Genomic DNA, 57671 nt, shown 5'->3' with positions numbered 1-57671 from the left:
GTTGGTTTATAACCTCCCATCGGGATAAAGCTCATGCTTTCGGCACCTCCTGCAATAATGCAATCTGCCATTCCTGATTGTATTTTAGCCGTTGCCATTGCAATGGTTTCCAATCCAGAAGCACAATATCTATTTACTGTAACTCCCGGAACATCATCGACTTTCAATCCCATGAGAGAAATTAATCGTGCAACGTTCAAACCTTGTTCGGCTTCCGGCATTGCGTTTCCGACCATTACGTCGTCTATTCTTTTCTTGTCGAAATCAGGCAGTTCATTCATCATGTATTGAATGGTTTCTGCAGCCAATTCGTCCGGACGTTTGAATCTGAATAGTCCTTTTGGTGCCTTGCCTACCGCTGTTCGGTATGCCTTAACGATGTATGCTGTTTTATTCATTTTATTTGTGTTGTTTTAACAAATTTTACAAACAAGTCACTCCAATGGAGTTCCTTTTATGGTGATTATTTTCATATCATAAACAATTATTATTCTACAAACTAAATCATTATGCTAGAGTTTATTTTATTTCGCAATATTGCCCCGTAGGGGTAAACTGTCTATAGAAACGAATGTGGATTATGGGTTAAGCTCCGTAGGAGCGACCTGATAATAAATGATTCCATTTCAAACAATCTATTAATCTATTTAATCAATAAAATCAAACAAATATCTCTCTTCATATTCAATTTCGAATTTCTGCAAAAAATCTAAATACTCATCTTTAAATGTTCTCTGTTTATGATGTTCTTCTTGATTTAAATATATTTCACTACATTATCAATATGACTTCTAGAATAAGAAAAAGCGCCAAATCCTTCCTGCCAATTGAATTTGCTTTTGATCCACTTGCTGTCATTTATAAACTTTGATGAGCCTGCTTTTATATCTCTAACCAAATCTGAAATGCTACAATTTGGTTGCAATCCGATAAACAAATGAACGTGGTCCGGCATTGCGAAAATGGATAATAACTTTTGCCCTCTTTTTTTAACGATGCCCGTTATGAACTTATGCAATTCTTCTCGGTGACCTTTATCTATTAAATTCTGTCTTCCTTTTACTGTAAATACAATTTGTATGTAAATTTGGGAATAGGTGTTTGGCATATATTTTTATTTTTAATGTTCATATAATGTATGACGGGTCGCTCCTATGAAGCTATGAACAGGTCGCTCCTACGGAGCTTTTCTGATCTGATTATCTGTGCTATAAACAGGACACTCCTACGGAGTTTAGTTTCTCAAAGGTTTTCCTTTCGTCAACATAAACTGGATTCTCTCTAATGTTTTTCTTTCCGTACAAAGTGATAAGAAAGCCTCTCTTTCGATATCCAACAAATATTGCTCTGTTACCAAAGTTGCTTCTGATAAATCGCCTCCAGCCATAACATAGGCCAGTTTGTTGGCAATCTTTTTGTCGTGTTCGGAGATGTAGCTTCCGGCTTGCATTTGGTCGGTTCCAACTAGGAACATTCCTAAGGCTTGCTTTCCTAAAACTTTTACATCTTTTCTTCTTATAGGTTGGGTGTATCCCGCATCTGCTAGAATCAATGCTTGCTTTTTGGCTTCTGCAATCTGACGGTCTTTGTTGATGACTACGATGTCTTTTCCGTGTTGCAAGATGCCTAAATCGAAGGCTTCGTGAGCGGAAGTGGAAACCTTTGCCATGGCTACGGTTAGGAAATACTCTTGCAATACGTTTAATTCCACATCGTTCTTGCGGAACAAATCCGAAGCTCTCAAGGCCATTTCCTTAGAACCACCACCACCTGGGATGACTCCGACACCGAATTCTACCAAACCGATATAGGTTTCTGCAGCAGCGACAACTTTATCAGCGTGCATGCTCATTTCGCAACCACCACCCAAAGTCATACCGTGTGGAGCCACTACGACTGGGATTCCAGAGTAGCGAACGCGCATCATTGTGTCTTGGAAAAGCTTGATGGCCATATTCAATTCGTCGTATTCCTGTTCCACCGCCATCATGAATATCATTCCGATGTTTGCTCCAACAGAGAAATTCGCCGCTTGATTTCCAATCACCAAACCGGCATATTCTTTTTCAGCCAAGTCAATTGCCTTGTTGATTCCTTGTAAAACATCGCCACCAATCGTGTTCATTTTAGACTGGAATTCAAGGTTTAAGATGCCGTCACCTAAATCAGTGATTACGGAACCTGAATTGCTCCAAACCTTTTTGCTTTCTCTAATATTGTTTAATATGATGAACGAATCTTGACCTGGAACTTTTTTCTGTGTTTTTGAAGTGATGTCGTAATAATACGTTGCACCGTCTTTGATGGTGTAGAAGGATTTGTTTCCAGAAGCCAGCATTTCGGTTACCCACGCTGCAGGCTCTTGGTTTTCGGCTTTCATCAATTCGATACCTTTTTCAACACCGATGGCATCCCAGATTTCAAATGGTCCATTTTCCCAACCGAAGCCGGCCTTCATGGCGTCGTCAATCTTGTATAAATCTTCTGTGATTTCAGGAACCCTGTTGGCCACATAAGCGAACATGCCTGCAAAGTTCTTTCTGTAGAACTCTCCAGCCTTGTCGGTTCCTTTTACCAACACCTTGAAACGGTTAATCGGCTTGTCAATGGTCTTGGTCAATTCTAAAGTGGCAAAAGAAGCTTTTTTAGCGGCTCTATATTCTAAAGTATCTAAGTCTAACGACAAGATGTCTTTGTCTACTTTCTTGTAAAAGCCTTGTCCGGTTTTACTTCCGAGCCATTTGTTTTCCATCATCTTGCTGATGAAGTCGGGAAGCTTGAACAAGTCGTGTGATTCGTCGTTTGGAACGCCTTCGTACAAACCATTCGCAACGTGCACTAATGTATCCAATCCCACCACATCAACGGTTCTGAACGTAGCGGATTTTGGTCGGCCGATGACAGGACCAGTCAATTTATCTACTTCTTCGATGGTGAGTCCCATTTCCTTTACGAGGTGGAACATGCTCATGATGCCGTAAATACCGATACGGTTTCCGATAAACGCCGGAGTATCCTTTGCTACGACCGAAGTCTTGCCTAGGAACTTTTCTCCATATTCATTCAAGAAATCCAATACTTCCGTAGATGTTTTCGGACCCGGAATGATTTCGAATAACTTTAGATAACGTGCTGGGTTAAAGAAGTGTGTGCCACAGAAGTGCTTTTGGAAATCTTCACTACGGCCTTCGCTCATAAAGTGAATGGGGATACCAGAGGTGTTGGAGGTAATCAACGTTCCCGGTTTTCTGTATTTCTCAATCTGTTCGAAGACTTGCTTTTTGATATCAAGCCTTTCGATTACTACTTCGATAATCCAATCGACATCAGCAATTTTAGCCAAATCATCGGTAGTGTTACCTGTTGTGATTCTGCTGGCAAACTTTTGATGGTAAATAGGAGAGGGCTTCGATTTCAAGGCATTTGCCAAGTGGTCGTTCACCACTCTGTTTCTTACTACTTTACTTTCTAAAGTCAATCCTTTTTTCTGTTCGGCTTCGGTGAGTTCACGTGGCACGATATCGAGAAGCATTACTTCTACACCGATATTTGCAAAATGGCAGGCGATGCCCGATCCCATGATTCCCGAACCAATTACCGCAACTTTTTTAATCAGTCGTTTCATTATTTATTGTTTATTCGTTGTTTGTTTATCTGTTTATTCGAAAGGATTCTCCGATACTGATCTTTAGAACACTTTCTTTTCTGTAATGAGGCTGTTGATGGTTTCGGCGACTTCAATAAAGTGCTCCAACTTTTCATCTGAGATGTTCTGACGGACAATCTCGTTGAACTTCAATACTGTACTTTTAGACTGATCTCTCATTTCTTTTCCAAATTTGGTCAGGTAAATTAAAACACCTCTGCCATCATCTGGATTTTTTTTCCTTTTGATGAGTCCCTTTTCTTCCATCGACTTTAGCGTCCGTGTGAGGCTTGTTGCTTCCATTCCCATTTTCGGACCCAATGCTGTTGATGGTGTTCCTTTATCCTTATCAATGCTTAACAAGACAAAACCTGTTGCCATCGTACCGCCGTATTTTGAGGCCTCTTCATTGTACATCCTTGACACGGCTTGCCAAGTTGCCCTCAAGATATAATCTATTGTTTTGTCTTTCATGTTGCTGTAACTATTTCAAAGATAATAAAAAAATACTATGCACGCATAGTATAAAGAGTTTTTTTTGGAGCAATTGAAAACAAATTACTTGTTTCAAGTAAAAATACGGATTTCTTTTGTGACTAGCGCAATGATTTTATATGCCTTTTTCAATATGCTTGAACGGCTTTATAAGCACTTTAATAGGGCTTTGATACGGCTTTAATAGCACTTTGATACGGCTTTATAAGCACTTTGATAGGGTTAGACAACATTAAGAAGCATGTGGTGGTTTTAAGAATGAAGGTATTTGGAATTTGAGTGGAAAAGTTTGGGACAGACTTAAAACTTAAAAACCCATTCAACTTTCCGTCGAATGGGTTTTTATAATTTGATGTGGAAGAAAATTAGATTCTGAATCCTCCGGCTGCTTCAATTCTTTGTGCATTGATCCATTTTGAATCGTCTGAACAAAGGAAGGCTACTACGGTACCGATGTCGTCTGGTAAACCCACTCTTCCTAAAGCGGTTTGCGAAGATATCCCTTGGTTGTACTCGGCAATATCGCGAACAGCTCCTCCGCCAAAGTCGGTTTCGATGGCACCCGGTGCTACTGAGTTGACTCTTATCTTTCTGCTTCCCAATTCCAATGCCTGGTATCTTGACAAGGAATCTACCGCAGCCTTCATGGCGCCATACGCCGCATAGCCTTCAAAAGAAAAGCGTGCCAATCCAGATGATGTATTGACGATACTACTGCCGTCGTTTAATAAAGGTAGGAGTTTTTGTGTCAAGAAGAACGGTCCCTTGAAGTGGATGTTGGTCATTGCGTCCAAAATTTCCTCGGTAGTGTTTTCAATGGTTGCATTGATGCCGATTCCTGCGTTATTGACCAAAGCATCCAGTTTTGCCGAAGCAAACTGAGTGTCCAAAATATTTTTTACGTCCGCTGTAAAGGTGTCAAATCCTGCTGTTGAAGCAATGTCCAACGGCAAGGCGAATGCTTTTTGTCCGATGGTTTCGATTTCTTTTACTACTTCTTCTGCCGCTTCCTTTTTGGATTGATAGGTGATGATGACATCAAATCCTCTTCTTGCCAATTGCAGAGCCGAATCCTTTCCTAGTCCACGGCTTCCGCCTGTAACCAATACTATTTTATTTTGCTTATTTGCCATTTTTTTAATGTATTAAATTGATACGGCAAAGTTCAGGCAAAACTACATTATGCTATTTGCATAAATCAAATGATAATTTGTAAAAATCAAACAAGCTGTAATTCCCTGTATTGTTGGGGCGATAGCTGGCTGTGCTTTTTAAAGAAGTTGGAGAAGTGTGCCACCTCTTCAAACCCCAGCGTAAAGGCTATTTCCGAAATGTTCCATTGCGTTTGCGAAAGGAGCATTTTCGCTTCCTGATAGAGACGGCTTCCAATGATTTCGCCCGTGGTTTTTCCAGTCGTCTCCTTTAATACACGGTTCAAGTGATTTACATGAACTCCCAGTATACCAGCATAATCGGCAGGTGTTTTCAGCTTCAAAAGATGGCTCCTGTTTTCTATTGGGAACTGCCTTTCCAATAATTCGATAAACAGCGTTGTCGTTCTGGATGCGGCAGTCTTGTTGTTTTCTATGGGAAGTATCGGCTTTAGCTTCTGTCCCGAATGAATCAGTTCCATTACATAATGCCGCAACAGGTCGTATTTGTAGAGGTAGTCGGACTTTATTTCCTCGTGCATTTTCATAAATATAGCCTCGAACTGCTGAAACTGCTCGGTTGAAATCTGAAAGATAAAATCGCTTTGCGGACTGAATACCGGCAGGTTGTCGAGTTCCATTCCGATTTTGGCGGTTGGCAGGAAGTCTTTTGTAAACACACAAAAATGTCCCGATTGGTTCTCGCACTGGTTGGTATAATTGTAGGGTACTTTAGGCGAGGCAAACAGAATGGCACAATCTTCAATATGGATCACCTTGTCGGCATATTCCACACGGTTTTGTCCCTTTATCAAACTAATCTTGTAATAAGTACGCCTGTTGTACGGCATTTCGGGTTTGGACTTGCAGGCCCTGTATATTTCCGAAATATCAAAAACATTAAAATGACCAATGTCCTTGTTGATGTTTTCGGTAAGGAACAAATCGATGTCGGGACAGGTCTGTCCTAAAATCTCTTGGTAAAACTCTTTGATGGTGATGGAGCTCATGTTGCTTTCGTTGTAAAAATCAAAGGTAGGGATTTTTGGGATTTAAAGATTTAAAGATTGAAAAGATTGAAAAGATTGAAAAGATTTAAAGACTTAGAGTAGTATGGTCATGGTTTTTATAAAAATATCGTACTTTAGAATTTCAAAACCTCAAAGCAACCGTATGAAGCCCAATAACCGACCGAGTAGAAAGCATTTTGATAAAGACATGCCCGAATATTGCCAGCAAGACCCGACACTTCCGAGGGCCATTATCTGTGATTTGGACGGTACGCTAGCGTTGATGAACGGGCGGAATCCTTTTGACGCCAGTACGTGCGACCAAGACCTGATTAACGATCCGGTGGCCAATCTATTGAAGAATTATAAAAAGCTCGGCTATACCATCCTGTTGGTATCGGGTAGGGAAGACCGCTACAAGGAACCTACTCTGCGTTTCCTAACGACGCACGAAATTGTCTTTGATGCCCTGCTGATGCGTAAATCAAAGGACAACCGCAAGGATTCCATCATCAAGACCGAAATCTATAACGACCACATCAAGGGCAAGTATTTTATAGAATTTGTCTTGGACGACCGCAACCAAGTGGTGGATACTTGGCGGAAGGACTTAAAATTGCCTTGCTTCCAGGTGTATTATGGGGATTTTTGATTTGGTGTTCAGTTGTGGTTTTAGTAATCATTTCGGGTTGTTTATTTTTTCTTCCTTGAATTGCATTTTTATAATACTTTTGTCTTACAAATATACATCTCCCCGCATGAACCGAATTTTATTCTTGGCAGTTCTTCTTGTTTTTAGTTGTACCGCTCACAGCCAATGTTGGAAAGCACTGAGCAGTGGTGATAATCACACGGTTGCGATACATCAAAATGGTAAATTGTTTGGTTGGGGATCTAATTCACAAGGAACTGTTGGGGACGGTTCGATGATCAATAGAAGCGTTCCGGTTCAGATCAGTGCCGCTACCAATTGGGTATCCATTTCGGCAGGAAAAATGCACAGTCTTGCGCTAAAGGCCGATGGTACTATATGGGTCTGGGGATTTGACGTTTTTAATGCTTTGGGACACGGAAGCATTACACAATTAATCGCACCAACCCAGATCGGAACGGATACGGATTGGGTAGCTATTTCCGCAGGTGGTTCACTTTCTTATGCGATCAAATCAAACGGTACGCTTTGGGGCTGGGGAATCAATTTGAATGGGGAAGTAGGAGACGGTACTTTAACTATAAAATCGGCTCCGACTCAAATCGGAACTGATACCAACTGGAAAAGTATTGATGCAGGAAATGGATTTACGGCCGCCATCAAAACAAATGGTACGCTCTGGACCTGGGGAAGCTATAATAATCGAGGAGAGTTGGGTACAGGCAATTACAGCAGTCATTTTACGCCGCTTCAAGTAGGCACAGATACCAATTGGGCCGCTGTTTCTGCATCCTTTGATTTTGGCCTCGCTCTAAAAACAAATGGAACAATATGGGGATGGGGCGACAATAACTCAGGTCAGCTTGGATTAGGGGCAACACCCACCTTTTTATCACCCACTCAGATTGGCACAGACAACGATTGGAAGTTGGTAGAATCAGGGTCTTCAAAAAGTTTCTTTATCAAAAACAATGGCACTCTGTGGGCTACAGGAAGTGCGTTTTTAGGCAACGGAACCAATAACAGCAGTGATGTATTGCTTCAGGTTGGTACTGCAACAGATTGGGCTACTCTTTCTTCCCGATTGTTTCAAGCGATAGGAATGAAGACTGATGGAATGGGCTACGGATGGGGCTCTAATTATTTCGGACAGATAGGCAATGGGTATGAAAATACAGGCTTGTCCCCTGATCCGAATGATTATACCCAGCCAGTTCAAGTCAATTGCCCTTGTGTAGCCGTTACAACACCTACATTCAACCTGCCTCAAAAGATTTGCATGGGCGATGTTCCGCCCGTATTGCCTACGACTTCCTTAAATGGAATTCCAGGTGTGTGGAGCCCGAGTGTGTTCAATGGCAGTACCAGCCAGACCTATACTTTTACACCCGATAGAATTGCATTTCCTTGTGCATTGGTTGTCAGTTTCCCTATTGCAGTGGTTCCTGTTGAGGCTCCCGTATTTGGGACTTTTCCTTCCAGTATTTGTCAATTTTCGAATGTTCCGCTATTGCCCGCTTCTTCCAATAATACCGTTCCCATTACGGGTACTTGGAATCCGCCTGTTATAACTTCCGATGTTACAGGGCAGACGGTATATACCTTTATTCCCGATGCAGGGCAATGCATCACTGGAGCACCCTTTCAGTTTACTCTTGACGTGGAGCCGTCCCTTGTTTCCGATTTTGACCCTATCAATCCGATATGTGCGGGCGATACTGCGCCAATATTATCCAATACAGCTCCAAATGGCGTAGTAGGTACGTGGTTGCCCCCGATAGTAGACAATATGGCCAGTGGCGATTATGTTTTCACGCCAACCACCCCTTTGTGCTATGCCACACAAATACTGCATGTGGATGTTATTCCCCACCAGCAACCTAATTTCACGAACCTTTCGGTATGTTCAAACGACCGCTCTGACACACTGCCACTGGTATCGCCAAACGGCATCACGGGAACCTGGTCACCGTCGGTCATCAATTTCTTCAGCGCCGGAAACTACGTTTTTACTCCCGACAGTGGTCAGTGTGCCTCTAGCCAAACCATTTCAATTGCGGTCAATGAAACTGTCTTGACAGGCTTGGACTATAGCGTGTCAGATGCTTTTTCTGAAAACCAAACCATCACCATAATCGCTACTCCGGCTGGCAATTATTCTTATAAACTGGACTACGGACACTTCCAGTCGAGCCCTGTTTTCGAGAATGTACCGACAGGCCTGCATACGGTTGAAGTATTGGATATCGACGGATGCAATACTGTTTCAGTGCTTAAAAACCTACTCATTGTCAACTATCCAAAATATTTTACCCCAAATGGAGATACTTATAACGACTACTGGACCATCAACGGTTTGGACAACAACACTACCAGGGTCTTTATTTTTGACCGTTATGGAAAGCTACTGACGCAAATTGGCAATCTTCAAAGTGGGTGGGACGGTACCTGTAACGGACAATTGATGCCTTCAACCGATTATTGGTTTGTGGTGGAATATGTCGAAAATAATATATCGAAATCGTTCCGATCTCATTTTTCCCTTATCCGATAATGCTTCTTTTTTTGCTTTACAGCGTCTAAACATGGTCTGATTTCAACGGATGAAAATGGTCTGCTTTCTGTTATGAATTACTATTGTTTTAGGGTTCCTTTTAGGCTTTCAAAACAGCTTTTTTCCGTATCCAGTTCCATCATTATTCGACCCTTGTTCGAGGGAAGGTCCATTTTGCAAAAATGGGGTAGAAAATTGCAAAAAGTGGAGTCGAACGATCCTCGAACCATCTTCGAACAAAGTAGGTTGAAAAATACCTTCAAAAAAAGGGTAGGAAAGAGGTGAAATAAGTAGGCTTTTTGGCTTGTTTTTATACCCTTTCTTCGGGTGTTGTTCGGGTCTTCTTCGGAAGCGCTTCGCAAAACTACCCCTTTTACCGAACAACTACCGAAGAACACCCGAAGAAGACCCGAACAACATCCCTATAAATGGGTATTTTTTAGGATTTGATACTAATTTTGTTTTTGTGGTTGTTTTTTTGTTAAATTTGATACAATTATGGAAAATAAAATCTTAGAAAAATTAAAGGAAATAGAAAAGCAAAAAGGTGTTGAAATTCTTTTTGCTTGTGAGTCAGGAAGTCGTGCTTGGGGATTTGCATCTCCCGATAGTGACTATGACATTCGGTTTATCTACAAGCACGATTTGGATTATTATTTATCGCTATGGGACAAACCTGATGTGATTGAGTTTATGACCGAAGACGATTTGGATGGTTCGGGTTGGGATTTACGGAAAGCCGTAAAATTATTAGCAAAATCCAATGCACCTTTGCTGGAGTGGTTGCATTCGCCTGTGGTGTATTATCAGGATGATGCCTTTTTGAAGCAGATGCAATCGCTGGCTCAGGATTGCTTTTCGCTTATTGCGTGTTTGCACCATTATCTGGGAACGACCAAGAATTTTATGGACGTTTGTACAGCGGAAGAAGTGAAACTGAAAAGTTATTTCTACGCACTAAGAACGGCTTTGGCCGGAAAATGGATTATTGAACGGAATAGTTTTCCGCCTGTGGCTTTTGCTGAATTAGTACCGATTGCTCCATTGGCTGTACAAGAAAAAATATTGGAATTGCAAGCTATTAAAGCGAATCAAGATGAGAAATACTTGCATCCGAAGGAGGTAATGATTACGGAGTTTTTGATCGAAACGGTAAAGTTTAATGAGGAAAATGCTGTTGGGTTAAAAGGTGGGAAGAAGATGGCGGAGGAGTTGGATAGGGTTTTTATTAATTGGTTAAAGTAAAGGGAATATGAGTTTTAAATTGTTAGCGATTAGACCGCTGGAAAATTGTAATGAGAAGTTCCGCAAGAATCTAAAAGAAAATGAGATTTACCAATTTTATAATGATTATGAATTTGTAGATGGAAAAGGAGCTGGAATAACTGATAACGCGCCACAAATAGATGTAAAGTTAGTCAATGAAATTAATTACAGTATACCTGAAAACTTTTATGGAAAAAATATAAATATTTCTGCTATTGTTGGTAAAAATGGTTGTGGTAAAAGTGCTCTAATAGAATTACTTATAGCAACTATTGTCAAGGTTTCATTAATAATTGATGAAACATTTATAAACCCTCAAGAATTATACCATCAAAGAAATAAAGATTTTGATCATAAAAAATTTGAGAGAGATATTAGTAAATTTAAAAATAGCGTAGAAAGTGACTTAAACAATTTGAAAGTAGAAGTTTACTATCAACATTATTCTGAATATGGTGTTAAAAATAAATCTAATAAAATTGTTACATATAATGCAGGTCGAGGTGAAAAAATTAGATGCATTCAATTAGGAAACAATATCATAACAATTAAGGATCAAATAAATGGATCTGTCAAATATTTTTTATTGGACGATTTGGATAATGCTAATCCAGATAATTTTAAAGTATCACAGGAGTTATATTACTTTCTTGGAGATTTATTTTATTCAATGATAATAAATTACTCACATTACGGGTTTAACAGTAATGAAATCGGTGAGTGGGTCAAAGGAGTTTTTCACAAAAATGATGGTTATCAATTACCAGTTGTCATAAATCCATATCGAGATAGGGGAAATATCAATATCAACAGTGAAAAAAATCTTGCAAAATCAAGATTTCTAGTAAATATATTGCAAGAAAAAGAATTGCGAGTGATTCAAAAAAATAAACGAATCACACACCTAACAATTGAGTTGGATACTTCAAAATTTAAATGGCAAGCATCTGAAAAAAGTGATTTTAGAATAGCTAATACAGAAGAAGATAAGAAAATAATTTTGGAGATTATATGCAAAATTTTTCATATTGAAAAAGATTTATATCTAAATAAAAACAATCATTTTTTTAGTTATACAATTGATTATCTATTAATTAAATTATATAAGATAACAAATTATCCTATTTACCGAGATTATAAAAAATGTTTTGAAGAAACAACTATTGATATTGACGGGGAAATAATAAATCAATTTAAAATTCTACCTAATGAGCTTTTTAATAGGTATTTAGATTCTTTATTTACAAATTTTAGTCATGTAACAGATAAATTTAGGCAAGCCTTATTTTTCTTGCAGTATACTTATTTCGATTTATCTGATATAGAGGATAAAGCTCAGAAAAGAACTATAGATATTGATAAATTGCACAATTGGATTAATTCTTCATATAAGGATGGATTGAAAACTGCAATGGATAAATATAATGATGAGGACTCAGATCTTTTCAAGGAGAGTCTAATGCAACGATATAAAACTGGAAAGTTTGGTGTACAGGATTCCCTACCTTCATTTTTTAAAATAGAATATTATTTCGAAGACAAAATAAGCAGTAATAATTTTTCTAATTTTAGTTCCGGAGAAAAACAAAAACTTTTTAGTATTCATTCGGTTGTATATCATCTAAGAAATCTTATATCAATTAATAGTAATAATCCAGTTGGACTTAAAAATGAAATTCAGAAATTAATCACTTATAAAAATATAAATATAATTTTTGATGAAATAGAGTTATATGCACATCCAGATTTTCAGAGAAAATTTTTAAATGATCTATTAGAATCATTAAAACTTATAGTGACAAGGGATTGTTTTATCAATATAATTTTTATAACTCATTCACCATTTATATTATCTGATATTCCGAAACAGAACGTTTTATTTTTGGAAGTTGATGAGAATAATAAAGCTACAGCTAAAAATTTTGAAGAGATGAATACTTTTGGAGCAAATATACACGATTTATTAGCTGACAGTTTTTTTATTGGCGATGGTTTAATTGGCGAATTCGCAAAACATGAAATAACTCGATTAATAGATTGGTTAAACGATGAAAATAGAGATTCTTCAATGAGGAATTATTATGACAAGGTTATTGAATTAATTGATGAACCAATACTAAAGAGAAAATTAGCGGAAATGTATGATTCAATATTTAGGGAGGATTTAAGGGGAAAAATAAAGATGAAAGAGTTTGAAAAGTTAGCCAAGGAATTAAATTATATTGTTAAGCCTAAAAATGATTAAGTTAAAACCAACAGCAGAAGCTTTAGATTTCCACTATAAAGAAGTAAGTAGAGTGTTTAATAATGTAATCAAAAAAGGTGCGATTAAAAGAAATAATGTAGATGTAAATTTACCAAAGTGTTTTATAAGATTTTTAAGTACAAATTTTGATAGAATCATTTCTAGTAAACCACAGGATTTGATTGAAGTCCATAATGAATTTAAACTATTAGGGATAATAGACAGTGATATAAAAAATATAAAAAGTTTTTTTCTTGAAACTGGCTATAAAAATTTTGAGAACAAGAAATTTTTAAACTTGTTAAACATTGACACTTGTGTTTATTGTAATCGTAATTATACTTTAGAATTTGATTTATATACAGAGCATGCTAGAGCGGAATTAGATCATTGGTTTCCTAAAACTGATTTTCCAATCTTAGCTTTGTCATTTTACAATTTAATTCCAAGTTGCCACTCTTGTAATCATATCAAAAGTAACGCAAACGGATTTGATTGGTTAAGTGCCTTAAAAACATTATCACATCCTTACGACGATGACGATAGCGAGGGTTTTGCTTTTAGTTATTATTACGATAATTATAACTCAATGAAAGTAATTTTAAAAGTAAAAGAAGGAAGTACAAAGACAGAGGAAACGCTTAAATTTAATAAAATTGAAAAAATTTATATAGCTCATTCAGGTAGAGAATTAAGAGATTTGATGGATTTAAGATATAAATATTCAAAGAACTATATGGATATTTTACTTAATAAGACTTTTAAAAACTTGGCGATGTCTGAAGAGGAAATTTACAGAATGATTTTTGGAATTGAAATTGAGGAAGAGAATTATCATAAAAGACCTTTTAGTAAATTTAAACACGATATTATAAAAGAGCTTAAAAATTAAAATGACCATCCAAGACCTAAAGTCCCAAAACCTAATCCTCTTCGAAGTAATCTCCGGAAGCAAGTCTTTTGGCTTAAACACCCCAACATCGGACACGGATATCAAAGGCGTGTATTATCTGCCCAAAGAAAAGTTCTATGGGTTGGAGTATATTCCGCAGGTTGCCAATGCCACCAATGATGAGGTGTATTATGAGATAGGTCGTTTTGTAGAACTGCTTTTAAAAAACAATCCCAACATCTTGGAGCTATTGGCTACACCAGAAGACTGCATCTTGTACAAACATCCGTTGATGGAACAGTTGCAACTCAAGGATTTTCTGTCCAAGTTGTGCAAGGATTCGTTTGCGGGTTATGCCATCACACAGATTAAAAAGGCGAGGGGCTTGAAAAAGAAAATTGTCAACCCGATGGCTAAGGAAAAGAAAAGCCTGTTGGATTTCTGCTATGTCTTGCAAGGATATGATACAGTTGCGTTGTCTTTGTTTTTGGCAGAAAAGCAATGGAGTCAAGAACAATGTGGCTTGATCAATCTTCCCAACTCAAAAGGGATGTTTGCCTTGTTTTATGATGCTACAAGCCGTTTGGGATATAAAGGAATTATACAAAAGGAAAACTCCAATGAGGTTTCGCTATCTTCTATTCCGAAAGGAGAAAAACACATTGGTTATCTTTCGGTCAACCAAGACGGCTATTCTAAATATTGCAAGGAATACACCGAATATTGGGAGTGGATGGAGAAGCGAAACGAAGAACGCTACAACACCAACCAGCAACACGGCAAGAATTACGACAGCAAGAACATGATGCATACGATTCGGCTTTTGCAAACGGCTGAGCAGATTCTTTCTATGGGAACGCTAAACATTCGGGTTTCCAATAGGGAAGAACTGTTGGCCATAAAAGCGGGAGGAATGGAATATGATGCCTTGTTGGAAATAGCGGATGGACGGATTGCTTCTGTAGAAAAGCATTACATCACCTCAAGTTTACCGGAGCGTCCTGATGAGGAAAGTATCATCAAAAATTTGATATCCATCAGAGAACTATTATACCAATAACAAAAAAACACTACATTTGCCCACGAAATGAAAAACATATACCCACATACCAACGCGTCATTTAGACTAATCTGCGATCGCAAGGAGGCACAACTTCCTGGTGAACGTTATGGATGTGAAGGGTATTGTTTGGATTTTTAGGCAAATAGTGTAGCAATAAAATCAAAAATAATAAAGAAAAGCGTCCTGGTATCGGGGCGCTTTTTTTGTTTTAAGCGGTAGAAAGTCGTCAAATGAAAAATAATTTAAAAAAATAATTGTAAAAATGTTTAATGAGTAAACGAAATAGAACATTACAGCCTTGAAAAGTAATCTGATGAGAGACAGTCATTTGGTTCAAATACGCTTCTGCCCGAGTAGGTGGACAGGGATTTCTATGGATTTTAATCAAGCTTATTCAATTGGTAATCAGTAAATTAATTTTAAAAAAGATTTGGTGGTTTGGATTTTATGGGTTTATCTTTGCGGAGAATTTAGGAGAGAGGCAAGAGGCAAGAGGCAAGAAAAAAGAATAAAAAATAAAGATGAAGACAACAATAATAATAACATTATATAAAAATACTGGAGCTATGGCTTTGAATTTTAAATCACATAACCGCCAACTGTGCAACCCGAGTTTTGATTTTGGGTTTGGGGCGAAGCAGGTGCATCTATTTAGGCAGCTGGAATAGTTATAGGCTATCCAGAATGTTTAAAGCACCTTACGGGGTGCTTTTTTTGTGCCCAAAAAATACGACCATGTGGCGCAACTGGATAGCGCATCTGTTTACGGAGCAGGAGGTTAAGGGTTCGAATCCCTTCGCGGTCACCATGTTTTTTAGAAAGGAAACAGGACTCTGACGGAACTTATTTTTTCTGACTGTCTCTCAGCATCAGTAAGTTCTAAGGGGTTCAAAAATTGGAACAGTAGTGTATGTGGTGTGCACGTTAGTTTGAAACACTAGAGGTATTCGTTCGACTCGAATCTGTTCCGCAACAAATAAAGTTTAATTAAAAAAAGAGAAATCATGAGACAAGACATTTTAAAACGATTCTTGACGAACACGGATGAAACGGGACGATTTCTGATGAAGTCTAGGCTTACAGGAATTATCTATTTCGTAGAGCCTATTTACAACGGAAAAACACCCGAATGGGGCGATGTGGATCCGGTAACAAAAAAACTGACTGGAAATTACGGTTCGAAGCATACGGGAGCGGTTACCAAAAAGGAGTCGCTTATAACGGAAGAGAATGGCTTTGTAAACATTGGCTATTTTAAAGGAAGTCCGTTTGGCGCGATCGACATGAGAGACCGTGAACATCAGAAAAGAATGGGTTTATTGTAAATAAATACAACGATATCAAACAAGTCCAGTTGCGTGTTTCTGTATAGCACCATTGCAGGATGCATTGCCTAGCGGTATGCTGTTTTTCTGTGCAACTTGATTTGAAGGTTTGGGTGGTTACCAAAATACCATTCGCACTCTATGGGTCGTGGGTTCGAATCCCACTCCGCCCCGGCGGATAGTTCAGTTAGGTTAGAACAATAGATCATGCAGGTTCGACTCCTGTACCGATTTAGATCGGGTTGACATTGGCGTCAGTTTCTCAGACTTTTAATCTGAAAGCGAGAGTTGCATCACTCTTAAAAAAGATGCACCCAAAGAAAAGGAGCCTGTCTCAATCAGTAGTTTTTGATTGTATCAATTGAAAAGTACACTTCCTGCAGGACTTGAAAGCGCTGTAACGTGTTTTACGGTAGTGGTTCTTCTTTCCGGCTTGACGGTTGCGGTTCGTTTGAATTGCTTCTGAAGATAGTTGGCAACAAGATCCAATCGGGGAAAACACTGTCAATGCTTCCGTCTTAAAAGAAGGATGGGGAAGGTTCTTTTTCTTATTACTAACAAAATAAAAAATAGAAAAAATGATTAAAAAAGTACGCATCAATGCCTATCAAGTGGGTTTGGTATTTGAAAATAAAAAATTGGTAAACGTCTTGGAAGAAGGCAGTTTCTGGATTTTGGGCAACAAAGACGTTATGGTTTTTGAGCGAAAACAATCCTTTGTGGCACCAATTGAATTGAACATCATGTTGCAAAACGAGGCGTTGGCATCCTTGTTGGAAGTCGTAGAAGTGGCCGATAACGAAATCGCTTTGTACTTCGTAAACGGTATCTTTAAAGAAGTGTTGACTACTGGAAGATATGCGTTTTGGAAAGGCTATGCAAAGAACGAATTTGTAAAAGCCGACTTGTCTAAGGTGTACATCACGGAGCAAATTGCAATGGTTTTGTTGGAAAATGCAAAGGTGAGAATGTTCGTAAGACGCTTTAATGTGGCGAACTCCGACAAAGGTTTGTTATTTGTAAACGGCACTTTCGTGAAAGAATTGGCGGCAGGAACCTATTACTTCTGGAACAACGCCATCTCTATCGAAGTGAAAACAGCCGATATGAGGCAACAACAATTGGAGATTTCCGGTCAGGAGTTGTTGACAAAAGACAAGGCTGGATTGAGGATCAACTTCTTTGTGAGCTACCAAGTAAAAGACATCGTAAAGGCGTTGGTAGAAAACAAGGACTATGAAAAACAATTGTATGTATTGATGCAGTTGGCCTTGAGGGCTTTTGTAGGTGGCTTTACCTTGGACGAATTGTTGAACAGAAAGGATGCGGTTGCCCAAGAAATCTTGGAACATGTGTCTGGTAAAATCAACGCTTTAGGCTTGGCAGTTGCCGATGCGGGTATCCGTGACATCATCTTGCCAGGCGATATGAAGGAGATCATGAACCAAGTGTTGGTAGCCGAGAAAAAGGCACAAGCCAACAGCATCATGAGGAGAGAGGAAACGGCTTCTACCAGAAGTTTGTTGAATACCGCCAAATTGATGGAAGAAAACGAGATGTTATGGAAATTGAAAGAGATGGAATATGTGGAGAAAATTGCCGACAGGATTGGAGAAATCACGATCTCCGGCAGTGGCAACATCATCGGTCAGTTGAAGGAAATCTTCGTTAAATAAGAAAACCACGGATGTAATGTTCGTGGTTTTTTGGTTTTGCCAGAAGGACATCACTTTAAAAGAGCGGTAAATAGAATTCATTTTGGGGTATTTGGAAATTCCATAAAGCTTTCTATATTTGAGCCGTGCTAGGAGCAATTTAAGTCCTTGTACATCCATTTAATCAGATGCTATGAAACACTACTACTTTTCGGCCTTAGCGCTTTTGGCAGTTGCCTTTTCTTATGGACAATGTCCGCCTGCAGGGCTAAACATAACCAGTCAAGCACAATTGAATGCTTTTCTTGTGGATTATCCTAACTGTACGCAAATCAATGGAGATGTAATAATTGACGAAGCGAACATCACGAATTTGAATGCGCTGGCCAATATTGTTACGATAACAGGAGCGTTGGAAATAAGGGAAGTTCCTGCACTTGCTAACCTAAACGGATTGCAAAATCTGCAAACCGTTGGTACTGATTTGATACTAAGGGAAGTTGAAGGATTATCTACTTTGGCTGCACTGTCGTCGCTTACGTCGGTTGGTGGCGAGTTTACGGTGAGGAGCTGTCCTGATTTGGTTGAATTCAATGGCGTGAATAACCTTATGCATGTAGGTCTTGGCATGATCATCAGGGATTGTGAATCGTTGACCAGCATAGAAGGACTTTCCAACCTTACATTCGTGGGAGAGATCTTGGAAGTCGTTGAAAATCCGGTACTGACCAACCTTATGGGTCTTGAAAATATTATGACCATAGTAGGAGGTGAGGAAGGAGCATTGGTTATTGAGGGCAATGCAATGCTTACCAGCCTTGAAGGGTTAGGAAATGCTTATACGGTTATGACGGGCGATGTGACCATTGCAGCAAACGGATTGTTGTCTTTATGTGCTGTTCCGTCCATCTGCAGTTATTTGCAGAATCCATCAGCTGGAGCTTTGATTACCATCAATACGAATCTTCTTGGATGTAATTCGCAGGCGGAAGTAGAAACTGCATGTACGGTTTTGGATACGGATTATTTTACTGAAACAGTTGTACCCTTTAGAATAATGCAGAATCCCGTTAAAGATGTGCTACAATTGCATAGTACGGAAGCCAATGGGACGGTTGTAATTTATGATGCACTAGGACGCAAAGTGGGAACATATAATTTGCAGAAAGGAATCCATGCTTATTCCGTTGAAAATGCTTCTGGACTTTTGATTGTGGTTGTGGAAAGTGGTGAATACAAACAGGCTTTTAAAGTATTAAAGCCTTAATTTAAAGTAATAATTCAACAAAAAACAAAAGGGCTGTATTGAAAAATACAGCCCTTTTTTGGCAATCTAAAAACTAACAAAAATTATTCTTTTATGAGCTTGATGGTTCTGATTTGGTTGTTGGCCATGATTTTTGCAATGTAGCTTCCTGTTGCAAGGTTGCTCATGTCAATGGACGCGGTAGTGGTGTTTAAAGCCGTTTCCTGTACCTTTTGTCCCAATAGGTTGAAGATGGTTACCGAAGTAATTTCCTCTTTGTTGGTGATCGTTAGAATGTCTTTTACCGGGTTAGGGTAGAAGTTCAGGTTGCTTACACTGTTTACCGGTGTTCCAAGCGGGGTGGTTATGTTAATATCGTCCAAGAAAAGGTTACCCTGACTGGCGGCAGAATAGGCCAAGAATCCGATATAGTAGGCGGCTGTTTGAGTAGGTGTAAACAGTACTTCGTTGATCATTGCCGTACCAGTATTGATTTCGGGATGGTCGGCAATTTCGGTTAGCATGCTGCCCGCGTTTGCTTCTGTACCAAAGGCTACTTGCATGCTCTCGATAAAGTTGTCGTTGCTGTTGTTTCCGTATTTGTAGGAGATTGTATATTCGATACCTTCTGTCAATTCAACATCTTGAGTGAAGTACCATGCATTGGCTGCAGCAGTGTTGCCGCTGTATTGAAGCACAAAACCATCAAAACCATAGCCTGAATCTCCGAAGTTGGTCTGCCAATTGTTTCCAGCACCTGTTTTTTCAGTTATGGAACAATCCGGCAGGTTTGGAAATGTAATGGATTGGAAGTCCTGCGTGTACGGTATTGTTGTAGGCAAACATCTTGTTTTGAACGAAAGGGGGCCTATCCAAGCACCGTTTCCGTCGGCGCCTCCACAAACTGAGCGTACCCAAACATTGGTAAAGGCATTATCCTGTAGGTTTTGCAATAGGAAATTATTCTGCGTCAATAGGTCGCTTGGAACCAATGTGTTAGGATCGCTAACTGTATTTGGTCCGTACACTACCTGCCAATTGGTTTCTGCTCCTCCGGCAGTCCAACTGATGGAGGCCGATTCGGCTTCCACGTCGTCCAATTGGATGCTGGTTACGTCTGGACAAGTAGGAAGGATTTCCCAACGAACATTATCGATAAAGGTAGAATTGTAATTTCCGGCTACGTTTCTGAAGGCGATATAATTGTCGGTTCCTGAATAGGTGGTAAAGTCCACTATGTATTCATTATATCCACTGCCAAGTGTAATCGGTTGGAATAGGGTATAAGTGGCACTGCTTGAAGTACCATTCAATGTACCAATTTGAAGCGGTGTCTCTGAATTGTACGATAATGCGTAGAATTTCAAACGGTGTGTAGCGTTTGGTAATGTACTTAGGTAAGGCGAAACCAACATGATAAGATCCGTAGGTTCTGAGCTGTTGACGTGCAATTCGACTGCATTCGAACCAAAAGCGGCATCATTTGATACGGTTCTCACCGCGGCGTATTGCGCAAGCGTTGGTCCAGCCAATATAGACGACCAACAATCTGGCAGGTTGCCTACAACCGCATTTTCAAAGCCTTCGTTTAAAGTAGCTGTTGGAAGGCAAGGCGTTTTGAAAGGAATTGGTCCGATCCATGCACCGTTTCCATCTGTTCCACCGCAAAGTGATCTTACCCATAGCTTGTAGCTTGTATTGTCGGTCAGTCCTGAAAGGGTCGCTTCAGAATCTCCTGTTGGCGCTGGTGTTATTGGTGTCAGTGAATTTGGATTGGTTACGTCTGCTGTTCCGTAAACAATGTCCCAGCTTGTTTCACCGGCATTTTCCTGCCAGTTTACAAACGCAGTTGACGGCGTTAGGTTGGACACCTGGATATTGGTTACATCCAAGCAAGACGGTGTTTCTTCCCAACGTACATTGTCAATGTGGATGGTTACGTACTGACCTGAAGCATGCTTGAATCCGATATAGGTATTGCTGCCGCTGTAGCTTGAAAAATCCACTACATATTCTGCATAAGAAGTGGTGATGTCCAGGGGTTCAAAAGCTGTAAAAGTTGCTCCAGTGGCCGGGCTGCTTAATGTTCCTACTTCAAGTTCTGCCGGTACATTTGCCTTTGCGTAGAATTTTACACGGTGTGTGCTTGTGGCCAAAGTGTTTAAGTTTGGCGCAACGAGGATGATTTTAGAATTGGTTCCTTCATCGTTATTGGATAAGGCTACCGCGTTATTTCCTGTAGCGGCATTACCGCTTTGTACCCGTACCGTACTGTTTAGCACAGAACCCTCGGCTACAATCGCCGACCAGCATTCTGGCAATCCCCAGAAAGGAGCACTTTCAAAGGTTTCGTCAAGCGTTGCTGTGGCAAGACAAGAAGTTCTAAAGTTGATTGGATTTGACCATGCACCCACTTCGCCATCGCAAGAAGAGCGTACCCAGGCCTTGTAGGCTGTATCGGCTTGTAAACCTGTAATTGTTCCTTCAGGCTCTGTTGGTGCCGGTGCAATCGGTGTCAATAGCGAAGGATCAGTTCCTGTTTCAGAATAGACAATATCCCATTGGGTAGCTGTATTTCCTGCTGACCAACCGATGGTTGCAGATGAAGGCGTTAAAGCCATCATTTCTATATTCTGCACATCTGGACAAGAAGGTGCTTCTTCCCAACGTACGTCATCAATAAATACGGGGTTATAAGAATTTAGATTCGCATGACGGAAGGCAATGTATGTATCAGTCCCTTCATATCCTGTGAAGTCCACAATGTGCTCGGTGTAGTTTGGCGTTGCATTGATAGTGGCAAGTGAAGTGAAGGTTGCATCTGCGGTTGCAGCACTGATGGTTCCGACTTGAAGCGTTACATTTCCGTAACCTCTTGTATAGAATTTTACTCTATGAGAAGCTGTGGTAACGGTTGCTAATTTTGGTGAAACTAGATAAATACCAGCTGTTGCGGGAGCATCTGCATTGGCCAACATTACGGCATTTGGGTTTGAATTTGAAAGGGAATTGATGCTTATGTTAGCGTCCGCTGTTGCATTTACCTTGAGGGCAGTCCAGCAAGAAGGTAATTCTCCTTCCGTTGCATTGTCAAAGTTTTCGCTGAAGCTGTCGATTGGGTTGCATTCGCTGTTGAAGCTGTAAGGACCTCTCCAAGGACTGTATTCGTCTTCGCAATCTGCACGGACGTAAAAGTCATATTGGTGGGCGACTTCGAGGTTGTTTACGGAATATTCAGGTTCACCATCAACAGGTGTTCCTTGTGTAGCTGGAGTTGGAGCGTCGCTCCCTTTTTCCAGTACCAAGATCTGCCAAGCCGTTTCATCACCACCTGGTACCCAAGAGAAGGTAGCATTGGTGGTGGTAACACCGCTTATCAGTATATCACTAGGAAAATGACAAGACAAAGTGACCTTTATAAAGGCGGCATAGCATAAAGGTTCTGCTACCGTAGTACAATCTTGATCTTCTGCATAGTGCACGCGTACTGTAGGTGAGGAAATATCATTTACGACCAAGGGTGTGCTTCCTTGTGCAATAGTATTATTTTGAAGATCGGTTACGGTAATGTATTTGTCCAATTCCTCACCACCTAATTTTAGGCTAAAGGTATAAGTCAATCCCGCAGTGATGTTTGTTACTGTAGAATAATTAGTTGCGAAGACACATGAATTTATTTCCTGTGGATCGCCAGAATTATTGGATTGAACAATCTCAGTTGGATTAGGCTGCGTGTTGATGCATTGCGCACTACTAATTGAATTGCAGCCAATGACGGCAAGCATTGCTAAGATAATTTTCTTCATGAGAATAAATAATTTTGTGGGTTAAATAGGGTTCAAAAGTACGGTTCGAAAACGTTTTAGGAGCAGGAAATAGTGTGACATATCACTTTATAAACAAAAAAGTAACAATTATAATTGGTTTATAACAATTTTAACTTTGTATGAAATGCTCAGTTTTTGGATTATTTATTTGAATAAAAAAAATTATTACTTTTATGTTATAACCAAAAACAAAAAGCTATGGAAGAAAATTTAGATGATTCAGGATTGGATGATTATTCAAAACAAAAGTATGAGGAAAGTGTCGTAGAGCTTGAGACCGAAAAATCCTTAAAAATTAAATGGCGGAAGGAGATCATGGAGAATACAGCCATTCAGCAGTATTTTGAGAAGTTCCATGATACCTCGGTAGAAAGTTTTATAAAAGGTTATTTATCCAAGAAGTATTTGGCGTTTAGGTACCGAGATATGTACTCACGAAAACTCGAAAAGATAAGAACCAAATGGATTGACGAAGCCACTGAGCATTTGGAACCCATACTACAGAAAAAACTATTCGATTTACAGTGTCTCTGGCGGGCCGAACAAATTGAGCTCGAAGGTGTTGAAATAGCCTTTGACTTTGATGTGATGCAGAATGATATATTTAATTGCTCACTCGTTGATATTACGCAAGAGGATATAGCGTTGTACCAGTCTTTTTTAACTAGTGGTCAAGGCGACCTCTACTGTAATAATTTTCATGAATGGCAGGATTATGACTCATTAACGCAAGACGATGAGGAGTATGTCAGCCTACCAGAATGGTATCTTTTCCACAATTTAAGGACAGGAAATGACCGTTTGCTTTTACTTCCTAACATAAGAGGAAAAAAGGAAAATCTTTATGCAGATCTTGCTCGGAAAAAGAAATGGGAGGAAGTAGAAAGTACGCATCCTGTTCGAGAAATAAAACCTTTTATTTCAGAATATGATGAAGAGACGATGGCGTTTTTTGTGAATACCTTTGAGAATGCTGAGCATAAAAAGAATATTCTAAACTACAAGGAGTATAATGACCGTACATCAGACGAGTACAATATTGAAGAAATAGTAGGGTATATGAGTGAAATCGAAGATTATATCCCGATAGAAAGCCATTATGATTACAGGGAAGCGATTGTATTGGCTTATAATAAATATTTCTTTGGAAAAGTGTCTGAACATCTTCCCTTAGCATACGAGCAGTATCTTTTTAATAAAAGTATGAATTTCGGAAAGGAAAGGAGTGAACATTACAAGTTCTACCTTGATTTGAGATTAAGTTGTTATAACAGAATTCTGGATGGTCGCGAACTCAACGGAGAGCCAAGAGACTTGAACTTCTAAAAACAAAAACCACGAAGTTGATTCGTGGTTTTTTATTTTTATCTACAATAGAAAACTATTTCAAGCTTCCCACCATATCTTCAGGCTTTACCCAAGCGTCAAAATCTTCAGGAGTAACATAACCTAGACGTACTGATTCTTCTTTTAGAGTTGTTCCGTTTTTGTGGGCTGTCTGGGCGATTTCTGCGGCTTTGTAATATCCTATTTTAGTATTTAAAGCTGTAACCAACATCAATGAATTGTCTACCAATTCTTTGATTCTGGTGTAGTTTGGTTCGATTCCTTGCGCACAATGTTCATCGAAAGAAATACAAGCATCTCCTAACAAACGAGCTGATTGCAAGAAGTTGGCTGCCATTAAAGGTTTGAAAACGTTCAATTCATAGTGACCTTGGGTTCCGCCGATAGTGATCGTTACATCGTTCCCCATCACTTGGGCACAAACCATTGTCAACGCCTCACATTGTGTAGGATTTACTTTTCCTGGCATGATAGAAGAACCCGGTTCGTTTTCTGGAATTAAGATTTCACCAATTCCTGAACGCGGTCCTGAAGCCATCATCCTTACATCGTTTGCAATTTTATTCAATGAAACGGCCAATTGTTTCAAAGCGCCGTGTGTTTCCACAATGGCATCGTGTGCGGCCAAAGCCTCGAATTTATTTGGAGCGGTAACGAATGGATGACCTGTGAATTTTGCAATGTATTCGGCCACTTTAACGTCATAACCTGCTGGAGTGTTCAAACCAGTTCCAACAGCAGTTCCGCCTAAAGCTACCTCTGAAAGGTGGGCCAATGTATTTTTTAATGCTTTAAGACCGTAGTTCAATTGTGCTACATAGCCAGAAATCTCTTGGCCTAAAGTTAGGGGAGTGGCATCCATTAAATGCGTCCTTCCTATTTTCACTACGTTTTTGAAAGCTTCTGCTTTTGCTTGAAGCGTATCTCTTAATTTTTCAACACCCGGAATTGTAACTTCCACAACCGCCTTGTAGGCAGCAATGTGCATTCCTGTAGGGTAGGTGTCGTTTGAAGATTGCGATTTGTTTACGTCGTCGTTGGCTTTGATGAATTGTTCGCCTTCGCCAATTTTGTGTCCGGCCAACACTTGCGCTCTGTTGGCCACCACTTCGTTTACATTCATATTGCTCTGTGTTCCAGAACCAGTCTGCCAGATGACCAATGGAAATTCATCGTCAAGCTTTCCTGCCAAGATTTCATCGCAAACGGCAGCGATCGCATCTCTTTTCTCGATTGGTAAAACACCTAGATCACAATTTGCGTAAGCGGCTGCTTTCTTTAAATAAGCAAAACCTTCGATGATTTCTTTTGGCATTGATGCCGACGGACCAATTTTGAAGTTGTTTCTTGAACGTTCTGTTTGAGCTCCCCAGTATTTCTCTGCAGGAACTTTAACTTCACCCATCGTGTCTTTTTCAATTCTGTATTCCATTGTGTATATGTTTGTTGTTTGTTATTTATAAATATTGATTTTTTCAAAATCAGCCCAAAAATAAGGATTATAAGTAGGTTTAAAAAATGATTTATAAATTATTTTGGCTGTTTTTATTGGTCAAAAGCAGAATTCCGCTTATCTTTGGCAGGTATACAAAAAAATCCGGAAAACATGTTTGAATTTCAACAGTATTTAGGTTTTATCCTCTTTCTAACCATCTTAACCACTGGTTTTTGGTTGATGATTTTCTTGGTAGGTTTCGTTCAATATTGGATTGGCGGTGCTATCATTGAACTTGTCAAAGAAAAGAGAGCTAAAAAAAGAGAGCAGGCAATTTAATATTGTTTGTTTTTAAGAAAAAGGAAGCCAATTGGCTTCCTTTTTTTATTATTAAACTAAACCATTAAGGGATTAAGTTTCGTTAAGGCTTGATTTTGTTAACTGTCTTTATGGTTCAAGAATACATTTATTTTAATTGATCCAATAAACTCTTGCTTGAAGGAAGTTCGTAGATTTCCAAATCGAAATACACTACCGAAGCAATGATGTGGTCGAAAATATCAGCCATCACGTATTCATAATTGATCCACGTCTTATCGCTAGAAAAGGCATAAATTTCCAAGGGAACACCAAATTCATTCGATTGAAGCTGACGGCACATCATGATCATGTCCTTATTCAAACCTGGATGTTGCTCTAAATATTGGTTGATGTATTTTCTAAACAGACCAAAATTCGTGAGGTTTCTTCCGTTAATGGAAAGCGTCTTGTCGATATTATTGGTATGATTGTATTTCTGGATGTCGTTTTGTCTTTTGTCGATGTAATCGCTTACCAACTGGATTTTTTTGAGTTCGATCAGTTCTGATTCCTGTAAAAATCGGATGCTGTTGGCCTTGATCAAAACGTGCCTTTTGATCCTTCTTCCATCAGAATTGAACATGCCGCGCCAGTTTTTAAAAGAATCCGAAATCAAGCTGTAGGTTGGAATTGTGGATGTAGTCTTGTCAAAATTACGGACCTTTACAGTTGCCAAGTTGATCTCGATAACATCGCCATCGGCACCAAATTTCTCCATCGTAATCCAGTCGCCAATTCGCACCATATCGTTTACCGAAACCTGAATACTGGCGATAAAACCTAATATGGTATCACGGAAAATCAAGATGACAATCGCTGAAATTGCACCAAAGGTTGTCAGTAATGTCTTGGCTTGGATGTCGAACAAATACAAGATTATCGTTACCACACCGAATGTCCACAGAACAATCATGATTACCTGGATGTAGCTGTCAATCGGCTTGTCGCTGTATCTTGGCTGTTGTTTTAGATAATCCTGAAGGGCATTAAAAATGGTTCGGATGATCCACAAAACCAATATTACAATGTAGATGCCCACTAATTTCCCAAAAACACCTTCCCAATAGACAAAATTCTTAAGGATAATAGGAACGGCTTTGTATATGAAAAGCAACGGAATCAAATGGGCGATGTACTTGGCCGTTTTGTTTGAAACCAATAGATCGTCGAAGCGTGTATTGGTTTTTCGAGCAATCAGTATCATTGCAGTTACCAATGTAAATCTGAAAACCAAATAAATGGCATACGAAAGGAAACAAAGCAAGACAATATCGATGCACAAACTGAAATAGGAGGCAAGGGTATCGTTAAATTCCCATCCCTTCAAAAGCTTGTACGTCCAACCGAAGATATTTTCTGCTATTTCACGCATTGTTTATAGGTATTTTTTCTCTACATAAAAAGTTCCAAAAGGAAGAACTGAAGCTATTGCAATGATTCCAAATTTCTTCCAGCTCCAATCCAATTCAAATTTCAACATAGTGGCTAAAATCAAATAAGCAATAAACAAAACACCGTGTCCCATCCCGATTGGAAACAATAATGTTTTGTAAAGTTCCATGTTGTTAGGCTTGATAAAAAGCATATTTGCGAATAAAGCTAAGTAAGAAACACCTTCTAAGATAGCAACGATTTTAAAAAATTTAAGCATTTGTATTTAAGTTATTTATGTTTACTGATTTATTGTTTTTGTTTAATAGTATAAAACCTAAAACACCTCCGATTGTTGAAGCGATAAAGATACCCAATTTCGCCTGTACTTCGTATTCAGGATTATCGAAGGCTAAGTTAGTAACGAAAAGCGACATGGTAAAACCAATCGATGCCAATAATCCGATTCCGAATAATTGTCTGTGGTTTACGTTCGTAGGCAAGGTTGCTAATTTTAGCTTAATCATAAGTGCAGAAACGCCGAAAACGCCAATCACTTTGCCGACAATCAACCCTAGAATAATTCCAATTGTTACCACACTTGTAGCTTGTTCGATCACATCGCTTGAGAAAGTAACTCCCGCATTTGCCAAAGCGAAAATAGGCATGACGATAAAACTTACGAAAGGATGCATTTTGTGTTCCAGTTTTTGCAAAGATTCTATTGGAATTGTGAAGGCAACTAAAACAGCTGCAATCGTAGCATGAACACCCGATAGGAGGAAAGGCAACCAAACGCCAAAAATTCCGATAATTGCATAGAAAAATGTATTTCTGATTCCGAAAGCCTTACCGCATAATAAGAAAAGAACAAAGCCGATTCCGGTGAAAAGCATTGGAAAATTGATCTCTGCGGTATAGAAAAACGCAATCACCAAAACAGCTCCCAAATCATCTACAATTGCCAAAGCGGTAAGAAAGACTTTTAGAGAAGTTGGAATTTTATCTCCCAATAAATACAAAACGCCCAGTGCAAAAGCAATGTCCGTCGCCATCGGGATTCCCCAACCGTGCGAAGATTCGGTTCCATAATTGAATAGCAAATAAATCAATGCAGGGAAAATCATTCCGCCAAGCGCACCAACAATAGGCAACAGTGCTTTTTTAGGATTTGATAATTCGCCGACAATAAGTTCTCTTTTTAATTCCAAACCCACTACAAAAAAGAAAATCGCCATCAATCCGTCGTTTACCCAATGATGGAGCGAAAGATTCAAATAAGTGGTATCATCAAATGAACATCCAATTTTGTGTTCCCAAATGTGATGGTACCAATCAGAGAGAGGAGAATTTGCCAAAACAATGGCTACAATTGCAGAAACAAACAGAACGATTCCGCCAGTGGTCGATTTACTGATGAAATTATTAACGGGATTAATAATCCATCGATCGGCGGGGGTCGTTTTTAAATCACTGTTCATTCATTGTTTTTTGGAAATGACAAAATTAAGTATTATCATTGGTTTAAATAGTACGAAAACGTTAATGATTTCTTTAAAAATCAAATGAGCAAACGCGATTTAAAAAAATATTTGGCTTCGTTGGACAAGCAACAAGTGGAAGAACAATTGCTGGAATTGTATGATAAATTCAGCGATGTTAAAGTCTTTTATGATTTTGTTTTTAATCCGAAAGAAGAAAAGCTGATTCAAGAAGCGAAAGTTAAAATCTCCAATGAATATTTTCCAACCAAAAGCAAGCGTCCAAAACTCAGACGTTCAGTGGCACAAAAAATCATCAAGCATTTTTTGGTTTTGGGTGTGGATGCTTTTGCCGTAGCCGATATCATGCTCTATACGATAGAAGTGGCTATGAAATATTCGGCCAAGCGGGAAGTTCGGTATGCCTCTTTTTTCAAGAGTATTCAGAATTCTTATGAGCAAGTCGTGCATTACTGTATTGCAAATGGAATTGTTGGTGATTATAAAAAACGTCTTTTGGATGTTTCCGATGAAGTTAAAAGGCAGAAATGGGATAATTATTACGAATTTGAGTTCATAAAAGAGCAATTGGATTAAATTCTTAAAAATAACTTTAAAATAGCCGGATAACTCTTTTTTAGATGTATTTTTGCAAAAATCCCCCAAAAGTACAATGCTTTACAAAGACGCAGAACTGGAAATCGAAGACAAAAAACAATTATATGCCTACCAAAAAGTAGATATTGATGCTATTTTTGACAGGATGGCCAATACGCCTTCCAATTATCATTTGTTGTATCAACTGCCTACTGGCGGAGGTAAGACAGTAATCTTCTCCGAAATTGTACGTCGTTATCTAGCAGAACACGACAAGAAAGTTGTGGTCTTGACACACCGAATTGAACTTTGCAAGCAGACTTCAAAAATGCTTAAAAACTTTGGTGTAAAGAACAAAGTCATCAACAGCAAAATTAAAAAATTGCAGGACCAGGAAGAATACTCTTGTTTTGTAGCGATGGTTGAAACCTTGAAAAACCGTTTGAACGATGAATTGCTTGAAATCGAAAACATAGGTCTGGTGATTATTGATGAAGCGCATTACAATTCCTTCAGAAAGCTGTTCGGATCTTTTAAAAACTCCTTCATACTTGGCGTTACAGCAACTCCTTTGAGCTCGAACATCAAGATGCCTATGAATGAAAATTATAGTGAATTGATTGTAGGAGATACAATTTCATCCTTAATTGACAATGGTTTTTTGGCAAAAGCCACCACTTACAGCTACGACGTTGGTTTGACTTCGCTAAAAGTAGGTATCAACGGGGATTATACCGTAAAGTCATCTGATGATTTGTATTCGAATATGGTGATGCAGGAAAAACTATTGCACGCTTATACGGAGAAATCGCTAGGGAAGAAGACCTTGATTTTCAATAACGGAATCCACACTTCCTTATATGTATATGAAACCTTCAGGGAAGCCGGTTACGGCATTCGCCATTTGGACAACACCAATAGTCCAGAAGAAAGAAAGGAAATATTGAGCTGGTTCAAGAAAACGCCAGATGCAATCCTCACTTCTGTCGGAATTCTCACCACTGGTTTTGATGAGCCAACTGTGGAGACCATTATCCTGAACCGTGCAACAAAATCGCTGACCTTGTATTTCCAAATGATTGGCCGTGGTTCCAGAAAATTAGAAAATAAAGATTCTTTTTCTGTGATCGATTTAGGAAACAATGCAGCGCGTTTCGGTCTCTGGAGCGATCCTATCAATTGGCAGCACATCTTTAAATCGCCCGACTTTTACCTTGAAAACCTTCGTGCCGATACTGAAATTGAAATGCATTTCAAGTACCAGATGTCACCTGAATTGAGGGCAAAATTTCCTAATACTGAAGTCGTTACTTTTGATGTGGATGAAGAGCATAAGATTGCCATTTCCCAAAACCTGCGTTCGAAAGTTGTCTTGGACAAATCCTTAGACCAACATGCAACAATGTGTGTTTACAATACCGAAACACTCAACGAAGCCCGACTACTTTCGAAGGAATTGCACGACGATATTGAATGCCGCATCAGACGTTATTCAAAATGCCTGAGCCAATGCAGTAAGAATTACCGTGAATGGCTGGTGGAAGACTACAAGCAAAAACTTACGCTGATGATTGGTAAAAAATACCGCGAAAAAATCTTCAACGAGGATTAGTTTCTGGAGCAGCACTTAAGGCATTTGTTTACGCCATATTCCCGATTTCCGCTCTATCTCGTTCGTACCTCACGAGGATGCCGCTTCTCCCGAAGCTTCGGGACGGGGCTAAAGGAACACTTTAGGTATTCTTTAATCTTAGTTCGCCATCATTGTAATTTCTATTTCTTGATAGTACTTTTTCCAATCGTTAAAACCAAGAGTGCCAACGAAGAAGAAGCAAGCAAGATAACCGTAATCGGTATCATAGAATCCTTTACAAAAATACCAACAGCAATTGAAGCAAGGGAACCCAGTACCATCTGTGAAGCACCCATCATTGCCGACGCACTTCCCGCATTTCTTTCAAAAGGAGCCAATGCAAGTCCGGCTGTATTGGGATTGGACAATCCCAAACAAGATAAAAACAAGAAAAACATCGCGATGATGCCGTATAAATTAAAAACATCGTTCATCACTCCGACAAGGAAAATGACACTAATAATTGACTGAGCAATCAGTGCTACACGAATCAGTTGTTCGCTTGTATATTTCTTTAAAAGCATTGAATTCAATTGGCTTGAGCCTATGAAACTCACAGAGAGTAATGCAAAAATCCATCCATAGGTTTTTTCATCGACTTTATATATGTCCATAAAAATCATTGGAGAAGCCGCCACGTATGTAAATAAACCTGCAAAAGCGACTGCTCCAGTAAATGCGTAGGTATAAAATTGTGGTTCTTTTATCACCATTAAAAAGTTTTTCACTATTGGTTTTGGCTTTAAGGAAATCGTAGGATCTGGTTTGTATTCACTCGGAAGTGCAAATTTTACAGCCAATAAAATTGCAATTCCCATAAGCGTAAGGATTGTAAAGACAGTGTGCCATCCAAAATCTGCAATTACATAACCTCCAATTGTGGGTGCCAACATCGGCGAAAGCCCAAGAACGAGCATTAGTTTTGCAAATACTTTTGGTGTTTCGCTAACCGGAAATAAATCACGAACCATTGTCATTGCGGCAACCGAAGCACCACAACTTCCAACAGCTTGTATAAAACGGAGTGCTATAAATCCATCAATATCGGTTACAAACACACAGGAAAGCGATGCTAGGATATAAACCAAAAGCCCTATGTACAAAGGTTTTTTTCTTCCAAAGCGGTCCAATAGTGGTCCATACAACAGTTGTCCGGCAGAAATTCCAATAAAATAGCTTGATAAGGTAAGCGAAACATTATTTACAGTCGTGTTCAAATCTTTTGCAATAGCACTGAATCCGGGAAGATACATGTCAATAGAAAAAGGGCCGAGGGCCGTCAAGCAACCCAATACAAGGATTAGCGAAAGCTGTTTTTGTTTTGTCATATATAGGAAAGGAAATTTTGAGAGTGCAAATATAGTTATTGCAAAATTCGATTTAGAATTATATACAACTTTGTGAGTTTTGATTCGATAATTGAGAATTTTTCGATGTAAATCTAATGTTGTAATTTATTATTGCCGAAAAAGAGGTGATTATCTTAATTATAAGATAAAAACACATCATTTTTGAAGACCCTATTTCTTTTTTTTCTAACTTTAATAAGTGAAATCTTTAGATCTTAATTAATTAAAAATCAATGTAAAAGATTTCTAATTTAATCCAAATTATATGAAAATAGTAATAGTCGGAGGAGGTTTTGCAGGCATCAATTTGGCAAAAGAACTCGGAAACGTAAAAGGAATTGAGGTTACCTTAATAGACAAGAACAATTATAATTTTTTCCCCCCTTTAATCTATCAAGTTGCTACTGCTTTTTTGGAGCCTTCAAGCATCAGTTATCCTTTCAGGAAATTTTTTGCTGGCAAGAAGAATCTCAATTTTCGCCTTGGTGAAGTTACAAGAGTGGACCAGGAGCAAAATATCGTTTATCTAAATAATGGTGAATTGCATTATGATCATCTGGTTTTTGCCACTGGAGCCGAAACCAATTATTTTGGGATGGAAAACGTGAAGAAGAATGCCATTCCGATGAAAAACATCAATGATGCCATTGAGATGCGAAACAAGTTGCTTCAAAATATGGAAAAAGCGGCGATTTGCAAAGATACGCGTGAAAGAAGAAAATTGCTTACCATTGTCGTAGCCGGAGGTGGGCCAACAGGAGTGGAGGTTTCGGGGATGTTTGCTGAGATGAGAAAAGGTCCGATTTTAAAAGAATACCCGGAGCTAGCAACATCAGCCAGCAATATTTATTTGGTTGACGGAGGAGATGCACTCCTTTCACCAATGAGCAAGGAGTCGCAACAAGATACTTATAATGCGTTGACCAAAATGGGCGTTGTAGTAAAACTGAACACCAGGGTTACTGATTTTGATGGAGATACCGTTTTCTTTGCAAATGGCGAAAAAATAGATACAAAAAACCTCATTTGGGCGGCAGGAGTTTCGGCCAAAGAATTTGAAGGAATTGCTCCGGAAAGTTACGGAAGAGGGAAGAGGCTCGCTACGGATGAATTCAATAAAATTCAACATACTAGAAATATTTATGCGATTGGTGATACTTGTATTCAATTGACCGATAAGGATTTTCCTGTAGGACACCCTCAAGTTGCGCAAGTAGCCATTCAGCAAGGGAAAAACTTGGCAAATAATTTCATTTCGATCTTAAAAAGCAAACCATTGAAGCCTTTCAAATACAATGATAAAGGATCGATGGCAATTATTGGAAAAAATAAAGCCGTAGTTGATATCCCAAAACCGAAATTGCATTTCAAAGGCTTCATTGCCTGGGTAGTATGGCTGTTTATTCATCTGTTTTCATTGATTACTTATCGAAACCAGTTGCAAACCTTTTATAATTGGATGGTAGCTTATTTTGCGAAAGACCAATCTTTCAGAATGATCATCAGGCCTGAAAAGCGCTCTAAAAATACTGATGCAAAAGTGTGAATTGTATAATGTTTTACTGAAATGTTGTAATATGGGTTACTAAGTTATTTAGAAATTTGTAGTCGTATATTTATTTGTATACCTGACAATATAGATTGATGCAAGTGTTAAAACCACGAAAAGTGGAGTAGTTGATAATATTTACTACTCCACTTTTTTATTGGTTATCATCCGAATTTATTAAATGATTCACTATTAAAGAATTACTGATTTTTTTTTAATTTCAGAATTTGTAACTTTTCTAGCGAAGTTCAGTGCATTACAAAATATAAGCATCAATCATCTGTGAAACAAAAAAAATGTATATATTTATACAACCAAAAACACTCCCAATTTAATGAAACTATATGTAAAATATGATATCAATCTGGCCTGCAGGATAATTATGCAGGAACAGTTGGAACGATTAGGAATCAAATACGCGCTTTTAGAGTTTGGCGAAATCGAAATCAGCGATTCTGTTTCGGATGAAAGTTTTACGGAACTTCAGAACAGCCTTGAACGCTACGGTATTGAAATCATCAACAATCAAAAAAGTCAATTGGTTCAAAGAATCAAGGATACGATAATTGAAATGATTTATGAGAAGGACAAGCTTCCAACATCTACAATTTCGAATTATTTGGCTGATAAGCTGAATCTGAGTTATGGCTATATTGCGAACGTTTTTTCGGAATACACCTATACTTCGATTGAAAACTTTATCATCATCCAAAAAATAGAGAGAGCCAAGAAGCTTATTGTAGAAGATGGATTGACCTTAACGGAAGTTTCCTATAAGCTGAACTACAGCAGTGTAGCCTATCTATCGGCACAATTTAAAAAAGTAACAGGATTGACGCCTTCGATGTTCAAGAGAATTGTGGACAGACGTAGAAGCTTAAACCAATAATATTAAATTTCAGAAGAAATGAATTCGGACAGTTCACAAATGAGAATACTTTTAGCGGAGGATGATGAAGACGACCGTCTTTTCTTCAACGATGCTATCAACGAATTGAAAATGAACAACAGATTGACGATCTTTAAAGATGGACGTGATTTGATGGATTATTTAAACCATCCCGAAACTACTTTATTGCCCCATATATTGTTCCTGGATTTGAACATGCCTTGCAAAACTGGAGCAGAATGTTTGCAAGAAATACGTGCCAATCCTAAATTCAAAGATTTAACCATTGCCATTTATTCTACTTCATCATCTGAAAAAGATATCGAGGAGACCTTTATTGGCGGTGCAAACATCTATATCAAAAAACCAAACGATTTCTCAAAGCTTAAAAAAGTAATCAAGGATGTGGTGAATATGAATTGGCAATATCACACCTCCGGACTAAACAAAGAAACTTTTTTCTTGAGCATATAAACGCATAAATGAAATTCCTGAAACAAAATAAATACGTCTTTTTATTAAGGATTGCTTTAGGAATTTCAATTATTGCAATCGGTTATCTTACTACGATGTTCTTTTTCCAGATGAAAGATCTGGATTCCTCTTTTCAATCCATTGAAAATACAAATGCAACTCAAAATGAGTTGGAGAATCTTTTTTCCATCCTGAAAGAAGACGAAATCAAACTTTCAAATTTAATCATAGCGGATGATATTGCCTTTTCCAAAGGGATTTTCAGTAGGGAAGAGGCCATTGTTGCAATTGTGGATTTAAAACAACTTTCGCAAGACAAGACGTTTTTTTATCAAAGTATTCTCAACCTGGAATCATTGGTAAACAGAAAATATGCTTTGTTTGAAGAAATCGTAACGCTTTCAAAGACAATCCCTTTCGATAAAGAGGTATTCAAAGACAAGCTTTTTGAAAACAAAAAATTCAATGATAACCTCTACCGTTTTCTGGAAGATGATATCAAGCCTAACTTGGCTGGCTTAAAACTGCAAAATGAAAATTATGCCGAGAAGATTGCTTCTGCAAGAAAAACAGTCTTTATTCTGGCAGTGGTTTCGATCCTAATTTTTCTTTTGTCATACAGCAAAATGAACGACAATTTATTGATTGTTAAGCGAATAAATGATGATTTGAAGTTGCTGAACGAAACCTTCAACAATGCTGAGAAAATTGCAGGCTTCGGATATTGGAAGGTAAATATGGAAACTAACGAATATACTTTTTCGGATAATCTCTACAGGCTTTTAGAACAAGACCAGAAAAACTTCAAACCAAATTTTGAAAATTTTGTAAAATATATCCATCCGGATGATTTGGAGTATGTGGTAAAAACAGACAAAAATTCAATAGAAAACCAGATTCCGACCTCCATATTGTATCGTTATATTTTGCCTTCAGGCGGATTAAAATATGTTATTTCTACCGCAAATTTCAGAACAAATAATAAAGAAGAAGTCTTTAAAATTGGTGTAATACATGATGTTACGGAACAATTCAAGAAAACTTTCGAATTGGAAGAGAACAACAAAAAATTGATTGCAATCAATGCAGAATTGGAATCATTCAATAACATTGCAAGCCACGATTTGCAGGAGCCTTTGCGTAAAATACAAATGTTTATTTCCCGAATCGAGGCAAATGATTTGAAAGCAATTTCAGATACTGGAAAAGGATATTTTGATAAGATAAAACTTTCGGCCAACAGAATGCAAAATCTGATGATTGATCTGGTGAATTATACAAGGACGGTCAAAAGCGATAAAATATTTGTCAGGATTGATCTAAATCAAGTTTTAAAGAATGTTTTGGAAGAATTGGAGATCAATATTCAGGAAACCAACGCAAAAATTACCTTTAAAGAACTTCCGGAAATTTTTGGTACAAAGTTTCAAATACAGCAATTATTTGTAAATCTGATTTCAAATTCTTTGAAATATACAAAACCAGAAATAAATCCAGAAATACAAATTAATACTGAGGAATCATTTGTTGATGATTTAAAAGATGCTGTAAATGAAATGTCTGATAAAATAATCACCAGTAAGGATTATCATAAAATTATTGTGAGCGATAACGGCATTGGATTTAATCAGGAATATTCCCAAAGAATTTTTCAGCTTTTCAGACGTCTCGAAACAGAAATCACTTATACTGGAACTGGTTTAGGATTGGCCATCTGCAAAAAAACGGTTGAAAATCACAATGGCTTTATTAAAGCTGAAGGTTATCCAAATATTGGAGCCAAATTTATCATTTATCTGCCTAAAGAGCTTTGATTTTAAACCTTTACATTTGAATTATAATTTATATTATGTAAAATAGAATATTTTATTAATAGAAGGTTCTTTTCATTTGTACATATAAAAAAAGCACCACTATCTGTGGTGCCTTAGAATTTGCTTATTTATTATGTTTTACTTTACTCTTATTGGAATATCCCAATTGTCCCAGCTTAAAGTGATGTTGTCTTTATTGATCTTGTAAACCAGCTTTTCAGTTTTAGTACTTGTAGCAACAGGTTTTACACCTACACGCAAAACATCGTCTTTTTCATTATAACCATTTGTACCTTTCAAACCGGTCGCACTGTTGAAAATAATTGTTGCAACATCTTTTTGTGGAACAATAAAAACCGAATATTTACCCGCTGGTAAAATTTTTCCTTCTACAGTCAAATCCTTATCTGTTTCTATTGTAGTGGCTTCATTAGCTCCAGCTCTCCAAATTTTTCCAAAAGGAACCAATCCGCCCCATATTTCTCTACCTTTTACAGAAGGACTTCCGTAGTTTATTGTTACAGCAGCTCCTTTAATCTTTCCTTGAACGGTTTCTGCCGGACTCGCTTTTTTTTCCTGAGCCCCAGCGATTACTGCTGTCATCGTAAACAATACAGCGCAAATTTTGTCTTTTAATCTCATAGTGTTGTTATTTAATTAATATGTAACGTAAATATAATGACTACGCTTAAAAATCTGAATTTAATTATAATACATTTAAGAAATTAAATAGAAATTTAGGACTTTAATAATTTTAAAATCATTTGAATTTTCAGACCGATATAGTTTCCTATTCAGGTTTTAATTTATTAATTTTAGACTTTATCTAAGTTATGAAAAATAGTATTGCCGAAAGAATTGCCGATTTTCTTATTGTACATCCTCCATTCTCAAATTTGTCCCACGATGAGTTAATAGAAGTTGCTTCTGAGATCAGGGTTTTGAATTTAGAAAAAAATAAAACGCTGTTCCAAATCAACGACTTGCTTCACGAAAGCTTTTATGTTGTTGCCTCCGGAGTGATCAATCTTTCGATAATTTCTGATGCCGAAGAAACATTGCTTAATAAGTGTGTTGCCGGAGATATCTTGGGCTTGCGTCCATTTTTTGCCAAAAATAATTATATGATGACGGCAAAAGCGCGTGAGGAAAGTGTCATCTATGCAATTCCGATAGATGTATTCCGTCCATTTGTAGCAAAGAATACCAATGTATTAGACTTCTTGCTCCAAAGCTTTGCGAGTACTTCCACTAATCCTGTTGAACGATCCAGCGGAAAATTGCTCAACGATTCCGTTAGGCATATTGACAACCAGTCGGAAATACAGTACTTTCAATCTTTGGATTATAATAAAAATCCTCTGACCTCTACTCCTAACGCAATTGTGCAAAATGTTGCACAAATAATGACGGATAATCTTATAGGATGTGTAATCATACAAGAAAACAATCTTCCAATAGGCATTGTTACCGATACCGATTTGCGTGCAAAAATTGCAACGGGACGCTTTTACATTACAACATTGGTCAGCAATATCATGTCTTCTCCAGTAATAACCGTACCTGAAAATTTATCTCTTGCCGAAGCACAACTTTTTATGTTGCGTCATAATGTTACTCATTTATGCGTTACCATTGATGGTTCTGATAAGACTGAAATTAAAGGTGTGATTTCGCAGCAGGATATTATTTCTGCACAGGCAAATAATCCAGGAATTTTAATAAAGGAAATAAAACGTGCTCAGAATCAGGATGAATTAAAGCGCTTGCGCGAAAAACTGGCTGATTTTATCCGTACTTCTTTCGATAAAAAAATTCCACTTTCTCACATCAATACTATTGCCGGTGAGGTAAATATGGCCATCATCAAACGATCTATCGATCTGGCTATTTTGGAGATGGGCTCCCCTCCTGCCCGTTTTGCATGGCTAAGTATCGGGAGTCAAGGCAGAAAAGAACAGCTTTTGCTGACCGATCAGGATAGCATATTGGTTTTTGAAGATGTAGCATCTGACAAATACCGAGATGTGAAAGAGTACTTCTTGAAGTTGTCTAAAAAAGTTACAGCAACTTTGGAAACTGTTGGCTATGCATATTGTCCATTTGGGCATATGGCAAGCAATCAATTATGGTGTAAGTCACTGACAGACTGGAAGAATCAATACAGTAATTGGATGAATACTCCAGGTGAAAAGTCAGATGAAATTTGCAGTATTTTCTTTGATTATGAATTGGCGTTTGGAGAAATTCAACTTGAAGAAGCGCTTACCGAGCACATTTTTCGCAATGCTGAAAAGAACAAAAAATTCTTTGCTTTCTTGGGAACTGATTCTTTAAAAAAACCTGCTCCTCTAAGTTTCTTCAAACAATTTATTCTTGAAGAAGAAGGCGAATACAAAGATAGATTCGACATCAAAACGCGTGCTTTGATGCCTTTGGTTGATGCCGCTAGGGTCTTGGTTATCAGCCAAAACATAAAAGGAATCAACAATACCTTCCTTAGATTCAAGCAATTGGCTATTACAGAACCGAAATATTCAGAAGTTTATATGAATGCGGCCGAAGCTTTTATTACGCTTTCTAAATTTAGAACACACGAAGGTTTAAAAGATGGTACAACTGGACAGTACATCAATCTAGAGGAAATTTCAAAATCAGATAAGGAAAAGCTTAAAAATGCACTCCTTCCGATGAAGGACTTAGAAGAAATTATAAAGAATAAATTCCAACTTACTTATTTCACTTAAAATATGCTCGATTGGTTAAAAAATATCAACAAGGATTATCCTGAATTTTGGAAACAATATTTGTCAAAATTTGAAAACAAATCAAATAGATTTGTTGTTTTAAGTACTGAAACCACTGGATTGGATGCTCATTCCGATGTAATTCTTTCTATCGGTGCCATCTCTATTGAAAACAATTCTATTGTAATTGGAGATACATTCGAAGTGGTGCTTTTACAATATGTTTACAACCATGACCACGGTATTTCAAATGAATTTATAATAGAGAGTAAACAGCCAAAATCACTTGAACCACAAGCGATACAGGCCTTTATTGAATATTTAGGAAATGCAACCATTATTGGCCATCGTGTTGATTTCGATGTGGAAATAATCAATAATGCGTTGGAAAAATTAAAATGTGGAAGGATAAGAAATGAAGCACTCGATATTGAAATTATGTATCGGAAATACAAAGAACTCAGCGATGACAAGGAATTTTCGTTGAACGACTTGAGTAGCCTGTTTAAAATTGAAACAATTGACAGGGTTTCGGCATCTGAAGATGCTTATACCATTGCTTTACTTTTCCTTAAATTAAAGTCTCGATTGGGAATAAATTAAATTATCTGTTCCTAATTTTTCTTAATATAATATTACTTTTTATTTTAGAAGCCATTATTTCTTTCTTAAAAGAAGAAATCATAAAAAGCAATGCTCCTAAAGCACTAATAAAAAGGAGTAAAACACCAAAAATATCGTCAGCATTCATCTGGCAAATTGATTATAATTGATAATAGTTAATTAATCAAGGGTTTGTAATGATGTGTGGGGTATTTACAAATCAAAACAAAAATGGCTGTGTTAACATTTCGTTAATAACAGCCATCAAATATATATAATATTTTTAATTATTTACAATCTTCCCTCTTTAATTTCATCTACAATTTCTGGGTTCAATAAAGTGGTGGTATCTCCAAAATTAGAGAAATCTCCTTCGGCAATTTTACGCAAAATTCTTCTCATAATTTTACCTGAACGCGTTTTTGGTAAGCCTGTCACAAATTGAATTTTATCCAATTTTGCAATGGGTCCGATTTGGTCAGAAATCATTTGATTGATTTCATTTGAAAGATTTTTTCGATCACGACTTTCGCCAGTTTCTTTCAAAATCACATAACCGTACAAAGCATTTCCTTTGATATCATGTGGAAAACCAACAATTGCAGATTCTGCAACAGCCGGATGTTCATTGATGGCATCTTCGATTGGTGCAGTTCCTAGATTATGTCCGGAAACAATCACCACATCATCAACCCTTCCGGTAATTCTGTAATAACCCACTTCATCCCTCAAAGCGCCATCTCCAGTAAAATATTTTCCTGGGAAAGTTGAAAAGTAAGTATCCTTATATCGTTGATGGTCGCCCCAGATGGTTCTTGCAATTCCCGGCCAAGGAAATTTAATACACAAACTTCCAACCACTTGATTTCCTTCAATTTCATTGCGTTTCTCATCCATCAAAACAGGTTGAATTCCCGGTAATGGTAAAGTTGCATAGGTTGGTTTTGTTGGTGTTACAAAAGCTATTGGCGACAACATAATTCCACCGGTTTCGGTCTGCCACCATGTGTCTACCAATGGGCAACGCTTACCTCCTACGTGGTCGTTGTACCAGTGCCAAGCTTCCTCGTTGATAGGTTCTCCAACGGAACCAATCACTTTTAGAGAACTCAAAGGAAATCGTTGAACGAAATCAATACTTTCTTTGGCTAAGGAACGAATGGCTGTTGGTGCCGTATAAAACTGTGTAACTTTATGTTTTTCAATCACTTCCCAAAATCTACTGAAGTCCGGATAAGATGGAACGCCTTCGAAGATAACGGTTGTAGCTCCATTTAGAAGCGGTCCGTAGAGAATGTACGAATGTCCGGTAATCCAACCAATATCTGCCGTACACCAATAAATATCATTTTCTTCGTAATGAAATACATTCTTGAAAGTATAGGCAGTATAGACCATATAACCTGCCGTTGTATGCACCATTCCCTTAGGCTTTCCGGTAGAACCAGAAGTGTAAAGAATAAATAAAGGATCTTCTGCATCCATAATTTCAGCTACATTATTATCTGAAGCTTCGTCCAAAAGAGGTTGCAACCAAATATCTCTTCCGGCAGTCATATTGATTTCAGAATTGATTCTTTTTACAACCAAAACTTTCTTAACCGAAGGACAAGTTGTCAATGCTTCATCAATAATACCTTTTAAATCAATAGTTTTGGCACCACGGTAACCACCATCAGAAGTGATCACCATTTTGCAATCGGAGTCATTGATTCTTGTAGCCACTGCAGAGGATGAAAATCCTGCAAATACAACCGAATGGATTGCTCCGATTCTGGCACAAGCCAATACAGCTACCGCCAATTCTGGAATCATAGGAAGATAAATACAAACCCTATCGCCTTTTACAACGCCTTGATCGCGCAAAACGTTTGCCATCTTGCAAACGCGCTGATGAAGTTCATTATACGTAATATGTTGTGCTTCTTCTTTTGGGTCGTTTGGTTCGAAGATGATGGCGGTTTTATTGCCGCGTCTAACTAAATGTCTATCGATGCAATTTTTTACAATGTTCACCTTAGCTCCAGCAAACCAACTGATTTCGGCTTCAGCCATATTGAATTCGACCACTTTATCCCATTGTTGGTACCATGTGAAATTTTCTTCGGCTATTTTTCCCCAGAATTTTCTTGGTTCACGGATTGATTTATTATAGTGTTTGAAATATTGTTCGAGATTTTTGACTTGATAGTAGCTCATAATCGTAATTTTATAATTGTATTGATATTGTAAATATAAATAACATTAAGTTATTATTAAATATATTTATGCTAAATTGATATATATAACATTTTTATGATTGTAATAATTCATTCACTTGTTCTACCAATTTCTTAACCGAAAATGGTTTTGTGATGTAAAGATTTGCACCTAACGACAATCCTTTTTCGATGTCTTTTTCTTTGTTCTTTGCTGTTAAGAAAATGACTTTAGTGTCTTTTAAACGTTCATCTTTCTTGATTTGTTCCAGTGTGTTGTAGCCGTCAACATTTGGCATCATAATATCCAGAATGATGATGTTGGGTTGAGCATTTTCTAAAATATCCAATGCTTCCTGACCGTCCCTGGCTATGAAAACTTCGAAGTTGTTTTTCTTAAACGTGTATTCCAACGACATGACGATGTTTGGTTCATCGTCTACGATTAATATCTTTTTCATTTGCTGATTTCTTTACTGTATTTTTGGAATTGTGAATATGATTTTAGCTCCTGATTTTGGAATATTCATTGCCCAAATTTTACCTTTATGATGTTCAATTATTTTTTTACAAATTGCTAATCCTAAACCACTTCCAACAGGTTTCCTAATGTTTTGGTTTGATGATTGATAGAATTTATCAAAAATCGTTTCAAAGTCGTTTATATCAATTCCTTTTCCGTTGTCTTCTACTCCTACTTCAATGATTTGGTCGGTTTCTTTAATAAAGATAGTAATAATTCCATCTTGTTCAGGGCAAAATTTTATTGCATTTGACAATAGATTATTGAGCACTTGCGTAATCCGATCTTCATCATAATAGGCCTTTATACTATTTTTTTCAGATACAATTTCGACCTTGATGTTCTTGTTCTCAATGAGCTGATTCAATTGCCTCAATGTTTCAGAAATGGTGTGATAAATATTGTTCTGCTCGACATATATTTTTTGCTTTCCAGAATCAAATTTTTCAAGGTCCAGAATTTTCGAGATCAAACGGTTCAATCGATCGGATTCTGTGATGATGTTTTGAAGGAACTGTTTTTTCATTTCGTGCGGAACATCATCGTCGTCGTGCAGGATTTCCGTTGCCGCACGAATTGCTGTAATCGGAGTTCTTAATTCATGCGAAATGGTGTCCAAAAATTCATCCTTCTGCTTGTCTTTGCTGATTAAATCTTCATTCGCTTTCTTTAATTGGGCCGTTATTGCCTTCAATTCATTCGAAGTTTCCGTCAGTTTCTTATTGATGATGATGTTTTCCTTTGATTCTTCCAATATCTTTAAGACTTCCGGAAGCGACACTTTTTCTTCCTTTACGACACTTGCTATCAATATTTTGGCGGAAGCCGTACCAATATGTCCGGTCAATAAATTCTCTGCGAATTTTATCAATCTTGCATCAGCCAATTCTTCGGTTTTTTCAACATTGTACTTCAATCGAAAAAGATTCAATGCTCTTTTTGTTCGTTCTTCGCCTAAGAAACGATTCAATACTTTTTGAATATCGCTGGTGTAAGCTGTTCCTTTCCAGATAAATGCGTTTTCGTGCATCGTAATGTATTTGTCAATATCCACAAACATTTCAGCATAATTTCGCTCTCTGTAATTTCCTTTAAAACTTACTGAAACCGCTAAATATGCTAATGAATTGAATAGAATGCTCCAAAATAATGCTTGCGGAACTGGGTCGAGATAATCAATTCCGAACAATTGAAAAGGCATTAACAGTGCTATTCCAAAAGGGCCGTTTGCTATGAAATTACTATCAAAATTCGTAATTCCGATAGCGTACGGAATCAGTAAAGTATAAGTACAAATTAAAAATCCAATAATTATTCCAACAACTGCACCATCTCTGGAACCTCTTCGCCATAAGATAGCACCAAAAAAGGAAGGTGCCAGTTGTGCAATGATGACAAAAGAAACCATTCCGATGGAAAACAGATTGTATTCCAAAACAAAAACCCTGTAGATAAAATACGAAAGTATGATGAGTGAAAAAATGCCGACTTTTCTAATGTTTACAATCTTTTTGGTATTGGTTTCCTGAACATCGCTCTGCAATCTTCCCAAGAAACCGTATGGAATCAAAACGTTGTTGCTCAGCATTGTAGAAAGTCCAATTGAAGAAACAACAATCATTGAAATCGCGGCAGAAAATCCACCAAGAAAAACCATTACTGTGACGATTTGGTTATTAAAAAATTGCGGAATCAATAATGAATAGGTATCCGGATTTACGGCTTGTCCGTCAAAAATTATATTTCCTCCCCAAGCTACAGGGTAAACGAAAATATTAAACAGTAAAAGATACAATGGAAAAAGCCAAACTGCCGTCTTCACATGACTTTCTCTATTGTTTTCCACCACTGCCATTTGGAATTGTCTCGGTAACAGAAAAATTGCAAACAACGACAACACACACAAAAAGAACCAATTTATAGCTTGCGGAATACCGCCAATTGTATTTTTTTCCTTGAAATTTTCCAGCATACTTGCCTGCGCATAAATATCGTCAAATCCATCAAAGACAAAAAAGGTAACGTAAATTCCGAGCAAGATAAAAAAGAATAATTTAAGGATAGATTCCATCGCAACGGCGGTTACAATTCCCTTTCTCTTTTCGGATGCATCCACATACCGCGTTCCATAATAGGAAGCAAATAAGGCCAAAGCAATCGCGACATAGGTTGTCGTATCATTGAAAACATTCGAATGGGGCGATGTTTTTGTAACGACGTGAAATGTTTCGGAGATTGCCTTTAATTGCAAGGAAATATAAGGAAGGATTCCGAAAATGCAAATCAAGGTGACCAAAGCTCCCAAGAAACGGCTGTTTCCATACCGAAGTGATATAAAATCGGCGATACTCGAAATCTTATTTACTTTAGAAATTCGGATAATTTTTCTTAAAATAATTATCCAGGCGGGAATTATAATGATTGGTCCAATGTAGATTGGAAGGTAATTCAGTCCTGAATTTGCTGCAACACCAATACTTCCGTAATAAGTCCAAGCACTGCAATAAACAGCCAACGACAAAGTATAAATATAGGGATTGTTGGTCCATTTTGAATTGCCACGCTTTTCTGCCCAATGTGCAATTACAAAGAGCAAGGCTAAATAAATGGATAAGATGACCAATAACCCGATGCTACTCATAATATCTTTTTATAACCAGCAATGAAATCAAAATCGAAAAAATCCAAACCGAAAAGAAGTACACATAAATTATCGGAATTCCCCCTAATGAAGCGGCGCTGTCGAAAATAAGCAACAGCGGCATATTGAAGCAAAGCAACAATAAAAGAGAAAGGATGATTAATTTCTGTTCGTGTCTTTTTTTCATTTTTGGGTATAGGTTCCTAGGTTTAAGGTTTTGGTAAAAAACTTTGTCCATAATCGAATAGCTAATATTCCTATTTCATGGATTCTAAAAATCTAAGAATGTCTAACAATCTAAAAAAGCCATAGCTCCCGAAAATCAGGAGCTACAACTTCAACTAAAAACTATTACTATTTATTTTCGTCGTATTCGCCGGTTAAGGCATAATATCCGAACGTTCCGAGTCCTAAAACAATCAATGGCGTCAGGACAAAGAGAATGATGATTCCAAAAACCAAATCTTCCTGCTTGTCTGAAACGAATTTTGGATATCCAAACTCAAAAATACAAAAATAAGCCGCCGCGACTGCCAAAGCCAGCCATATTAATCCGAGAAATCTTTTAATTAAATTCATATTTTTATCTTTTAATCGTTTTCAATATTGTTTTTTCTTTTCAAATAAACCATTCCGATACAGAAGCTTATCGCCGCTATTACAATCGGATACCACAATCCTTCAAGGTAGAATTCTGGATTTCCACCTTCTTTTGCATTGGTTACAAAATAAGTCGAAATTGCTGGAAGAAGTCCTCCGAAGATACCATTTCCAATGTGATAAGGCAAGGACATCGATGTATATCTGATTTTCACAGGGAACATTTCGACCAAGAACGCCGCAATCGGACCGTATACCATCGTTACAAAAATTACCTGGATGAAGATCAGCCAAATCAATGACCATTTATCTGAAGAATTGATGTTTACTGTCGTTTTCGTATCTGCCTTGGCAACACCTTTTTCATCTAAAATTGGTTTTCCATTTTCCAAATGAAGCGTTTTTACCTGCTGCCATTTAGTTCCATCTGTAAATTCCTTTGTAGCGGTATAGATGGAATCCAATTGCTGGTGGCTGTTTTCTTTGGTAGAAGCAACCACTTTTGAATGCTCAGCGATTTCGGTTTTCAAACTCACATCGGTTGTCTGGTACATGGATTTGTATATCGGACGGTAGAGTAAAATAGCCAGAAGCATCCCTCCCATCATGATTACTTTTCTACCCACTTTGTCACTCAGCCATCCGAAGAACAAGAAAAACGGTGTTCCAAGTAATAAAGCAATTCCTAAAAGGGAATCAGCTTGAGAAGATTCTACAAACATTACGGTTTTAAGGAAGCTCATTGCATAGAATTGGCCTGTGTACCACACAACCCCTTGTCCCATTGCGGCTCCAAAAAGTGCCAGCAAGACAAACTTCAAGTTATATTTATTTCCAAAACTTTCCTTTAAAGGATTCGTGCTGGTTTTTCCTTCTGCCTTGGCCTTTGCAAAAACCGGCGATTCGTCCATTTTCTTTCTGATGATGTATGAAACAAAAACCATTAGGATGGATACCCAAAACGGCACTCTCCAACCCCACTCGTCAAACTGCTCGGCACTCAAGACACCTCTTGTTGCCAAGATTACCATCAAGGAGATGAACAATCCGAAAGTTGCCGTTGTCTGAATCCAGGAAGTCCAATAACCGCGTTCACCTTTTGGAGCGTGCTCTGCTACGTAAGTTGCTGCTCCACCGTATTCTCCACCAAGAGCAAGACCTTGTAACAATCTCAAAATCAAAACCAAAAGTGGCGCCATAAAACCAATGGTTTCATAGGCAGGAACGCATCCGATAAGAAAAGTTGCCCCACCCATCAATAAAAGCGTTACCATGAATGTGTATTTTCTTCCGATCAAATCACCCAATCTTCCGAAGAATAACGCTCCAAATGGTCGAACCACAAAACCTGCAGCAAAGGTTGCCAATGTAGATAAAAATGCAGCTGTTGGATTATCGGCCGGGAAGAATTTTGTAGAAATAACTACAGCCAAACTTCCAAAAATGTAGAAATCATACCATTCAATCAATGTTCCAAGTGAGGAAGCGGTGATGACTTTCCAGATTCCCTTTGTAGATGTTGTACTCATATAAATTAGTTTTTAGTTTTATAGATAAATTTGCAATTGAAGCGTGAATTCTCCTTTGGATGTTTTAGTATCAGGTGATGTATAAACTGGTCGGGTTGAATATTGTGTGGTAATTTTAGCATGATGACCCTCTATAAAAAAATTCGCTCCAATATCAAACTGACTGCTTGAAGCTTCCAAAGCTTCGAAGTTTTTATAGGTGTAAGCTCCGTAAGGTTGTATCCTAACTTTAGGTTTTTCCTGAGAAGTTGGAAGCAAAACCCCAGCCTGAGTGTACCAGATATTTCCAGAACCAATGGTGGGTTGAAGGTTTCCTGCTCCAGCCAAGGCAGTCGCGCCAGCGAAATCAGGATTTGCAACACCAACGTTCATGATGCCTAAATTTCTTAAATAGTTTGGACCGAAATCATAATCGTAGAAAACACTGTAAGCCGTTATGGCCATTTTCTTTTCCGGTTTTCCGATAGGCATGTCCACGAAAACATCGGCAGAAAGCAACGTAATATCATGCTTGTCCACATTTCCTGCAACCGAAGTTCTGGTTGCGTCGGGAGCATTGTAGAAACCGGCTCCAATGTTGAACACTTTCTTGGTTCCAAGATACGAACCGACTTTATAAGGAAGTAGATTTGATTCTACATCCAAGAATTGGTATTCAAAATAACCTGCTTTCGACCATTTTGTGTTTCCACTATTGTCAACCGCAACGGCCAAATCAGCTGAAGGAACGTCTGTTGGAGCCAAATTTGTTGCGAAAGGTTTATTGTAGCTTACGCGGTATTCGAATTTTCCGTATTTCCCTTTAGCAAATAATCCGCCTTGACGGGCAAATTGATCGGAGTTTTCAATTAAAGGCCAGTTGAAAATGGGTGCATCGATTGCTAAATAATTTAGAGTTGAAGACATTGTCATACGCGAAAGTCCCATGTAATAATGCAATCCACCACCAACAGAAAGACTGAATTTTTTATCCGCTTGCGGCAGTACCAACGCGTATTCGTTCCAAGCATCGTGAAAGAACATTCCAGGTTTTTTCCCTTGTCCGTAACCACCAGTTCCTGTAGTTCCAGCGGCACCACCATTTGTAAAAGTCTGATTATTGATTCCGAAATGCGTCACGATCATATAACGCGGGGAAAGTTGCGCATGAAGCAAAATCCTCAGTCGTCTGTTTCCAATATCAGTGCTTGAAGAGGCTTCTTCACCGTTGATCATCGTTCCGGGATTCATTTCTGTGGAACGCAGCCAGACTTGGTTCCAAGCCAAAACCCTAAGGTATTTGGAGCCATCTTCCTTTAGATTAAACTTCATTCCTGAACCGTAATCGGGTGAACCTTGCGAGAAAGCTTTCGCTGTAAAGCAGACTAATGCTGCCATCAGATAAATTCGTTTCATAATGCTTTTTGGTTAACGGGTTAATGTCTTTCGACCGTACCAAATTGCATAATTATATCGTTGTAAAAAAATTTAAATATATATAATTGTAAAGTAGTATAGTTAGTCTTTAAAACGTTCCCATTTTATCAGCATAAATTTATCGCCAAGCTCTGTGATAATCATTCCAGCACCAGATAATTGATCTTTATTTTTGAGGTATTCCACCAACTCCAAATGGTTGAAAATCTTATAAGTTGGATGATAATCTGCCTGAGCGGGTTTCTTGATGTTGAATTCCTTAATCCAATTGCTTACCGTTACATGCGAAACTCCGATGATTCGCTCAATTTCACGAAAACTTAAGCCTTCTAAGTAGAGTTGCAATGCTTTTGTAACATAGTAATTATCGATCTTTTTACCAATCTTATTGACCGTGAAAAAGTAGTTGCATTTTTTACACAAATACCTTTGTCTGTCTTTGATTACACCACTTTTTACGATATGATTATCCTGACATCTTGGACACGCTAAAATCTCCATATATATAAATTTTGCATAAATATACTATTTTAGCAAATATATAAAAAAGAAAAATAAAATAAATTTTTGGTATTTTTATGCAGTACTTAATTTTATTGGTAATTTATTATCAATAAATCATAATTTCAATTGAAACAAAAACGGACAGGTTTTTCAACCCATCCGTTTAAAGAAAATTAAAACTAACTCAACTTATTTTTCTATTACAATAAATTCAGATCTTCTATTGGCGAGATGTTCTTCTTCCGTACATTTTACACCGTTTTTACATTTATTGGTCAATCTGCTTTCACCATAACCAATAGCGCTTTCAATTCTTGTGGCATCAATTCCTTTAGAAATGATATAGCCTTGGGTTGCTTTCGCACGGTTATCCGATAATTTTTTATTGTAGGCATCTTTTCCTCTTGAATCGGTGTGCGACTCAATCTTGATTTTTACATTCGGGAATTTCTGCATAGCAAACACTACCCTATCCAATTCTGCTTCCGCTCTCGGCGTGATGTCCCATTTGTTGTAATCGAAGTAAATCGGATTGACAATGATCTTCTCTTGATTGTTTTCTTTTACGATAAGGTCGTCATAATTGCTCAATTCAAAATCTATATCCTTGGTTTCCAAGGTATTTTTATCGTTGGTCACAACCTCTTTTTCGTCGTTACTGTGATTTGCTTTTGAAGCGATTAATTTAAGACGTTTCTCACATGGAACAGTCACCGTATACATACCGGCATTATCGGTGGTTGCTTCCGTAACGGCATCTCCAAATTGATCGTACACTTTTACTGTTGCCTGGGCAATCACCACCTTTGTTTTGGCATTTATTACTTTTCCGGATACGATTTGGTTGCAGACAGGTTTTCCTTTAATAAAATAGTAAATATCATCATCGCCTTTCCCTTGGGCACGATTGGATGAAACATAGCCGTATTTATCAGTCGCATCAACAATATAAGCAAAATCATCCTTGTTGCTGTTCAATGGAATTCCTAGGTTTTTTGGCTCTGAAAACTGGAAAGGCTCCGTAAAAGTACTTTCGTAAACATCCAAATCTCCTAATCCATAATGTCCATCTGAAGAAAAATAAAGCTTGCCATTCCTGAAAAAAGGAAATCCATCATTCCCCATAGTATTGATAACAGGACCCAGGTTTTGGGGAGAACCCATGGTCCCGTCATCAGCTATTTTGATTACATATAGATCACTTTCGCCGTAGCCTCCTGGCATATCAGAAGCAAAGAACATCCATTTTCCGTCTTCGCTTAAAGCTGGATGACCAACGGAATATGCCTTGTCGCTAAAAAACACTTTTTCTTTGTTTTTTAGGTTTTCTTCTTCAATGGTTCCTTTCATAATCTGGAAATTATTAGTCCTTGAACCATCAACCACCAATCTATTATTTCTTCCTTTGACGATATTGGTTGTGTAGTACACCGTTTTTAGGTCGGGAGTAAAAGTTGCCATTGCGTCGTGGTATTTGCTTTTTGCGTTTGGCATAAACACTTTAGCTTCGGACAAGCTCCCATCTGCTGCATTTCTTTCTGAAACATACAAACTTAGGAAAGGCTGTTTGTTCCAGCTGTAAAGCTTGTCCTTGAAATTCATGGTGTCCCTGCTTGAAGCAAACACGATCTTATCGCCGTAGAAAGATGTTCCAAAATCAGACTTTGACGTATTGATTTCCAAGTTTTTCAAGGTATACAAAGGCTTCGCTTTTGAAATGCTGTCCAGTTGCATCTTCTGTTTCATGTATTTTGCAATTTGCACTTGGTCGCCTTTTGCTTCGAGGTATTTCTTGGTCAGTTTATCGGCTTCTGTGTAATCCGTAACCGATTTCAAGGTCTGGATGTATCGGAAAAAATACACGTCTGTAAAATTCTCTCCTTGCATTTCATACAGTTTCTTGTACCATTTCAATGCATTTCGGTCGTCGCCGATAAAATAATACGAATCCGCAGTATTCTGAATCGTCTTGATGGATGGCTTCTCTTCCTTTTCAAGATATTCCTCGTAGGCTTTTGAAGCATCTACATACGCTAACGTTTCAAACAATTTGTCGGCCTTTCTGAGTTTCGATTGCGAAAAAACAGCGGTCACACAAAATAACAGGCTGAGTAAATATATTTTTTTCATAATAGTATCTTTTAGAAAAATCTCGGTGATTTGATTTGACTTGATTTGTTCTGCAATTGGAAGCGGATGATAATCTCGTGTGAACCATCGTTGTATTTATTTAAATCGGTAACCGTATAATCATAGGAATATCCTATAAAAAAATTATTGGTGATTTGAAAACCTGCCAAAGCACTTACGGCATCATCATAACGATAAGAAGCACCAATTGTAAATTTTTCTTGGATTAAAAAATTCGCTGAAACATCGGCTGTGATCGGAGCTCCGCTTACCGCTTTTGCTAAAAAGGCTGGTTTGAATTTTAAATTATCCGATAGATCAAAAACATATCCTCCGATCAAATAATAATGAAGGCGATTATGATCGATTGATTCTTGGATGTCATCATAATAATTGCCTGTTATGAAATTCGGAACCGAAAATCCCATATACCATTTATCGGTATAGTAATACACTCCGGCTCCAAGCGAAGGCTTGATTTCATTATTGATGTTGTTGTTCAGCAGGGCATCCATCGGATCATAATAACGGCCCTTTGTCCAATCTACATTAAACATCCGCATACCTGCTTTTAATCCGAATGCAAGTTTCTTATCATAATCCAGACCAAGTGTGTAGGAAAAATTACCTTCGAGCTGCAGTTCATCCGAAGGTCCGATTTTATCCCTCACAGCACTCAATCCCAAACCAACTTTTTCATTAGCAAGTGGCGTGTGAATTGTGAAAGCTTGTGTTTCGGGCGCTCCGTCAATTCCAGTCCATTGCGATCGATGCAACAGAACCGCTTCAAGCGAACCCGTAGAACCTGTGTAAGCCGGATTTACCGTCAAGGTGTTGTACATATATTGTGTGTATTGTGGGTCCTGCTGTGCGTTTCCAGAAATGGTTGCAAACAACAGTACTATTGCTGTAACTTTTATATTTAGTTTCATACTTCTGATTTTTAGTTTAATAATGTTTAAAATAGATTTTGACTTTTATCTTACGATTGCAAGCCATCCCGTTTTATCTGCCTCAGCAGTACCTGTTTTTAGAACATAAAAGTAAGTTCCGGCCGGCAGCATATTATCGCTGTTGATGGCTCCTGAAACATTTGATGTTCCGTCCCAGTCATTATTGTAATTATTCTTACTGTAAACTAAAGATCCATATCTGTTGAAAACCTCAAGTTTGTTGTTTGGGTATTTATCCAGACAGTCGATTCTGAATACCTCATTGCTTCCGTCACCGTTTGGACTGAATTCGTTGTAGACCACAAGACAAATTGGATCAACAGAAGCCTCGTCATCATTGTTTCCAGGATCCGAATCTATCGGTGTAGAAATATCAATGCTCGCTGTGTTGACATAATTACCTGTTGCAAGAACCGTAACCGTTATGGTCAAAGTAGCACTTTCACCAGAAAGAAGCATCGGGATTTCCCATTTTCCTGTGGTTTCATTGTAAGTTCCTGCAGAAACCGTAGAGCTAACATAATCATAGCCTGAAGGAAGCATTTCGTTTACAATCACATTTTGGAAATCACCTTCGCCAACATTATTGACCTGGATGGTAAAGATTACGTTGTCACCAATATTTGGGGTGGTATTGTTTACCGTTTTGGAAATGGTAATGTCAGAACAAGTGATAACCGAAACGTTTAAGGTATCAGAATTTGTACCCGAACAAGCATCTGTATAGCTCACACTTACAACACCTGTTGCAATGGCATTCCAAGATACGGTAACAAAATCATCCGCTGTAGTACCGCCATCAGTAATGACACCATTTGTAACCGTCCACACATAATTAGTCTTTCCTTGATTTGCGGTGTAGGTAACTTCCTCAAAAACACAGATATCTTCAAAATCTCCTGTAATGACAGCTTCTTCGTTATCGGAGAATGTGACCGTTATGGCTAACCTAACTCCACTTTCACATCCAGACGGACTTTCTAAAAGAGTTGCATAATAGGTTGTTTCTGTCAAAGGTGTATCGGCACTTAACAAGTTTCCATTTACTGGAGCATCATATAAAATAACATTGGATTCGTTGACTTGTATGTCAGCAATGGTCGGATTATCTGCGGTACAAAACTCTTGGGTCGAATTTGTAATTGTTGGAGTTGCCGGATCGGAAATAGTTACTGTAATTGCTAATCTTACTGTACTTCCGCAATTTGTTGAACCATCTGTTAGTGAGGCGTAATAGATACCATTTGTTAATGCATCGGTTGAAGAAAAAGCAGTTCCTCCTTGTGGAGCATTATAAAACACTACGTCACTTTCATTTATCTGAATATCGGCAACGGTCGGGTTATCTGCTTGACAGAAATCTTGTGTCGTATCACTTGTAGAAGGAGTTCCTCCATTGTTGATATTTACTGTTACTGCAAGTCTTGTATCACTTTCACAACCCGTTTCGGTATTGGTGATTGAGCCATAATAAACAGTATCATCCACCAATTGAGTTGTTGGGACCAAAGCTGTTCCTCCTGTCGGATTGGCAAACCAGCTTACATTGGTCTCGTTAACTTGAATGTCGGCAATTGTCGGAGTATCTGCTTGACAGAAATCCTGAGTGGTGTCGGTTGTAGTTGGCATTGGAGTTGAATTCAGGATAACAGTTATGGCCAATCTTTCTGCATTTACACAGGCTCCGTTATCATTAAAGGATCCATAGTAAATTGCTCCATCTGTCAAAGCTGTTGTATTATCAAGGGCTGTTCCTCCTGTAGGATTGCTGTAAAATACAACATTCGATTCGTTTACATCCAAATCTGCAATGGTTGGGTTTTCTGAAAGGCAGAATTCCTGGGTTGTATCGTTTGTCGTTGGTCCTGCTGGATTTAAAACCGTCACTTGAACAGCCAATCTTACAGAGCTATTACAATTGCTGCTGCCATCCGTCAACGAAGCATAATAAGTTCCGTTAACCAATACTTCCGTTGTAGCCAGAGGAGTTCCATCTGTCGGTACGTCATAAAAAACAACTCCCGTTTCATTTACCTGAATATCGGCGACAGTCGGGTTATCTGCTTGACAGAAATCTTGCGTCGTATCATTTGTGGATGGTGTTGCGGCATCATTAAGGTTTACCGTAATCGCCAGACGAACCGTACTTTGACAGCCGCTTGCATCGTTAATTGAAGCATAATAAATGGCATCGTCTACCAAGGCGGCTGTTGGCTCTAATGCAGTTCCGCCATTTGGCGCAGTGTACCATAAAATATTACTTTCGTTTACTTGTATGTCGGCAATGGTTGGATTGTCAGCTATACAAAAATCCTGCGTAGTGTCGTTTGTCGTTGGAGTTGCAATATCGTTAACGTTAACAGTTATTTCTAGTCTAGTTGCATTTGTACAACCGGTAGTAGCCTGAAAAGCACCATAATAGATTGTTCCATCAACCAACAAGGTCGTGCTTGGCAAAGCAGTTCCTCCAACAGGCAAAGTATAGAATTCCACACTTCCTTCGTTTACCTGGATATCAGCAATCGTTGGCGCATCTGCTTGACAGAAATCCTGGGTTGTATCGTTTGTGGTTGGAATTCCAGAAGTACTGATGGTTATTGTTACTGCTTCAAGATTTCCAGTTTGATTCAAGCAACTTGTATCTCCAGAAACACCTACATAAAGAGTATAAGGGCTATTTGCAACCGTAAGTCCAGTTATAGTAAGCGTTCCGTTTGGCGCTATGGTGTAAGTTGCTCCATCGATCACTGCCCCGTTAGCAATTGGCTGGGTATTATCGTTTGTCAGGAAATATGAAAATTGTGGATTTGCCTGTGTTGTAGTCGGAGTCAATACAACTGGAGTTCCTTCGCAGGAAGTTACATTATCGATATTTATATCCGAAGCTTGAGAAAAAGGCAAAATTGTAAATGTTATTGGAAAGCGATCTGCAAGAGCTGTTTGGCAATATTCGTCTGAACTTATTCCGACATAATAAGTATAGGTTCCTGGAGCAAGTCCCGTTAATTCCAAAGTTGCTGTTGTGGCTCCGGCAATTGGAACTGCTGTTGCTTCGTTGGAAGCATACCAATAAAAGATAGGATTTGTTATGGTAATTCCTGCGTTTAAAGTAGCCTGTAAGGTTACATTTCCAGATTCGCTGCAGATTGTAGTTGTTGCTGAGCCATTTATGGATACTTGTGTAATCGCTGTTGGTGGCGCTGTTTCGCCCACGACTAAAGTAACAATTCCTCTTTCGTAAACAGCACAACCAAAACGAACCGGTTGAATATAATAGGTATAGGTTCCTGATGCCAAATCAGCTGGTACAGTAAAACTTGTTCCATTTGAAACTACATTTCCACCGACTTCTGCATCATACCAAATATAGGTTGTACAAGGAGCGGCTTCCATTTCCAATGCGATGGTTTCGCCTTGACAGGCATTCACACTATTATTGACATCCGCTCCAGCGATTGAAGTATCTGCCTTTCTTGAAATTTCGTGCACCCTTAAAAAATCCAATACTGATGCAACACCTCCAAACCTGATTTTCACTTTGTCGTAGATTGCAGTTTGAGGAACAAGAGTCAGCATTGCTTGTGTTCCGCCATTTAAAAGTGTTAAGCTTAATAATGTTGAATTCGCATTGATTGGATTTCCGACAGGAGTATTTCCCAAATACAATTGGATTGAGAAACTTGTCAATAAATTTACATCCAATACAGTTGCAGGTCGTGATAGTAAAATTTCCAGCGAATCGCCTTCAAGTGTTGGTGTTCTGAACGAAACAGTCAAATCTGAAGCGGATAATACGCCAACACCGCTAAACATTGTAGCAAATGTTGCGTCATTATTATCGACTGCGTCAAAAGCATTATCTACGCCTACCGTTGCATTGGCTACACCAACTCCTAAATCGATGGCTCCGTAAAATACATCTTTCACATCGTCTTCGTTACAAGCTGTTTGGGTAACTTCTTGATTGTAATAAGCTTCATAGACGCGAACGTTTTGTGCAATACTTAAAACCGAACCTACAATTATTCTAACACCATCATAGGCTTTCGGACCAGTATTGTTGGATGGAACAAAAGTATATTCGAATGTATTTTGTCCCGGCAAAAGATCTACAAGAGAACCTGAAACGGGTTGGAGTACACCAATATCAATTGGAATCCCCTGTGCATTTCGTTTTGTTCCGATGACAGAATAAGCTCCGGCAACCACTACTCCGCTATATTCTGAACCTAACTTTAAGGTTACAGGCGTTCCGGCAGAAATGGTTTCTTCCCATTGCAAGTTTTGCCATGTAGTTCCGATTCCTAACAATCCCAATCCTGTAACGATAGTAGAATACGTTTGTGGATTTCCATCAATGGCATTTCCGGCATTTGCCACGCCACCTGTGAGTATTGAGCTCCAATTTTGCATATCTGCATACACTCTTTCGGATAATGGTGGACAATTTTCTGGATCGATGACAGCTACTGTCACACTACCTGATACAGCGCAATTTGCA

General features: G+C 38.2%; 43 protein-coding genes, 2 tRNA genes and 1 pseudogene (1 of these 46 running past the window's edge). 21 read left to right on the top strand and 25 right to left on the bottom strand.

What is annotated here, in order from left to right:
* The 6 genes and pseudogenes from ACI6PS_RS10570 to ACI6PS_RS10545 form a co-directional block, all read right to left on the bottom strand.
* Nucleotides 1–398: the beginning of an acetyl-CoA C-acyltransferase gene (locus tag ACI6PS_RS10570; RefSeq protein ID WP_421012536.1), read on the bottom strand. 787 nt of this gene lie to the left of the window's left edge; the window shows 398 of its 1185 coding nt (coding positions 1–398); its start codon is at nucleotides 396–398; the stop codon falls past the left edge of the window.
* A 249-nt stretch (nucleotides 399–647) separates the two neighbouring features.
* A pseudogene (tnpA, locus tag ACI6PS_RS10565) lies at nucleotides 648–1108 on the bottom strand (IS200/IS605 family transposase).
* A 126-nt stretch (nucleotides 1109–1234) separates the two neighbouring features.
* Entirely contained in the window at nucleotides 1235–3625 is a 2391-nt protein-coding gene (locus ACI6PS_RS10560) for a 3-hydroxyacyl-CoA dehydrogenase NAD-binding domain-containing protein (protein ID WP_421012535.1), read from the bottom strand.
* Nucleotides 3626–3688: 63 nt separating this feature from the next.
* Entirely contained in the window at nucleotides 3689–4120 is a 432-nt protein-coding gene (locus ACI6PS_RS10555; RefSeq protein ID WP_421012534.1) for a MarR family winged helix-turn-helix transcriptional regulator, read from the bottom strand.
* A 386-nt stretch (nucleotides 4121–4506) separates the two neighbouring features.
* Complete coding sequence (locus ACI6PS_RS10550) at nucleotides 4507–5274, bottom strand: SDR family NAD(P)-dependent oxidoreductase (protein ID WP_421012533.1); 768 nt, start codon at nucleotides 5272–5274, stop codon at nucleotides 4507–4509.
* An 86-nt stretch (nucleotides 5275–5360) separates the two neighbouring features.
* Complete coding sequence (locus ACI6PS_RS10545) at nucleotides 5361–6302, bottom strand: helix-turn-helix domain-containing protein (RefSeq protein ID WP_421012532.1); 942 nt, start codon at nucleotides 6300–6302, stop codon at nucleotides 5361–5363.
* Between the two features lie 163 nt (nucleotides 6303–6465).
* Here ACI6PS_RS10545 and ACI6PS_RS10540 point away from each other — a divergent pair, with 163 nt between their 5' ends.
* The 11 genes from ACI6PS_RS10540 (at nucleotide 6466) to ACI6PS_RS10490 (ending at nucleotide 19221) form a co-directional block, all read left to right on the top strand.
* Nucleotides 6466–6954, top strand: a complete 489-nt coding sequence (locus ACI6PS_RS10540; protein ID WP_421012531.1) for an LNS2 domain-containing protein — start codon at nucleotides 6466–6468, stop codon at nucleotides 6952–6954.
* Between the two features lie 106 nt (nucleotides 6955–7060).
* Nucleotides 7061–9508, top strand: coding sequence for a T9SS type B sorting domain-containing protein (locus ACI6PS_RS10535; RefSeq protein WP_421012530.1), 2448 nt, complete (start codon nucleotides 7061–7063; stop codon nucleotides 9506–9508).
* A 498-nt stretch (nucleotides 9509–10006) separates the two neighbouring features.
* Nucleotides 10007–10753 (top strand): DNA polymerase beta superfamily protein, encoded by a 747-nt coding sequence (locus tag ACI6PS_RS10530; protein WP_421012529.1) that lies wholly within the window; start codon nucleotides 10007–10009, stop codon nucleotides 10751–10753.
* 7 nt (nucleotides 10754–10760) lie between these two features.
* Nucleotides 10761–13019: a hypothetical protein gene (locus ACI6PS_RS10525; protein ID WP_421012528.1), complete on the top strand. Its 2259-nt coding sequence runs from the start codon at nucleotides 10761–10763 to the stop codon at nucleotides 13017–13019.
* Nucleotides 13012–13911, top strand: coding sequence for a hypothetical protein (locus ACI6PS_RS10520; RefSeq protein WP_421012527.1), 900 nt, complete (start codon nucleotides 13012–13014; stop codon nucleotides 13909–13911). The genes ACI6PS_RS10525 and ACI6PS_RS10520 overlap by 8 nt, the downstream gene beginning before the upstream one ends.
* 1 nt (nucleotide 13912) lies before the next feature.
* Nucleotides 13913–14971, top strand: coding sequence for a DNA polymerase beta superfamily protein (locus tag ACI6PS_RS10515; RefSeq protein ID WP_421012526.1), 1059 nt, complete (start codon nucleotides 13913–13915; stop codon nucleotides 14969–14971).
* A 734-nt stretch (nucleotides 14972–15705) separates the two neighbouring features.
* A tRNA-Arg gene (locus tag ACI6PS_RS10510) sits at nucleotides 15706–15782 on the top strand.
* 89 nt (nucleotides 15783–15871) lie between these two features.
* A tRNA-Phe gene (locus ACI6PS_RS10505) sits at nucleotides 15872–15944 on the top strand.
* Nucleotides 15945–15978: 34 nt separating this feature from the next.
* Nucleotides 15979–16299 carry a hypothetical protein gene (locus ACI6PS_RS10500; protein WP_421012525.1) on the top strand — a complete coding sequence of 107 codons (321 nt, stop codon included), beginning with the start codon at nucleotides 15979–15981 and terminating at the stop codon, nucleotides 16297–16299.
* A gap of 578 nt (nucleotides 16300–16877) precedes the next feature.
* Nucleotides 16878–17975 carry a slipin family protein gene (locus ACI6PS_RS10495; RefSeq protein WP_421012524.1) on the top strand — a complete coding sequence of 366 codons (1098 nt, stop codon included), beginning with the start codon at nucleotides 16878–16880 and terminating at the stop codon, nucleotides 17973–17975.
* Nucleotides 17976–18147: 172 nt separating this feature from the next.
* Nucleotides 18148–19221: a T9SS type A sorting domain-containing protein gene (locus ACI6PS_RS10490; protein WP_421012523.1), complete on the top strand. Its 1074-nt coding sequence runs from the start codon at nucleotides 18148–18150 to the stop codon at nucleotides 19219–19221.
* An 83-nt stretch (nucleotides 19222–19304) separates the two neighbouring features.
* On the opposite strand, the gene ACI6PS_RS10485 is transcribed toward ACI6PS_RS10490, so the two are convergent.
* Nucleotides 19305–23006 carry a choice-of-anchor J domain-containing protein gene (locus ACI6PS_RS10485; RefSeq protein WP_421012522.1) on the bottom strand — a complete coding sequence of 1234 codons (3702 nt, stop codon included), beginning with the start codon at nucleotides 23004–23006 and terminating at the stop codon, nucleotides 19305–19307.
* Between the two features lie 219 nt (nucleotides 23007–23225).
* Here ACI6PS_RS10485 and ACI6PS_RS10480 point away from each other — a divergent pair, with 219 nt between their 5' ends.
* Complete coding sequence (locus tag ACI6PS_RS10480) at nucleotides 23226–24353, top strand: hypothetical protein (protein ID WP_421012521.1); 1128 nt, start codon at nucleotides 23226–23228, stop codon at nucleotides 24351–24353.
* Nucleotides 24354–24408: 55 nt separating this feature from the next.
* On the opposite strand, the gene fumC is transcribed toward ACI6PS_RS10480, so the two are convergent.
* Nucleotides 24409–25806 carry a class II fumarate hydratase gene (fumC, locus tag ACI6PS_RS10475; RefSeq protein ID WP_421012520.1) on the bottom strand — a complete coding sequence of 466 codons (1398 nt, stop codon included), beginning with the start codon at nucleotides 25804–25806 and terminating at the stop codon, nucleotides 24409–24411.
* Between the two features lie 174 nt (nucleotides 25807–25980).
* On the opposite strand from fumC, the gene ACI6PS_RS10470 reads away from it, so the two are divergent.
* Nucleotides 25981–26148: a hypothetical protein gene (locus ACI6PS_RS10470; RefSeq protein WP_421012519.1), complete on the top strand. Its 168-nt coding sequence runs from the start codon at nucleotides 25981–25983 to the stop codon at nucleotides 26146–26148.
* A gap of 127 nt (nucleotides 26149–26275) precedes the next feature.
* On the opposite strand, the gene ACI6PS_RS10465 is transcribed toward ACI6PS_RS10470, so the two are convergent.
* The 3 genes from ACI6PS_RS10465 to nhaA are packed head-to-tail and all read right to left on the bottom strand — an operon-like array spanning nucleotide 26276 to nucleotide 29021.
* Nucleotides 26276–27541: a mechanosensitive ion channel family protein gene (locus tag ACI6PS_RS10465; protein WP_421012518.1), complete on the bottom strand. Its 1266-nt coding sequence runs from the start codon at nucleotides 27539–27541 to the stop codon at nucleotides 26276–26278.
* Nucleotides 27542–27544: 3 nt separating this feature from the next.
* Nucleotides 27545–27820, bottom strand: coding sequence for a DUF3817 domain-containing protein (locus ACI6PS_RS10460; RefSeq protein ID WP_421012517.1), 276 nt, complete (start codon nucleotides 27818–27820; stop codon nucleotides 27545–27547).
* The gene (gene nhaA, locus ACI6PS_RS10455) at nucleotides 27813–29021 is read right to left on the bottom strand and encodes a Na+/H+ antiporter NhaA (protein WP_421012516.1); all 1209 of its coding nucleotides are present in this window, start codon (nucleotides 29019–29021) and stop codon (nucleotides 27813–27815) included. The genes ACI6PS_RS10460 and nhaA overlap by 8 nt, the downstream gene beginning before the upstream one ends.
* An 84-nt stretch (nucleotides 29022–29105) precedes the next feature.
* On the opposite strand from nhaA, the gene ACI6PS_RS10450 reads away from it, so the two are divergent.
* Together ACI6PS_RS10450 and ACI6PS_RS10445 are read left to right on the top strand one after the other, a co-directional pair.
* Nucleotides 29106–29618, top strand: coding sequence for a DUF6155 family protein (locus tag ACI6PS_RS10450; protein WP_421012515.1), 513 nt, complete (start codon nucleotides 29106–29108; stop codon nucleotides 29616–29618).
* Nucleotides 29619–29694: 76 nt separating this feature from the next.
* Nucleotides 29695–31230 carry a DEAD/DEAH box helicase gene (locus ACI6PS_RS10445; RefSeq protein ID WP_421012514.1) on the top strand — a complete coding sequence of 512 codons (1536 nt, stop codon included), beginning with the start codon at nucleotides 29695–29697 and terminating at the stop codon, nucleotides 31228–31230.
* A 161-nt stretch (nucleotides 31231–31391) separates the two neighbouring features.
* Here the strand turns inward: ACI6PS_RS10445 and ACI6PS_RS10440 are convergent, their stop codons facing one another.
* Nucleotides 31392–32579, bottom strand: coding sequence for a multidrug effflux MFS transporter (locus ACI6PS_RS10440; RefSeq protein ID WP_421012513.1), 1188 nt, complete (start codon nucleotides 32577–32579; stop codon nucleotides 31392–31394).
* A 286-nt stretch (nucleotides 32580–32865) separates the two neighbouring features.
* On the opposite strand from ACI6PS_RS10440, the gene ACI6PS_RS10435 reads away from it, so the two are divergent.
* The 4 genes from ACI6PS_RS10435 (at nucleotide 32866) to ACI6PS_RS10420 (ending at nucleotide 37326) form a co-directional block, all read left to right on the top strand.
* Nucleotides 32866–34146 carry an NAD(P)/FAD-dependent oxidoreductase gene (locus ACI6PS_RS10435; protein WP_421012512.1) on the top strand — a complete coding sequence of 427 codons (1281 nt, stop codon included), beginning with the start codon at nucleotides 32866–32868 and terminating at the stop codon, nucleotides 34144–34146.
* Between the two features lie 337 nt (nucleotides 34147–34483).
* Nucleotides 34484–35038, top strand: a complete 555-nt coding sequence (locus ACI6PS_RS10430) for a helix-turn-helix domain-containing protein (protein ID WP_421012511.1) — start codon at nucleotides 34484–34486, stop codon at nucleotides 35036–35038.
* Nucleotides 35039–35077: 39 nt separating this feature from the next.
* Nucleotides 35078–35512: a response regulator gene (locus ACI6PS_RS10425; RefSeq protein ID WP_421012510.1), complete on the top strand. Its 435-nt coding sequence runs from the start codon at nucleotides 35078–35080 to the stop codon at nucleotides 35510–35512.
* 8 nt (nucleotides 35513–35520) lie between these two features.
* A complete protein-coding gene (locus tag ACI6PS_RS10420; RefSeq protein WP_421012509.1) occupies nucleotides 35521–37326 on the top strand; it encodes a sensor histidine kinase in 1806 nt (601 codons plus the stop codon).
* A gap of 138 nt (nucleotides 37327–37464) precedes the next feature.
* Here the strand turns inward: ACI6PS_RS10420 and ACI6PS_RS10415 are convergent, their stop codons facing one another.
* On the bottom strand, nucleotides 37465–37968 hold the full coding sequence (locus ACI6PS_RS10415; protein WP_421012508.1) for a DUF2911 domain-containing protein: 504 nt from the start codon (nucleotides 37966–37968) through the stop codon (nucleotides 37465–37467).
* A 191-nt stretch (nucleotides 37969–38159) separates the two neighbouring features.
* Here ACI6PS_RS10415 and ACI6PS_RS10410 point away from each other — a divergent pair, with 191 nt between their 5' ends.
* A complete protein-coding gene (locus ACI6PS_RS10410; protein ID WP_421012507.1) occupies nucleotides 38160–40073 on the top strand; it encodes a DUF294 nucleotidyltransferase-like domain-containing protein in 1914 nt (637 codons plus the stop codon).
* Between the two features lie 3 nt (nucleotides 40074–40076).
* Nucleotides 40077–40676 (top strand): PolC-type DNA polymerase III, encoded by a 600-nt coding sequence (locus tag ACI6PS_RS10405; RefSeq protein ID WP_421012506.1) that lies wholly within the window; start codon nucleotides 40077–40079, stop codon nucleotides 40674–40676.
* Nucleotide 40677: 1 nt separating this feature from the next.
* Here the strand turns inward: ACI6PS_RS10405 and ACI6PS_RS10400 are convergent, their stop codons facing one another.
* The 12 genes from ACI6PS_RS10400 to ACI6PS_RS10345 form a co-directional block, all read right to left on the bottom strand.
* The gene (locus tag ACI6PS_RS10400; protein WP_421012505.1) at nucleotides 40678–40824 is read right to left on the bottom strand and encodes a hypothetical protein; all 147 of its coding nucleotides are present in this window, start codon (nucleotides 40822–40824) and stop codon (nucleotides 40678–40680) included.
* Nucleotides 40825–40967: 143 nt separating this feature from the next.
* Nucleotides 40968–42875 (bottom strand): acetate--CoA ligase, encoded by a 1908-nt coding sequence (gene acs / locus ACI6PS_RS10395; protein ID WP_421012504.1) that lies wholly within the window; start codon nucleotides 42873–42875, stop codon nucleotides 40968–40970.
* 94 nt (nucleotides 42876–42969) lie between these two features.
* On the bottom strand, nucleotides 42970–43335 hold the full coding sequence (locus tag ACI6PS_RS10390) for a response regulator transcription factor (protein ID WP_421012503.1): 366 nt from the start codon (nucleotides 43333–43335) through the stop codon (nucleotides 42970–42972).
* Between the two features lie 12 nt (nucleotides 43336–43347).
* Complete coding sequence (locus ACI6PS_RS10385) at nucleotides 43348–46038, bottom strand: ATP-binding protein (protein WP_421012502.1); 2691 nt, start codon at nucleotides 46036–46038, stop codon at nucleotides 43348–43350.
* Complete coding sequence (locus ACI6PS_RS10380) at nucleotides 46031–46225, bottom strand: hypothetical protein (RefSeq protein WP_421012501.1); 195 nt, start codon at nucleotides 46223–46225, stop codon at nucleotides 46031–46033. Before ACI6PS_RS10380 ends, ACI6PS_RS10385 begins: the two co-directional genes overlap by 8 nt.
* A 167-nt stretch (nucleotides 46226–46392) precedes the next feature.
* Nucleotides 46393–46617, bottom strand: coding sequence for a DUF6814 family protein (locus tag ACI6PS_RS10375; protein ID WP_421012500.1), 225 nt, complete (start codon nucleotides 46615–46617; stop codon nucleotides 46393–46395).
* An 11-nt stretch (nucleotides 46618–46628) separates the two neighbouring features.
* Nucleotides 46629–48167: an MFS transporter gene (locus tag ACI6PS_RS10370; protein ID WP_421012499.1), complete on the bottom strand. Its 1539-nt coding sequence runs from the start codon at nucleotides 48165–48167 to the stop codon at nucleotides 46629–46631.
* Nucleotides 48168–48185: 18 nt separating this feature from the next.
* Nucleotides 48186–49562, bottom strand: a complete 1377-nt coding sequence (locus ACI6PS_RS10365; RefSeq protein WP_421012498.1) for a porin — start codon at nucleotides 49560–49562, stop codon at nucleotides 48186–48188.
* Between the two features lie 102 nt (nucleotides 49563–49664).
* Complete coding sequence (locus tag ACI6PS_RS10360) at nucleotides 49665–50084, bottom strand: transposase-like zinc-binding domain-containing protein (protein ID WP_421012497.1); 420 nt, start codon at nucleotides 50082–50084, stop codon at nucleotides 49665–49667.
* A gap of 192 nt (nucleotides 50085–50276) precedes the next feature.
* On the bottom strand, nucleotides 50277–52217 hold the full coding sequence (locus tag ACI6PS_RS10355) for an OmpA family protein (RefSeq protein WP_421012496.1): 1941 nt from the start codon (nucleotides 52215–52217) through the stop codon (nucleotides 50277–50279).
* Between the two features lie 11 nt (nucleotides 52218–52228).
* Nucleotides 52229–53149, bottom strand: a complete 921-nt coding sequence (locus ACI6PS_RS10350; RefSeq protein WP_421012495.1) for a type IX secretion system membrane protein PorP/SprF — start codon at nucleotides 53147–53149, stop codon at nucleotides 52229–52231.
* Between the two features lie 45 nt (nucleotides 53150–53194).
* Nucleotides 53195–57646 (bottom strand): gliding motility-associated C-terminal domain-containing protein, encoded by a 4452-nt coding sequence (locus ACI6PS_RS10345; protein WP_421012494.1) that lies wholly within the window; start codon nucleotides 57644–57646, stop codon nucleotides 53195–53197.
* Nucleotides 57647–57671 lie beyond the last annotated feature (25 nt).

Origin of the sequence: Flavobacterium sp. PLA-1-15, from assembly GCF_049060005.1 — a bacterium.
In the GTDB taxonomy this organism is placed as follows: Bacteria; Bacteroidota; Bacteroidia; order Flavobacteriales; family Flavobacteriaceae; genus Flavobacterium.
This window is presented reverse-complemented; position numbering and strand designations above follow the sequence as displayed.

Excerpts from the sequence above, each read along its gene's own strand:
- ACI6PS_RS10560 (WP_421012535.1), bottom strand. The coding sequence starts at position 3,625 with ATGAAACGACTGATTAAAAAAGTTGCGGTAATTGGTTCGGGAATCATG.
- ACI6PS_RS10555 (WP_421012534.1), bottom strand. The coding sequence starts at position 4,120 with ATGAAAGACAAAACAATAGATTATATCTTGAGGGCAACTTGGCAAGCC.
- ACI6PS_RS10550 (WP_421012533.1), bottom strand. The coding sequence starts at position 5,274 with ATGGCAAATAAGCAAAATAAAATAGTATTGGTTACAGGCGGAAGCCGT.
- ACI6PS_RS10545 (WP_421012532.1), bottom strand. The coding sequence starts at position 6,302 with ATGAGCTCCATCACCATCAAAGAGTTTTACCAAGAGATTTTAGGACAG.
- ACI6PS_RS10540 (WP_421012531.1), top strand. The coding sequence starts at position 6,466 with ATGAAGCCCAATAACCGACCGAGTAGAAAGCATTTTGATAAAGACATG.
- ACI6PS_RS10535 (WP_421012530.1), top strand. The coding sequence starts at position 7,061 with ATGAACCGAATTTTATTCTTGGCAGTTCTTCTTGTTTTTAGTTGTACC.
- ACI6PS_RS10530 (WP_421012529.1), top strand. The coding sequence starts at position 10,007 with ATGGAAAATAAAATCTTAGAAAAATTAAAGGAAATAGAAAAGCAAAAA.
- ACI6PS_RS10525 (WP_421012528.1), top strand. The coding sequence starts at position 10,761 with ATGAGTTTTAAATTGTTAGCGATTAGACCGCTGGAAAATTGTAATGAG.
- ACI6PS_RS10520 (WP_421012527.1), top strand. The coding sequence starts at position 13,012 with ATGATTAAGTTAAAACCAACAGCAGAAGCTTTAGATTTCCACTATAAA.
- ACI6PS_RS10515 (WP_421012526.1), top strand. The coding sequence starts at position 13,913 with ATGACCATCCAAGACCTAAAGTCCCAAAACCTAATCCTCTTCGAAGTA.
- ACI6PS_RS10500 (WP_421012525.1), top strand. The coding sequence starts at position 15,979 with ATGAGACAAGACATTTTAAAACGATTCTTGACGAACACGGATGAAACG.
- ACI6PS_RS10495 (WP_421012524.1), top strand. The coding sequence starts at position 16,878 with ATGATTAAAAAAGTACGCATCAATGCCTATCAAGTGGGTTTGGTATTT.
- ACI6PS_RS10490 (WP_421012523.1), top strand. The coding sequence starts at position 18,148 with ATGAAACACTACTACTTTTCGGCCTTAGCGCTTTTGGCAGTTGCCTTT.
- ACI6PS_RS10485 (WP_421012522.1), bottom strand. The coding sequence starts at position 23,006 with ATGAAGAAAATTATCTTAGCAATGCTTGCCGTCATTGGCTGCAATTCA.
- ACI6PS_RS10480 (WP_421012521.1), top strand. The coding sequence starts at position 23,226 with ATGGAAGAAAATTTAGATGATTCAGGATTGGATGATTATTCAAAACAA.
- fumC (WP_421012520.1), bottom strand. The coding sequence starts at position 25,806 with ATGGAATACAGAATTGAAAAAGACACGATGGGTGAAGTTAAAGTTCCT.
- ACI6PS_RS10470 (WP_421012519.1), top strand. The coding sequence starts at position 25,981 with ATGTTTGAATTTCAACAGTATTTAGGTTTTATCCTCTTTCTAACCATC.
- ACI6PS_RS10465 (WP_421012518.1), bottom strand. The coding sequence starts at position 27,541 with ATGCGTGAAATAGCAGAAAATATCTTCGGTTGGACGTACAAGCTTTTG.
- ACI6PS_RS10460 (WP_421012517.1), bottom strand. The coding sequence starts at position 27,820 with ATGCTTAAATTTTTTAAAATCGTTGCTATCTTAGAAGGTGTTTCTTAC.
- nhaA (WP_421012516.1), bottom strand. The coding sequence starts at position 29,021 with ATGAACAGTGATTTAAAAACGACCCCCGCCGATCGATGGATTATTAAT.
- ACI6PS_RS10450 (WP_421012515.1), top strand. The coding sequence starts at position 29,106 with ATGAGCAAACGCGATTTAAAAAAATATTTGGCTTCGTTGGACAAGCAA.
- ACI6PS_RS10445 (WP_421012514.1), top strand. The coding sequence starts at position 29,695 with ATGCTTTACAAAGACGCAGAACTGGAAATCGAAGACAAAAAACAATTA.
- ACI6PS_RS10440 (WP_421012513.1), bottom strand. The coding sequence starts at position 32,579 with ATGACAAAACAAAAACAGCTTTCGCTAATCCTTGTATTGGGTTGCTTG.
- ACI6PS_RS10435 (WP_421012512.1), top strand. The coding sequence starts at position 32,866 with ATGAAAATAGTAATAGTCGGAGGAGGTTTTGCAGGCATCAATTTGGCA.
- ACI6PS_RS10430 (WP_421012511.1), top strand. The coding sequence starts at position 34,484 with ATGAAACTATATGTAAAATATGATATCAATCTGGCCTGCAGGATAATT.
- ACI6PS_RS10425 (WP_421012510.1), top strand. The coding sequence starts at position 35,078 with ATGAGAATACTTTTAGCGGAGGATGATGAAGACGACCGTCTTTTCTTC.
- ACI6PS_RS10420 (WP_421012509.1), top strand. The coding sequence starts at position 35,521 with ATGAAATTCCTGAAACAAAATAAATACGTCTTTTTATTAAGGATTGCT.
- ACI6PS_RS10415 (WP_421012508.1), bottom strand. The coding sequence starts at position 37,968 with ATGAGATTAAAAGACAAAATTTGCGCTGTATTGTTTACGATGACAGCA.
- ACI6PS_RS10410 (WP_421012507.1), top strand. The coding sequence starts at position 38,160 with ATGAAAAATAGTATTGCCGAAAGAATTGCCGATTTTCTTATTGTACAT.
- ACI6PS_RS10405 (WP_421012506.1), top strand. The coding sequence starts at position 40,077 with ATGCTCGATTGGTTAAAAAATATCAACAAGGATTATCCTGAATTTTGG.
- ACI6PS_RS10400 (WP_421012505.1), bottom strand. The coding sequence starts at position 40,824 with ATGAATGCTGACGATATTTTTGGTGTTTTACTCCTTTTTATTAGTGCT.
- acs (WP_421012504.1), bottom strand. The coding sequence starts at position 42,875 with ATGAGCTACTATCAAGTCAAAAATCTCGAACAATATTTCAAACACTAT.
- ACI6PS_RS10390 (WP_421012503.1), bottom strand. The coding sequence starts at position 43,335 with ATGAAAAAGATATTAATCGTAGACGATGAACCAAACATCGTCATGTCG.
- ACI6PS_RS10385 (WP_421012502.1), bottom strand. The coding sequence starts at position 46,038 with ATGAGTAGCATCGGGTTATTGGTCATCTTATCCATTTATTTAGCCTTG.
- ACI6PS_RS10380 (WP_421012501.1), bottom strand. The coding sequence starts at position 46,225 with ATGAAAAAAAGACACGAACAGAAATTAATCATCCTTTCTCTTTTATTG.
- ACI6PS_RS10375 (WP_421012500.1), bottom strand. The coding sequence starts at position 46,617 with ATGAATTTAATTAAAAGATTTCTCGGATTAATATGGCTGGCTTTGGCA.
- ACI6PS_RS10370 (WP_421012499.1), bottom strand. The coding sequence starts at position 48,167 with ATGAGTACAACATCTACAAAGGGAATCTGGAAAGTCATCACCGCTTCC.
- ACI6PS_RS10365 (WP_421012498.1), bottom strand. The coding sequence starts at position 49,562 with ATGAAACGAATTTATCTGATGGCAGCATTAGTCTGCTTTACAGCGAAA.
- ACI6PS_RS10360 (WP_421012497.1), bottom strand. The coding sequence starts at position 50,084 with ATGGAGATTTTAGCGTGTCCAAGATGTCAGGATAATCATATCGTAAAA.
- ACI6PS_RS10355 (WP_421012496.1), bottom strand. The coding sequence starts at position 52,217 with ATGAAAAAAATATATTTACTCAGCCTGTTATTTTGTGTGACCGCTGTT.
- ACI6PS_RS10350 (WP_421012495.1), bottom strand. The coding sequence starts at position 53,149 with ATGAAACTAAATATAAAAGTTACAGCAATAGTACTGTTGTTTGCAACC.